Below are 57,671 nucleotides of genomic sequence, written 5' to 3'. Positions count from 1 at the left end.
AATCAAATTGTACCCACTTTCTCTCAGACTGTCTTTGCATCAGTAAATCAATAAATTTGGAAAACCCCTAGATGAATGGATAGGTAATTTTTGATAGTAAATACAAATAATAAAGAAACCCTGGCATAATCGGTGTTATGCCAGGGTTTCTTTATCATTCATTCATATTCTTAATTCGAACTAATTCCTCTCGCTGCCCAAATCCGATCAATTTCCGCTGCATGTTTTCCCCCGTAAAGTAGTGCATCTGCCTGCTTAATCGCTTTTGCCCCATCACGGAATGTCGCATTTGGCGTTAATGACCAATGTGATTGTAAAATAATTTTTGTCGCTACATCACGGCCAAAAGCTTGCGCCATTTCATATTCTCCTTGCGCCCAAATTTCTCCATCTGCATGTACTTCATTTTGCACATCTCTTGGGTACACCTTATTATTATCTAATCGGCGTAAGCATGTTGGATTTGAGCTGGAATAAGAAGCCGCATCCCATTCTCCTACGCAGGCTTTTCCATATCCTGTCGTTGATGCAGCATCCTCATAAGTTGCACCTAAGAAATCTCCAAATCCTTCTCCCATCGCCCCGCCTTCTGCAGAATTTCCGAAGCCTGGAACTTGATTATCTTGAATCGAATGCCCATATTCATGTGCGATAATTCCTGCATCCTCAGCATCATCTACTCCACCCGTTCCGAATGTCAAAGCTTTCGTTGATGGCGAATAGAAAGAATTATCAGCTGTCGTTCCATTCACATTTACTTTAATTGAGCGATTATTAATATTCTCAAAACCTATTTGCTGAATATATCGTTGTAAAGTATCAATATGGTAATATGCCATTACATCTTCAAAACTATCATTAGAACGAGTGTAATTAAATTGAAGAGTTGAAGATTTTGTTTTTGCCTTTGAAGAAATTGTGACATAATCTCCAATTAAAAAGCCAGTTCCATTCAAACCTTTTAGAGTAACCGTTTTTAATTGATTATTTAATTCTACTGAATCTTTATCATTATTATCCTTTAATCCAGTTAAACTACCACTTGATACAACAGGATTAGGCAAGAATACTTTTCCTGTCCCCTCTGCTTTCCGGTTTATATCTACTTTTTTTAGTAACTTTCCACTCTCAGCATCAATAAATGTTTCCCACGCACCAAATGGCTGATTGGAGTGGACTACAACTCGGTATACTGGAATAGCAATTCCATCTTCAATAACATACCCAAATTCATTCATTGTTGGAGCCCATAAATTTTGTTCACTTTCTCCGCCAACATATGCCTTTGATTTTTGTTCTGCATCTTTTTCACTAATCTTTTGCTTTATTTCTTTCACACTCTGAACAGGCTGATAATCAGAAACTGCAAGTAATCCTTGACCTTTTCCATTAAGAGTCACGGTTATTTGTCTTGAAAATACAGGAGCACCATTTACTACTTGTTGAAATCTAACATAGGAAGCTACCTGTGTATCCGTTGTTGAAATATACTGTAAGTCTGATAGATCCGGCTTTAATGAATATTGCGCGGCATTCGCTTTTAAATATTCGGCTGCTTTTTCCTGAGGAGAATACCTATCTATCTTTACTTGTTTCTCTTCCACCGCGGAAACAGTCGATACTGTCCCTAGTACTAACGGTATTGCTGTAGCAATTGCCACTACTCTTTTTTTCAACATTCGAATCACTCTCCACTCTCTTTAATAAATTTTGAATGTACGAGTAATTCTATAAGGTGGATTACATTACCTTTCTCTTTTTCACACGAATAGATAAAGTAATATTTTTTCAATATTTGTGTATGAACGTAATAAATACTTTCGAAAAATATAACTCACTATGAGTATTGCATAGCATATTTAAAGGACGTTTTCCCCATGGAAATTAAAAGAAGAATTATTGAATTAGATTTTGTGTTAATATTCGCTATTTTTTTCTTCATTTTTTGTATATTATTTAGTATTTTCTGGAGAAATAAATTTTCTAGAGGACCTATAGAGCGGATTATGAGAAAGATTACTGGGTGAATTATTAATTGATTAATCTATTTTTTATAAATAAAACCATAGCTAACGACACTATGTTTTAGCTATGGTTTCAATAATTTTTAAATATTGCACATCACCTAAACCATACTGAGGAAACAAATGAAATAAATCTTTCAGTAATTCATCCTGGGGTTTATCTAGATGTTTTTTAATATAAGCTGTAATTTCGTTATCTTTCTTTAAGTATTCCAAATATAGACTGATTCCCTGAAACATGACCGGTATTAATTGAACGTTAGGAAAACGATACTGGATCAATACCTGCTGATAAATTTCGTTATAACCTTTTGGAAACATCTCAAGTTCTGCTACCTCATAAGTCATTTCATTCACCATTTGGAAGAATACTTTACCTTTATATCCCAATTGCTCTAAATATGCCAGCACCGTCAGCAAGTTCATCTGACAGAACATGTCATCACCAAACCATAAAACAATGCATTTGTAACGTTTTTTAAGCAGTAGTTTCAAAGGAGCAACGGTAATATTCTCATATTCTTGTAAAGATACCTGATGTCCTGAAGCTCTTAATTTTTTAAATTCATCACTAAAAATTATATCACTTGTTTCATGTGAACACATAGCTTCATTAAAAAGAACATAATCACTTTTTCTCATTAATTGATGTGTTTGAAATTGCTCATACATTGCCTGTCCATTTAAAATATTCAATATCTCTCGATCAAACTGATCATACATTTTGTTCTGTAAAGCTTCAATCTTTAATTTTTGTGAAATATCTATCATAATCACCTCTGCCGCATGTGTTCTAAACAAAAAGAATACTGATGTTTTTATATAAGTTGTGTTTCTTTATCGTTTTCAACTGCAAACAGGTTATAATCCCTGTCTCTTTCGTAGAATAAAAACGAAATCCTGCATAATTCACACAGGATTTTGTAACTTCACTTTTTATCCCGCATTAACGGGCATTAAGACTCCCACCTCAAGATTCAGAGAGAAACAAGGAAAATAGGTGGGAGATCAACTGCCCGTAAAAGCCCGATTGGTAAGAGGTGAGAATCCGTGGGGGATGTCCCCCCCCCACGGATTAAAGTTTCGCTTTATTACATACTACTTTTTGCAATTTAGCTAGCTCGACTTAATTTGATTCGAACCTTTTTCTCACCTAAAGAAATTTCATCATCCTCTTGTGTTAACGTGTGGAATGTAAATTGCTGTACTAACAAGCTTTCTTCTAACAAATCTTTATATTTTGTTAGCGTGTTCTGTAATTCAGCTTCTGTATCAAGAATTACATCTACTCGCAAATTAACTGGTAAATTCAACTGTTTTCGATACTCTTGAACAGCTCGGATAAACTCTCGTGCTACTCCTTCTTGTAACAATTCGTTTGTTACGTTTGTATCTAACATGACTGTATATTGTCCATTTGTTGTATTAGAAAATCCTGCTTTTGGTACTTGTTCTACGAATACATCTTCAAGTGTTACTATAACCTGTTCTCCTGAGACAAGCTTATGTGTTGCTCTTTCATCTACAACAAAATTTTGTACTTCTTCTTGCGATAATTGTTTTAGCCATTGATTTACAGCATTGACGTTCTTCCCAAACTTTGGTCCTGCCGTCTTAAAATTCAACTTTAATTGATATGTTGTATACTTCGTTTCATCTAATTCTACATGAAATGCTTTTACATTCAGTTCATCCATTACAATATCACGATAAGATCCCCAGTCCACTTTCTGCTCATGATGATCAAGTAATACAAGCTCTGCTAATGGTTGTTTTACTTTTAATGCATGTTGATTTCGATTACTACGCCCGAGCTCAACAACTTGTAAAACAGCATCCATTTCTTGTTCTAGTTTTGTTTGAATAACCATTTCATCTACTACTGGATAATCCGCTAAATGAACGCTACTTCCTTCTAAGTTAAGATGAATATCTTCCGCTACAAATGGAGTAAACGGAGCCAGTAATTTACTAATTGTTACAAGCACTTCATGAAGTGTTTCATATGCCGCAGCCTTTTCAGGATTCATGCCAGACTCCCAAAAACGATTGCGAGAACGTCTTACATACCAGTTACTGACCTCATCTACAAGAGCCGCAATTTCACGAGCTGCATTTGTAAATTGATACTCTTCTAATGCGTTTCTTACTTTTTTCGTTGTACTGTGAAGACGTGATAGTACCCACTCATCTAGTTTTGTTCTCTTAACCTCGTACTTCCCTTTTGGATCATATTCATCTAAATTTGCGTATAAAACATAAAAGCTATATACATTCACAAGTGTATCTACAAGTTTTGATTTCGCTTCTTGCACTGTTCTTTCTGAAAAACGCTTTGCATTCCATGGTGCACTATCAACGAGAAGTGCCCATCTTAATGCATCTGCACCAAACTTTTCAACTAACTCTACTGGATCCAATGCATTCCCTTTACTTTTAGACATTTTCTGTCCTTGTTCATCTAGCACATGTCCAAGGGATAACACACGTTTGTATGGTACTTTTCCAGTATATAAAGCCGCTACTGCTAATAAGCTATAAAACCAACCACGCGTTTGATCAACACCTTCAGCGATTACATCAGCTGGAAATTGCTCCTCAAAAAACTCTTTATTTTCAAACGGATAATGATATTGTGCAAATGGCATTGAACCGCTATCAAACCATACATCGATTACTTCTGGCGTACGAGTCATTGAATTGCCGCATTTTTCACAGCATACTTTCACTTCATCTACATACGGTTTATGAAGCTCTAAATTTTCATCTGTCTGCCTTGCGCTATGCTTTCTTAATTCATCGATACTCTTAGGCGCAAATTGATGATCACAGTTTTCGCATTCCCATACATTTAACGGTGTTCCCCAGTATCGTTTCCGGCTAATATTCCAATCCACCATATTCTCTAAAAATTTCCCGAATCGCCCGTGTTTCATATGATCTGGATACCATGTGACTGCATCATTATTCTGTAAGAAAGTCTCTTTAATCTCAGTTGTCCGAATGAACCAGCTTTCTCCAGCATAGTACAGGAGTGGTGAATCACAGCGCCAGCAATGCGGATAACTATGTTCATATTTCTCTTTATGGTATAGCAAGCCTTCTCCAGCTAAATAACGAACAATATCAACATCACATTCTTTCACAAACTTACCTTGTAAAAATGGAACAGCGTCCGTATACTTCCCTTGCTCATCCACAACATGTAGGAACGATAACCCTTGATTTTGCACCACTTTATAATCATCTTCTCCATAAGCTGGTGCGATATGAACAAGCCCCGTTCCGCTATCTCCTGTAACAAAGTCTGCTGAAATAACACGGTATCCATTCGTAACTTCATCCATAGGAAATGGTGCTACGTATGAAGTACCTACTAATTCTTCTCCTTTATGAGTAGATAATACTTGATAGCCATCTTTTAATACGTAATTTGCACGCTCTTTTGCGACAATATAAACAGTTCCATCTTTCTCTGCTTTCACATATTCCATATCCGGATGTACAGCAAGTGCTACATTGGCAGGCAACGTCCACGGAGTTGTTGTCCATCCGAGAAAATATTCATTTTCACTATTTAACACTTTAAATTTCACAGTCGCACTTAAATCTTTTACTGTTTTATATCCTTGCGCCACTTCATGCGAACTAAGTGATGTTTGGCAACTTGGGCAATACGGCGAAACTCGATGTCCTTTATATAGCAGCCCTTTTTCATGAATTGTTCCAAGAATATTCCATACACTTTCGATATAATAATTCTCCAACGTTACATACGGGGCATCCATATCAACCCAATATCCGATGCTCTCAGTAAATTCACGCCACTGCTTTTCATACGTAAATACACTTTCCCTACATTTTTGAATAAATGGTTCAATTCCGTATTCTTCAATCTCATGTTTACCAGAGATACCAAGCTGTTTTTCAACTCCTAATTCTACCGGTAATCCATGTGTATCCCAGCCAGCTTTTCGGAGTACTTTATATCCAGTCATTGTTTTATATCTTGCCACTAAATCTTTAATTGTTCGTCCAAGCGCATGCCCCACGTGCGGCAATCCATTTGCAGTTGGTGGCCCTTCATAAAAAACGAAAGATTGTGCACCTTCACGATTTCGAATGGATTGCTCAAAGATATTCTGCTTGTTCCACTGCTTGCGAATACGTGTTTCTCTCCCTACAGCTGATTCTTTTACATCTACCTTCTCCATTTACAATCACTCCTTTGAAATTTTGTAAAAGCACACAAAAAACCCGTCCCTATAAGTAGGGACGGGTTTACCCGCGTTACCACCCTAATTCTATTAGCATCTTCACCAATAGCACTTAGCAACGTACTAACATACGCGTTCTTTGTAACGGTAGACATCCGTCCGAGCTTACTTTATTCAGCCACGGCTCCTCGGAGATGATTTTCAAATAAAGTCTGTACACCGGCTTTCAGCATAGTGCCGGCTCTCTGGAGAACAGTACGATATTTTACTCTTTCTCGTCTTCAGATTTGTATACTTTTATTAACAGTTATTTTATTCCATGAAACAGATAATTGTCAATCAATTCAAAAATATATTTTCATTTTCATCCTAAATTTCGAATCTTATACATCATAAAAGATTTCTGTTACTTTATCGTTTCCCATACTTCCACTAAATCTTCATCATCTTCCGCAAGTTCTGCAAAAAATCCAGTTTCATCTTCATGAAGAACTGTTTCAAGTTCTGCTTTCGCCTCAGCATTTCTATTTAAAACAGCTAAATAGCATGCTCTATTGTATCGAACTAACAAATCCGAAGAATCGAAAGATAATATATAATTTGTTAGCTCTTCTGCCTTTTCTGTTTTTCCAATCTGTTGATAAGACGCTGCTAATGCGAGAAACATCGTATGATCTTTTGGATGATGCAAGACTCCCTCTTCTAACATTGAAATAGAATCTTCAAATCTCGCTTCACTTTGATAGATTTCCGCTAAAACAAGGAATGCACGGCTCACAAAAGGCATTCTTTCAATTAATTGTAAACAGATTTTTTCTGCCTGTTTCTCTTCCCCTAACATGAACTGAACATTGGAATGTAATAACAGAGTGTTATAATCATTGGGCTCTTCTCTAATCATCTGTTTTATGAATTCAAGAGCATCTCTTAACATCTCTTCATCTTCATCACCGTGTTCGATGAGAAGATTTACAAGTTGCCTTACCGTGCTAACATCCCAAATGTTTTCTAATGATGTTTGTAATACATCTATCGCTTCTTTAATCATATTTCCGTTTTCATAAAATATCGCTAACCGCTGCGCTGCCATACTATTTCTAGCATTTAACTTTAAAGAGATTTCAAATAAATCAATTACAGTTGTAATAAGCGAGATTTCTTTCGCACGGTTTTTCATTCGATAAAATGCTCTTGTAAAAATTGATTTCTTCGGTTCTTCATTTTGTTGTTGCGCAGTTAATCTCTCAGCAAGTACAGATGCAGCATACATAAATGCAGTGCTTCTTTCTTTTTTCTTAACGGGCAACAAATGAAGAGAATCTCGTATTTGAGATACTTTCCGCTGTTGTTCCATCGCTTGAACGTACACTTCAAATACACGCTCATTTTCAATGTCTTGTCTTATTAAACTTGTAACAAATGGAAGCGCTTCTGAATCCCTTTTTTTAACAAGTACTTTTGCATAGTGATATCGTACTTCTACATGTTCCTCATCTATTTGTAAAGCTTCTTCCACTAGCTCTTGTTCTTTCTCTCTCTCTTTCATGGCACCATATACATATGCAAGGGCATCTAAACGCCACATTTCATCTACTTTACCATCTAATTTATCTAACTCAGATAAAAGCTCTTTATGAAGACAATTTTCTACTGAAAGCTCTGCTAAATACTCCATATTTACGATCATCGGCTCTTGCAGCATTGCCTGAAACATATGATATTGTTCTTTTAGACGATTTTCTTCTTTTTCATATATTTCCGCTAGCTTTACGTGCACTCCAATAAAAGTTGAATCCATTTCTAAACAAGTCTCATACGCATTTTTTGCCGATTCCAATTCTCCTAATGCCATAAGGGATTCACCAATGCGATAATACGGAAGCGTGCTCTTTCTGAGCTTTATTGCCTGATGGTATCGTTTCATTGCTTGATCATATTGTCCAAGAGATTCATATAAAATACCAGCATAACAGTCATACTCGATTACATCTGGTCTTTCTTTTCCTAATTTCCTTAAAAAGGTTATCCCACGTTGTACAAATACCGTTCCTTCAACTCTATTTACATATTCTTCTAACATATTTGCTATATTATTTTTCAAACATCGGATACCCTTCTCTAACTTAGACAACGCTATCTTTAATTGTTCTTCATTAGCTCCTAATTCAATTTCAGCATCCCACAGTACCATTCCTGCATTCATAAGAAACTCATCATTTTGTTCAAATTGCTGTTCCATACTAAAAATATAACGCTTTGCATCACCATACTGTTCTTTTGCCATATAAATTTGAATCAAACCAAAATGAGAATAAACATCTCTATTATTCTCTTCTAAAGCACGTTTATATATTTTTTCAGCTTCTTCAAATTCATCATTTTGAAAATGTAAATCTCCTAATCGAACATATAATGACGTTGCTTCTTCACAATTTTCGATACCCTGCAATAAAATTTCTTCTGCACCCTTCTTATCATCTAAATCTAATTCATATATTTCTGAGAGTTTCACATATGGATATGATACTGTTTTATCTAATTGAATTGCTGTGCGAAGTCCTTTGATTGCTAAATGCAATTTCTCCATTTGATGCGCACATTTGGCTCTTTCATACCATATATGTGCTTCACACTTATATTCTTTCAATAAATCATTAAACACTTCATATGCTTCCTTATAGCGCTCTAAATCCATTAAGATCAAACCATGGTTTACAAGAACAAACCGATCAGGATGACGCCCTAGTGCAATTTGTGACATTTTCAAGCCCTGTTCAGACTGATCGATATACATATATGATAATGCTAGAAAACTCCATGCGATTGGCTGATCAGCATCTAATTGTAACGATGAGCGAAAACTAGAAATTGCTTCCTCATACTCTTCCTTCTCTAAAGAATAGCGTCCATGTATAAAATGATACAATGCTTGATTATTCTTTTTCTCGACACTTTGTAAGACATCACTAGCTCGCTCCATATCTTGTATACGGATAAAGCATTGTGCACTATGAAGCTTAACAAAGTCTGAATCTGGATATTTCTTTATTAACCTTTCAGCACAAAAAAGAATAAACTCCTGATTTACTTCCACATCCATATGTTTAATTGTATATAACCACGTGTACGGATTTTCGCTTGTCTCTTGTAAAAATGAAACTAATTTTTCAATTCCTTGTTTATCCTGTTCTTCTAAATGATCCGTCAAAGAGAATAGCTTGCGGAAATATACATCTTCCTCTTCTACTAAAAATGACAATTGTTCCTTTTCCTCCTTAGGAACAAATACAATAGATAGGCCATCGGTGTAACGATATCTTTCCTGCAGCTTCTCATATTCAATAAAAAGTGGTTCCAAAAAGTTAGGATCTTGAACAAAAAAAGCTTGTAACTGATCATCATATCCAGAAAGAACTTGAACGTGGGATGCATGTTCAATATCTATACTTAATAAAACTGGAATGTTTCGGTCAAGTAATGCTTTATAATTCTTTTCGTTTCCCTTGAAATAACGACAAACATAGCCCATTTTTTCTAAATACGTAACCGTATCTGAAAACTTCGATCCTGTTACATCAAATATATGATCCGCAATTTCATCTTGTGTACACCTTTCTCCCCATAAGTGGAGCATCATCTCCAAGCTCGCTGGAACACAATAGTTATCTTTTTGTACGATTGGTACTAATGGTAATCTTATTTTTTTTCCAGCCCGGTATTTTTCCATATTATGATATAGCGACTTTTTTAAACATACTTCCGTTTTTAATAAAACAAGTAAATCCTGAGTTTTATTCAGTTTATACAACGCTTCTGCACGTAAATGTGTAAAATAAGTTTTATATGAATGATACGGCAATATCCGATTGATCTTATCTATTACAATTAGCATTTCCTCATAACGCTGTAAATCTAGTAAATGTTTCAACTTCTCAAAATAAAAATACGGTACTTGCGGAAACTGATCTATCGCGTCGTTAATCAGTTGTAACGCTCGTTTCTGTTCGCCTTTATATGCATACAGCTGTGATAATAGATAGATCGCTAATTCTTCATTTTCCTTATGATCCATTCTAGCTAAAAGCGAGTTCTCTGCTTTCTCCCATTCTCCTGTTTGTATATAAAAATAGCCCCATTTATCAAAAACTGGACGTGTACTATAACTTTCAGCTTTTTTCATATATTGGAATGCTTCTTCATTTCGTTTCATTTCTAGTAGGCACCTTACCAATGTAAAATATGCTTTAGATAAAATATCAGAATCTATTTGATCTACCTTTATATCTTCCAAGGCGTCCTTTAATAATTTTTCAGCATCAAGTATTTTTCGGTCATCAATTAGCTCATCACAATATAACGAGAGCGTTCTCATATTTGGAAATTTTTTATATGAATAGCGGATTAAAAAGGCACTATATTGGTGCATAAGCCCTTCGTCAGTGAGACGGATCAGTGTATCAAATTCCTTAGTGGATGAAATCGAAGAAAGCCATTCTTTCAAATAAGAGAATTTATTGACTTCTTTTATACGAGAAATTTCACTATTTACATCTTGTAATCCGTCTACAAATCGTTTTTCTTTCAAACATGTCTCCAGTCGCCTCAATTCTAACATGCATTCACCTCAAGTAATTATTTTTATTACGCATCGTTGACCACTCCCACAGCTAAAGCTCGTGGGCTTTCCCGCTCACAAATTCTGTAAGTAGTATCCTTATCTGCTTTCTTAGATTTTACACAGTATATATAAGGTATTCAATAAAAACCTTATATAATTCTCAATATTAAACGATATAGTTTAAATTATTGTTTAAAAATAAGAAAAACAACTATTTTTGCATCTATTTTATTCAATTTAATAAGTTTTTTGTATCTTATCTACATAAAAAAACCGTGAATTATTCACGGTTTTTTCCTTTTGAAAAGCTAATCGCAATTGTTCCAGCACCTGCATGAACAGCAAAAGATATAGGAAGTGGGTAAATTAAAAACTTCATTTCAGGAAATGCTGCTCTGAAATCAGCAATCCATTCTTCTGCTCCTTCTTTATCATTCGCATGGAATACATGAACTACTTCCGGCAGTTCTTTTTCAAGTTCGCTTCGCATATATTCTTTACATTTTTGTATTTTACGAACTTTCTTCTCCAACACAAGTTCACCATGTTTTACTTCTAGAATTAAGTTTACACTTAGTAGACTGCCTAGTATAAATTGTACACCTTTCACACGTCCACTTGCATATAGACCTTTCAAATCCTTTGGAAATACATAGTAAGGACTACGTTCCACATGTTGTATTGTCTTTTGTATATCTTGTAAAGTCATACCTTCACGGTATAACGTTTGCGCTTTTGTTAAAATTTCATCCATTGGATAACTTGTTGTTTCACTATCTATTACGATTAAAGGAAATCCTGCCATTTCTGCAGCAAGTTTCATATTTTGGTAAGTACCACTTACTCTTCCGCTAATTGTGATAGCAAATCCTTCTTCATACTCTTCTTTACATTTCGAGAAAAGAGCAACCATTTCTCCTAAATTTGGTTGTGACGTCGTTACTGTTACACCTTCTTTTAACGCATCGTAAACACGTTCACGAACACCTTCTTCACAGTCTTTATAGGCTGTACCATTAATAACAATTTCAATCGGTATAACAAAATTATCTGCACCTGTTGTAAAGTTTGCAGTTGTACTATCAGTAAACCAAGCAACACGCTTCATGTTGTTCCTCCCTTGTGTTTGTCCTTTTCTTGAACTTTTCCCACAATTCTATCTATTTTAGTTATAAAAAAGGACTATGCCATGTTATCATAACAAGACTATCTCTGTTTTTCCATATGAGATGGGTGATTTAAGCAAGGTTTTCAAAATTAATATCGAATCTATTTTCATTCGTACACGATTTTGACATATTTACTTTTAGAAAATACTATCAAACTAAAAAATAAGACTTCTAACATGTATACATGCATTAGAAGTCTTAACTCATTTAGACAAAATGAATTTAATTAAAAGTCCCACTATAAGTGATAACATTGTATATATGATAACCCAGGGAAAAAGGGTTTCATTTGCATAAATCAACATAAATAGTAAGGAAAATATGAAAATAATGATTGGCATAATAAATATTTTTTTGAACTTCCAATAAACAATCGCATTTAATATAATCGTAAGAACTGGAAATAGAATCAAAACTAAGAACATTATATTACTAAATATGCCTACCATTTGCTCGCTTCCTCCTATCTCTTTAAAAAAAACTCCAGTATCGCAAGTCGACCATTATTTCAACAACTTAATGATATTTTTAGCGTATGTACCATTCACTTCATAACCCGCTCCATGTTGTTCATTGGTACTCTCTACAAACATAACCTGCTTATTGTTTCCTTCTAACCACACAAAAAAATCTTGTTTATCTCCACCACTATATTTAAATGTCATTACAGCATTCATATTGTTCCGCGCTTCTTTATCTAAGAGCACATCTTTCTTTTTTGCATTTTGAAGACTATCAACGACCGTTTGCATAATAGATTCGCTAGCTAGTTCTTTACTATTGTTTGTCTTTGTATTTTTTAACTCAATAGAAGCCACATCTTTATTTTCAAATTGTACAACTTTTGTGATGGTGGCTATCGATGTAGCGTTATCTTTCTCTTCCTTATCAGAAAAATCTGAGCAACCTACAACACCTAAAAATAATGTACATACCATGCAAGAAGCTATTAATTTTTTCAAGGTTCTCGTCCCCGTTTCTAGTATTTATATAACAATCACATCGACAATTCACCCCATATGAACGGGCAGTTTATCAAGTATTTCTTCTCTGAGTTCTCTTTATTTCCTGCATATGAATTATGCATTATTCAATCTAGCAACCCATCCTTATATAAATATATTCCTACATTACTATAAAAATTAAGTAGAAGTTTAATCCGTGCAATCACAATCGCAATCGACACAATCTAAAGTGCCACAATCCAAATCCCTCTTTTTTCGGTTTCTCTTAAGATAAAAATATAGCACCCCGATAAACAGTGCACAAATAACAAAAGCAATTATTGCTTCTGTATATTTTTCATGAATGATGAAACCAATTCCACTGCCACCTGAAATGAGAATTAGAATTGAGTAGATCCAGAACATGTAAATACCTCCGTCGATGTATAGTGAGTTTAAGATAGAATCCATATGATGCTAGATGAGATAAGCAGTCCCATACCATTACCGCTTAAGATGCCGGTAGTTACTCTTAGTGAATTTGTGCTCCTTCTCCATTTCCACTTTTGAGTGAAGCCATCAATGAATGATGGAATTTGAGCAGAGAAGGCTAGTACCAAAGATAACGTATACGAGGTTGTTATTAAAAAATATATTGGGAACATAAAGAAACCAATAAACATACCTGTGCATCGTGCACATAAAGGTATGTATTTTTGTAGTTTAAGAAAACTCCTTTCAGATTTTCTGTGACAAGGGATATGTAAAATAAAACTTCGAATCAATATGGATCATCCTTTCTAGTAATATTTTAATTGATTTGGTAAAAAAATTATAGAATCCTTAAGCTTCGTAGTATAACTCGTTCCTATTAACTCATCTATATTCAAAAAAATCTTAAAGCAATGCTTTTAAAGACCTATCATTTTGGCAGTCGCTTTTTACCCATCCTCTAAAAACATACTTTCATATCTAATAATCTCACCTTCCTTTATCATGACTACTCATTTTAAATACGAACTTTCTTAGAAAAAAATAAAAAACAAACCAGGTTAACGGTACGCCTGATTTGTCATTCTGTTCGAATAGTACGCTTTATTTTTTATTCATCGTCTTCAATAACATATGATGGGGAATTAACTAAGTAACGTTAATAATTGTTACTGCACAGTAATTTTCCTACATCTCTTTTGGAGCACCCATTCCAAGTAAACGCAATCCTTCTTTTAACACAATCGTTACTGCATAAGCAAGTGCAAGTCGACTTTCTTTCTCTTGATCCTCTTCTAAAATACGAATATTCCCATAATACTTATTGAAAGCCTGCGCAACATCTAACAAATACTTCGCAATATGTGAAGGTTCATTTTTAGAAAAGGCTGTTTCAATGACCTTAGGGAATCTATTTAATAATTTTATCGTACTCCAACTATGATCATCGTTTAGCGCAAACGATTCTGTTTCAAATTCAACATTTTCTTTTCGTAAAATGGAGCAAGCACGTGCATGTGTATATTGAACATATGGTCCTGTTTCCCCTTCGAATTTCAGCATTTTTTCTAAAGAGAACTCAATATTATGCATACGTTCATTTTTCAAATCATGGAAAATAACTGCCCCAACACCAACTTGTTTTGCAACGACTTCTTTTTGCTTTAAGTTCGGGTTTTTATCTTCGATATTTTGCTCTGCAAGCGTAATCGCTTCTTCTAATACTTCCTCAAGTAATACAACTTTCCCCTTACGTGTGGACATTTTTTTACCATCTTTTAAAATGAGTCCAAATGGCACATGTGCCATACCATCTACCCAGTTATAACCGAGTTTCTTTAATACAGTGAAAAATTGTGTAAAGTGCAAGCTTTGCTCTGCTCCTACTACATATAGCGCTTTATCAAATTCATATGTGTTTTGACGATAGAGTGCCGCTGTTAAATCACGGGTTGCATAAAGCGTGGCTCCATCTGATTTTTTAATTAAACATGGCGGCATATCTTCTTTTTCTAAATCAACAACTTGTGCTCCATCTGATTCTTCTAATAATCCTTTTTCTTCTAAGATTTCAACAAAGTCATCCATTTTATCATTATAGAAAGCCTCTCCTTGGAAGTTCGTAAATTCAACACCAAGTAGTTCATAAATACGAGAGAACTCTTTTAAAGATTCATGACGGAACCAATTCCATAAAAAGACTGCTTCTTCATCACCATCTTCTAATTTCTTAAACCATGCACGACCTTCTTCTTCTAGCCCCGGGTTCTCTTTCACTTCTTCGTGGAAGTGAACATATAACTTGAATAATTCACGAATTGGATCTTCTTTTACAAGCTCTTCATTTCCCCATTTTTTATATGCAGTAATTAATTTTCCAAACTGCGTTCCCCAATCACCAATATAATTGATTCCTACAACCTCATATCCGCACTTTTCAGCGATATGTTTTAAAGAGTTCCCGATCATCGTTGAACGTAAATGTCCCATGGAGAACGGTTTCGCGATATTCGGTGAAGAGTAATCAATTACTACTGTTTTTTCTCGCCCAAAATGCCCCTGTCCATATTCTTCTTTTTCAGCTAAAATCGTTTTTAATACATCATCGCTTACGATATGACGGTTGAAAAATACATTCACATATGGTCCAACTGACTCTACTTTTTTAAAAAATGAATCATTTAAGTTCTCAGCGATTTCTTTCGCGATAATTGCTGGTGCTTTTTTATATTGCTTGGCAAGCATGAAACAAGGGAATGCTGCATCTCCGAATTCATCTTGCTTCGGAGTTTCAATTAGATCTATAATCTGTTCCAGTAATAATTCTGATTCAATTACTTCAAATAAACTTTTTGCAAATTTAATTTTATATTCCATGTTACTCCCTCCTTATTTTTTAAAACACAAAAAACTCGCCTCTAAAAAAGAGACGAGTTATCACCCGTGGTACCACCCTTGTTGTTCCGAAGAACCACTTTCCCGTTGATAACGAGGACAGGGGGCCCCGGCTTACTCTACTATTCATTTCAAGCAGCGTCTCCGAAGTGCGTTTCATCCGTTTCTCCATACTAGGCTCTCACCACCCCTAGCTCGCTTTACTTCTGAACCAGACTACTCTCTTCATCTACGACATCCTATATGATTGATTATTATACATCTTTTCAAATAATTAGCAAGGTTCAATTACACCAAAATGAAACTTTGCACTTTTTCGCTTATGGACAAAAAAGTTATGTCGTTCAAATCGTGTACTACGAAAATGATCTTTTAAAACAACACGTTTCCTAGCAACACGCTTTGCTTCTGCAATCGTTTCATCTGTAATATCATTATATAAAGCAAAGTGTTTTAAACCTCGAATTCCATCAGATTCAATTACTGTTTCTTCAAACATCGGATCCAGATACACAACGTCGTAACTATCGTCTTCGCAGTTCTTTAGAAAATCAAAATGTTCGGTTTGCTTCACTCTAATTCTACGCATTGCTTCCTCGATTGCTAATATCCCCGCACACCACTGCTTTAAGCCTTTATTCATTATATAAGCCATATAGCGATTTCCTTCAAGACCTGTTACTGATCCTTCTTCTCCAACAACGTAGCTTGCTACAATACTATCTGATGCCATACCAAGCGTACAATCTAACACTGTCATTCCTTTTTCTAATTTTGCAGCTTCTACTAATGGATCATGTTCTCCCCGCATTAATCTTTTCACACGAAACATTGCAGAATTAGGATGGAAAAAGAAAGATTCTTCCGTACCTTTTGGATAAATTGCTAACCGATTCTTTCCTACGACAAGTATATCTTGGCCAAACTGCTCATGTAGTTTCACTACAGATATATCATTCCGTACGACAAAAGAAGATTGTAATTCTTTCGCTACCTTTTTTGCATAAGTTGTCATTTCTTCATTCGTTCGTCCTGCTGTTGTTACAATCATCATTTCACCTCATATATAAAGAAAAAAGGGAGAATCACTCCCCCTTTTTTAGCAATGCTTATCAAAAGCTTGTTCTAAGTTATTAATAATCTCTTCCATTGTTGCACCTTCGATTTCATGACGATGAATGAAGTGAACAACTTCGTTTCCTTTTAATAATGCCATAGATGGTGAAGACGGTGGAATTTCTCCGAAGTACTCACGCATTTTTGCAGTTGCATCTTTATCTTGGCCTGCAAATACAGTTACAAGGTGATTAGGTTGTTTCTCAGAACGTACAACCGCTTGACCAGCTGATGGACGAGCTAAACCAGCTGCACAGCCGCAAACAGAGTTTACAACAACCAACGTTGTACCTGTCGCATTTTCCATATATTCTGTTACAGCTTCTTCTGTAGTTAATTCTTCAAATCCAGCACGCACTAGCTCTTGGCGCATTGGAATTACCATTTGACGCATATATTCTTCGTATGCATTTGACATCTTGTAATCTCTCCTTCAACTTTCATTCCAAATTCATCATATCACGCTCTTATAATAGGTGCAAAAGAAAGATAGCAATGTTTTCATTTTTTTGAAGGAATTTCACAAACCCCTTCATGGCAGTGTCCAACAGGTACAAGTTTTCTACGATTAGCAATATAATCATATACTTTATTTCCAAATCCAAATAAAATAGACAACTTAATAAAAGGTATCGCAAGCCAGTATGACGGTACAGCTTTGGCTAATACGTATACGCTATCAATTCCGTCATACCATTTAGTATTTTTTAAAATGTAAAGTCTTTGTTCCATCTTTTCTTGTATCTCTTCGGAAAGTTGATACTCCTCCACGACATCTTTATCACGAAAAGAAACAAACTTCACCGTACCTTTTTTATCAAGCTTCTTCGTACGCTCTGCCACTGCCGTGCACATCGGACACCAGCTATCATAGAAAACAATCATAGGATTACTCTCCTTTGCGAGACTCCGTCATTTGTTTCCAAACTGACCCTTTCGCTTCTTCTCCGCCTTCAATACGTTCTAATGCTAAACGAGCTTGCATTGCTACTTCGAACTCTGGATCATCTTGCGCAGCGCGCAGTGCTGGAATCGCACTTTCATCACCAAGTTCAAATAAGAACATCGCTGCACGCCAACGTACTAATTTACTTGGATCTTTCAGTGATTTAATCATCACAAACATCGCTGCTGGATCCCCTACATCTGATAAGCAGTCTCCCGCAGTACGGCGGACACTTACAGATCGATCTAGTAAAGCTTTATATAGTAATGGCAATACTTCATCACCTTTTACCATACCTAAGTACGCTGTTGCCAGGCGACGGATTGATACTTTTTCATCTTCTAATGCTTTCTTCAATACAGGAATATCTTCTTCTGTAGGATCCATTTGCTCAAGCGCTGCATAACGATTCTTCCAATCAGGATCTGCCATCATTTCCTTTGTTACTTTATATGGTTCACGCTTTGTAATCGTTACTTCTTTCGCACCTGCTTGATCTAATAATTCTTTTACAGTTTTGTTAACGCGTTCCTCTGGATAAGCAGCTACAATTTCTTCGACAACTTCTTTTCCAATTTCCTCAAAATTACCGTAACGTGTACTTTGTTCTACCCATTTACGCTCTTTCACAACGTTAGGCGCAGACATTTGTACTTTCATAATCGCCTCTTTAAAACGGTCTGGTAACCCAACTCGTTCTTCCGTTGTTCCATCTGTTAGTTTCACCTGCATCGGAATTGTAAAGAACATTTGAATGAATACTTTCACTTCACCAAAATGTGAAAGTTGCTCCCTCTCATCTTCTTCAGTTACTTCTTCTCCAAACACAGCGCGAACTTGTTGCAAAAGTACTTTCCAGTCATACTTCGCATTTCTCTCAACTGCTAAAAAGTCTGCAACATGGTATACACCTTTAATACCTTCAATTTTTAAAATGTGCTGCACTTGCTCTGGTGCTTGTTCCATATTTTCATTTGTATAATTATTACGTGCTCCTGATGGTAACACTTCATTTAAGATAACTTTCATCGTATTTGGACTTGGCGTTGGTTCAATTGCTTTAATCTTCACGTAAATAAACTCTCCTTTATTGCTTGTTCTTAGCTGTATTGTAACATGTTCTAGAGAGATACTCCTACTGAGACGCTTGCTTTTTTTAATCACAATTATAGTCTTAGTAGAATTAGTAAATATCATGTAACAACTGCTCCTATTTACACATCCTTTTTCGTATCATATTCCGTCTCTCTGCCGCTCAAAAAAGTAGATTGATAATAGACAATATGAGAGAATTATTAGCCGTAAATAAAAAAGGTATTGCTTTCCACAATACCTTTTTTCTATCACTATAAATTCATTTATAATGTACTACAATTATTTTGTTAAAGATACTTCATCCTTTTCTTTCATTTCGCGCTCAAGTTTTGCAATTTTCATATCAAATGTATCACGCTCATGATCTTCATTCATGCGAAGCTCTAAATCACGAATGTGATCTTCAATTTCTTCAAAACGTAAGAACGGATTATTCTCATCCATTTTATGAAGAGCTGTATTCATACGACGGTTTGCATGTGCCATATTTTCGCGAGCCATTAATTCCATGCGCTTTGCATTCATTTCTTTTAGTTTATTCTTCATTTCAGAAAGACGGTGCTCTAACTCATCAATTTGCTCCACTACACCTGCATACATTTCTTCTAAACGAGCGACTTGCCCTTCATAATATGCGACTTCTTCTAATGCATGTTCATGCAATTGCATTTCTCCTGCTTCTTGCGCAATTACAGCTTGCTTTGATCTCTTATTTACGAAATAACGAGCCTGCTCAAGTTCACGAGCAAAGTTAGATTTTAATGTTTTATGGCGCTGAATTAATTTTTCAATTTTTGTTACTTCACGCTCGCTATCACGTAAATATTGATTTAACATAGCGATTGGATTTTTTCTTTCTTTCTCATCTAAAACATTATGAAAATCTGCTAAAATTGCATCACGTACGCGTCCGAATAAAGATTGTTTCATCCTAATCTTCCTCTCTTCTACTTTATAATTTAAATTGTTTTATATTAGTTTTTCATTAACTTGTTCCACTCATCTTCAAAGTTGCTATATCGTGTAGAACCCTCAGAAGAATCCACTACATTTTTTTCTTTTTTCCACTCACGATATCCGTAGTATAGAACGACTAATGCTGCGATACCGATTAGTGCTGGGGAATGAGATAGGGCAATTGACAAGCCGATTAAACCAGCAATACCCCAAGCTAACTTTCCAAAAAATGATTGTGCTCGCACAAATGATTTATAGCTCCAGTACACAATCCCTGCTCCAATTGCGAACCCTACAATACCAGCAAGACTACCAAGAGCAATTAAAGCCAAAATACCGGCTGCGATAAACGCTAGAAATTGTTTCATCTTGTGCTTGCCTCCCTTCGATTTGATACTCTTATCTTAACTATTTTTTTGATTTCCCATAACGAGCTTAAGAACCGTTTTCAAATCAGACTTAAGACCTATTCCGGGTTAGACCCACTTTAAGATGTATATAAAACGAAGTTAAGAGTTAAAATTTTAATGTTGTTTCTTCTTAGAATGTACTCTTTTTATATGTAAGAAACTGTATCCTTCAACACCATATAGTAAAATCAGCCAGATGCCATTCGTATCCTGACATCCCTTCTCCTTCCTTTAAAGCTTTTCCTAATTAGGTTGAATGTCAATCTTTAAAGTTATTTGTTTAGATATCAAAATGTATTTTTCGCTTGCTTACATTTATTTAATTTGCTATCATAACTGACGAACGTTCGTAAAATTCGAGGTGATTTTATTGAAAAGTAATGAAATTAAGGACGCCGCTCTAAAATATTTCACGATTCATGGTTATGAAGGGACGCCCCTTTCTTTAATAGCTGAAGAAGTTGGCATGAAAAAGCAGTCCATTTACTCACATTTTAAAGGAAAAGATGATCTTTTTCTTCAGGTGTTACGTGATGCAAAAGAAACTGAACTAGCTTCAAAACTTCAATACTTAAGTAAAATTGATTCACAAAATCCGGAAAAAGATTTATACAGGCTGCTACAATTGGAAATCGATCTTTTTCAAAAAAATGAACAGTTAAAGTTTTGGCTACGTATGTCATTCTTTCCGCCGGCACATCTTGCAAAAGCAATCGAAAAAGAAGTAATTGACATAGCAGAGAAGGTGTATGTGCTATTGGAGAATAAATTTCAAGATTGGATCGACGCTAAGATGATAGTCGGAGATATAGCAAAAACGCCAACCCTTGCCTTCTTAGGAGTAATCGATTCCATTATCCTTGAACTTGTATACGGTAATGATGAAAAACGGCTGAAAGATAAATTAGAGGCCTCTTGGGCAGTGTTTTGGAGGGGGATCTCACATCAATGATTCTTACAGGAAGAGGTGTTGGTACATGAAGAAAACAATAAAAGAACAAAAGATGGTATTAATTATTCTTTTAAGCAATATATTCATTGCATTTTTGGGGATTGGTCTCATCATCCCTGTTATGCCGTCTTTTATGAATCTCATGCAATTATCAGGAAAAACGATGGGCTACCTTGTTGCCGTATTTGCGGTGGCACAACTGCTTATGTCACCACTCACAGGACGCTGGGTTGACCGCTATGGCAGAAAGAAAATGATCATAATGGGCTTATTCCTTTTTGGTTCTTCAGAACTTATCTTTGGTTTAGGGACGAATGTATCGATGCTTTATATATCAAGGGCTCTAGGAGGAATTAGTGCAGCCTTTATTATGCCCGGTGTTACTGCATATGTTGCAGATATTACATCCGTACAGGAACGGCCAAAAGCGATGGGCTATCTATCTGCTGCCATCAGTACTGGCTTTATTATAGGACCCGGAATCGGTGGATTCATTGCAGAATACGGTGTACGCACACCCTTCTTCTTTGCAGCAGCTATTGCGTTTTTAGCATGCGTTTCGTCAATTTTCATTCTAAAGGAACCACTAACAAAAGAAGAGCTTGCCGAAATTTCCGCCAATACAAAACAAACAAATTTTATAAGTGATTTAAAAAAATCACTTAATCCGCTTTACTTTATCGCATTTATTATTGTATTTGTACTCGCTTTCGGCTTATCAGCATATGAAACTATTTTCAGCCTATTTTCTAACTATAAATTCGGCTTTATGCCAAAGGACATTGCAGCTATTATTACAATAAGCTCAATCTTTGGCGTTGTTGTACAAATATTTATGTTTGGAAAAATGGTCGATATACTTGGTGAAAAGAAATTAATTCAATTATGCTTAATTATAGGTGCAATACTAGCAGTAGTTTCCACCGTAGTCTCTAGCTTTTTGGGGGTACTGGTGGTAACTTGCTTCATTTTTCTTGCTTTTGACTTACTTCGTCCCGCATTGACAACATTTTTATCAAAATCTGCCGGGAAAGAGCAAGGGTTTGTTGCTGGAATGAACTCAACCTATACAAGCTTAGGTAACATCGTCGGACCAGCAATAGGCGGTATACTATTTGATGTAAACATCCACTATCCTTATCTTTTCGCTGCTGTTATTATGGCCGTTGGTCTTGGCATTACATTCTTGTGGAAAGAAAAACAATTGGCAGCTAGCTTAGCCGAGTAATTAAGAATTTCGAGGACTCTTTCGGAACAATCAAAATAGCTTTCCTTTTGGAGCTAGATTATTACTCTAAAAGTTATACTTTCTTTGAACAAAACCCCTTGTCCATATTGCACAAGGGGTTTTGATTTTATTCTACTAGAGATTACATTAATCTAAGGTTTTAAATTATCCCAAAAACGATATATTTCTCTTTGCGCAGTTACTTATGAAAAGGAATTAATGAAAAATAATAGTTATCTGGTAATTACACCGCTTTCTTTTTTCTTATATCACCGTTCTCTACCGTGGAGCTTCCTCTCTCTTCCGCTCCAAAAATGTAATTCTTTCAATCACAACTTCTGTTTTATACACTCTTTTCCCCTGTTCATTATCGTAATTACTCGTATGAATACGACCTGTAATCCCAACGAGCGAACCCTTTTTGCAATACTCTGAGACATTCTCAGCCGATTTTCTCCAGACAACATATCTCCATAAATATGTACTTAAACTTCATGTACATATTTATCCTTATCCAACACTCTAAAAACAAGTGAATTCTAAATTTTAAGAAATTATTGTTGTACACAAAAAAGCGACAATATATTATAGATTTATACACATATCTTTCGACCAAATCCGTAAAGATAATGTACAAAATTATGTGATTGGGGGGACGGTAAAAAATGATTACTCTACAATTAGAAAATTATAAGTTTTTCTCTATTCCTGTTTGGCTAGAATGGAATACTTCAAGTCAAGGTGATATAACAAATAAGAAATTCTCAATTATTGGACTTAAAGAAAATTCAAATGACATACACATTGTACATCCATTAAGCGACTTTATACTAAGCAATTGGAAATATAATGCTTACAATACCCAAAGAAAACATTGTAATAATATGGTTTCTTTTCTAAACTACTTATTAACTAACAAGAAACAGTTAGGGATTAATAATCTAAAAGAACTAAAACTAGCACATGGAAATGATTTTCTTAATAATCTATCTCGTAAAGAAAGAACAGTAGGTACGGTTAAAGATGTTGAAAGAACATTAACATTATTTTATATATGGCTTCAAAAGAAAGGATGCTTACCAAAAGTAAATGAAACCCTTTTTATAAAAAAAGAGACTTATCAAGGAAAATATTATTTTCAATCCCCTTTTGAAGTCATCTATCCCACCAAAACGGTCTCAAAGAAAGAACATATGTTACCAGCAAAATACATTCCATTATTATTAGAAATCGCTACCCTAAAAACAAAGCCAATAGCATTAGGAGTTTATCTACAAATATTCGGTGGCTTGAGAAGAGGTGAGGTCGTCAATTTGAAACGTTCAAACTTAAAAAGAAAATTAAATACTGGAGATTTTCTAGTCACTCTAAAAAATCAAAATTTCAGAAAGGATATTAAAGATCATTCTGGATCCAGTAGCGTAAAAAAGCCTAGAGATCAGGCCGTTCTACAAATATTTGACTGGGGAAAAGTTCTTTTTGCAGATCATATTAATCTATATAAAGATCATACTGACTCAGGTGCTCTTTTTATAAATAGGGACGGAAAAGCTATGTCAGGAAAAAGCTACAGTCAATATTTTAATAAACTAAAACATAATTTTATAAATTTCTTAAAAACATACGGTAACTCAGAAGAAAAAATCCTAGCGAATCATTTACTCCTTGCAGATTGGTCTACTCATATAGGACGAGGGACTTTCACTAACCTTATTGCCGAAAATACAGATAATCCTCTAGAAATAGCTTTTCATCGTGGTGATGACAATTTATTATCATCTTTAACATATATGGTTAAGACAGATAGAATGAGAAAAAAAATCGAAAATAAATTCGATAATATGCATGAGAATTATCTCCCCCGCCTTATTGATAGAAATAAATTTAATTAATATCATATTCCCTTCAAAAAAGAGGTGAACAAATGTCTACTGAAAATAATAGTGAACTCCAATACATATCTGTACTGGAATTTAGTAAGTCATTAGGAATTCACGAAGCTACAGCTTATAGATATATTAAAAGAGGGCTTATTTCAAATATAAAAAACATTAAAGGACGTATATATATCCATATAGACGAGATAGAAGAAACAAAAGAAAAAGCTAACCTAAATCCTGTTGACGATAGAAACTCCTACCTAACAACAGATGAAGTATTTGAAGTTCTAACAAAAGACGGTTTGTGTATACGAGGAACATCATGGATTCACGAAAAGGTTTCCACTGGATTAATCAAAAAATATATGAAATTCAAAAACAAACTTTATATTCATAAAGAAGAAATAAAAACACTAAAGCTTTACTATTTTGAACATTCTAATGTAAATATTCCGTCTCAAAAAATTGAGGATTACTATACAATTAATGAACTTAGCCTTGAACTAGGAATATCCAAAAATCAAATCCACGGATACATACATAAGGATAAAATCAAATCCACGGATACATACATAAGGATAAAATCAAAGCCTTTAAACTCCCTCATGTTAAAGGTAATATATTTTTTCTAAAGTCTCATTTATCACTAATAAAAAAGAAGATTGGATATTTAGATAAATATAACCCTAAAGAATTCCTTTCCATCCAAGAACTAATAAGTCAACTTGAAAAAAATAGAATTTATGTGACTGATAGCTCGATCCGACACCTAATACATACAAAGCGTATACAAAATTATGTAATGCATCTAAATAAATACTATTTTCATAAAAACGAATTCACCAAGTTATTAAATTATTTTGCTGAAAAAGGATATTACGCATATATCGATATAGAAACATCAGAACAAGAAAAAAACACACATATGACAAATTTCTTAACTGTTAAACAAGCATCAGAAAAACTACAAGCACCACCAATTTGGCTAAGAGGGCTGTTAAAAGACTACTTCCCTAATTCAAAAAAAGTGCCTGCATCTGGTGGATACCATTGGCTAGTTTCAAAAACTGATATAGCTAATTTCCAAAAAGAATACTACTACAATCATAAAACAAGAATGCTACATTTAATTGATCATTACGATTTGAATACCCTACGCTCTATTTCAGGATTTACATTCGATAAACTACGTTTAGATATAAAAAAAGGCCTATTGACAGGTGCTATAAAAATAAATAATAGGCTCTTTATCCCTATCCAAAATGCAAATAAGTATTTAGAAAATCTACAATATGTATTAGATACTGTTTACGATACACATGCAGCTTTAGAAGACTTATTAAAACATTATAATAACCATCCCCCTTCCAGTGATTTTATAAAAACATCATCTCTTTATAAAAAATGGGTGGAAATCAAGATTAATTCCAGCAATGCAAGACCATTCGCCTTAAGAGGCTATACATTAAACTTTATTAACTTATATGATAAAATGCTTTCTAATTTTCATGGGGAAATATGGACCGTTTCGGATGCTAAAATTGAGCTTTTTCTTTCTAATAGATCCTTATCTAATGAACTTAAAAAAATTTTCGTTCAATTCTTAACATATTGTGATAATCAAAATGGAATAAATAGAGAAAAAAAATATTTGTACTACTACGCAAAAAAAGAAAGTGCTTATTCAGAAAAAAAAATATACTCATTTGAAATTTATCACCAGTATTATACTCATGTTCAAAACATTGAAATGCATATTACTCACGCTACTACATGTAGATACTATGCCAATATGTGGGCATACACAACAATTCTTCTCACCAATAATTGGAGAGGAATAGATACCGTTCATGAATTCCCTTCTATAGAACTGGATTCTATAAGAGCAGACAAGTTATCTTGGTTCAAAACCAATAAATTAACCATGGAAGAATCACAAAGTATTATTAATCAACTTTACATTAAACTTCGAAACGCCGTAGCAAACAAAGTTTCTGTACTTTATAACTTCTATGTATCTCCAAACTTAATAGAAAGCTTAGCGCATTCACTTGTCATTTCTGAACTTCATAAAAGAAATATACAAAATCACACTGCCCTTCCTGAAAACTCTCGTATACTTGGTACTTTCTTTTTTGGCAAAAAAATTGTATCAGCCCGAGTATCTGGAAAGGATCAGCATTTAAACTTTTTTAATCCCGCTCCTCAATTAAAAGATTTTGACTGTTTAGTCATGAATAGAAGTACCATGACTTATCTTTTTTATTCAATATTAGAAGAAGATGGTGAAGATGCTGATTTAGCCCTAGAAATTACAAAAAACACTAGATCACACAAAAATTCAGATACAACTGCTATTTACATTCAAGCCAAAAATAAAGATGGCAGCATAAATAGAGTGTCAGTAAACTTGTTAAATCGTGGTATGTTTGGATGGTTATACAACTATATTTTACTTAGATTAAAAGAAGATATACAAAATGGACAAACAATTGAAGAACGAACCGATACTATTAAAGAGTTACGTAATTCTATTTCACCTATCGAACTAGAAAAATGGGCGATTTTTTTACAGAATATTCATACTAAAAAGAACCGTGTTATAGATGAAATCAAGCATCTTCCAATAGAAGAACTGAAAACACTCGCAATAAAATTATTTACAAATCAAATGCCCTCAAAAGAAAAAACGGGCCAATGCCTTGTATACCCTAATTGTAAAAGAAAAAATCTAAAAACATGTTATTCTTGTGAGTATTTTATTCCTGAAAAAATGGTGTTAATTGAAGCCATTAGTGAACTTAAAAGATTAACAAGTTCATTAGAGAACACCAAATATGATGCTATTAGAAAAAGGGATTCGTTTTTTCTTCTCAATATTATTTTGTTAATTGACGAAGCAATTAAAGCTTTTGGTATTGATGTCGTCAATTCTTTTCTTCCTTTAAAAGAAAAAACAATAATATTAGAGAAAGTTAAACAACACTTACTGTTATAAAAAATACTATGTAAAGGGATATATATTATGCAATTAAAAAAGATAATAAATATGGGGAACACGCCAATAGCCGTTACTGAATCTATAACTTACAATGATATTAATGCATCCAAATTCGAAAATATATTTAACGATTTACTTAGCAATGGATATATAGTGGCAAAATCTTTTGATGATGATGAATGGCTTATTCCATGTAATATCCAAAATACACCTTTTAAGCTGCCATTTCATAAATTATTTTCATATAAAAAATTACGTACCATTATTAAATGCTATCTTTTATTACGACGTGCTTCAGGTATCTCGCCATCAACTATAGAAACTGAATTCAATATACTTAGGAAAATAATTTTAGCAACCGAGGGAATAACCTCCACAGATCAATTCGAAAAATTACTTTCTAGTTTCAGCAAACCTTGGGCTTCAACATTTGCACTTGTACTTAAAGAGTTTTTAAAATTTTCACAGCTGCCAGGACATGAAAAATACATAGAAATATGCGACTCATTCCCTTCACCTAAATGGAAAAATAGAGATCTACCCAATTTTTATCATGTCCTGCTTTTTGATGAAATAATTAATGATTTTAAATATAAGGTGGTTCTACCTAAATACCATAAATATTACCCTGTAATTTTATGGTGGACTATTACAAATATTATTCCCATGAGACCCAATGAATTTTTAAGAATGAAATATAATTGTCTACCTGAAACAAATGATGGTAAAACATGGATTGTTATTCCTAGATCAAAACAAAAGTTCGATAGCCCCGAACAACAAGAATATTTTCAAAATATTCTTGTTACTGATGATATATATAAGGCGATTAAAGATTTTCAATATGTTTTGGACACGTATAACATTCATTCGGATAATCTATTCCCACAAGAATTTTATTGTCAGTTTTTTTCTAGAAGTATTAAGAGACCCTCAAATAGAATTATAAAACATCAATTTCAAAATTTACTGAATAACTTTTATACAGAAATAGTTGAACAAATGTATTCACAGTACTCTTTAGATAAGATTTCTCCAGGTGATACAAGGCATTTTGCAATCATTAATATGTTCTTACAAGGATTTAATGTTTTATCCATCGCCAGATTAGCTGGGCAAACAACTATACAACATGCGTCAAACTATTATTCTCACGCCAAATTATTTGCTCAATCATATGTATATAGACTTACTCAAACCATAGTTGAAAAACAAGCTCAAAACAAAATGTCTGGTGGCTTTTTGGGAACTAAAAGAAAAATTTTTGATAACAGAATATTATATTCAGTTAAAAACTCAGACCAGTACCAGAAAGTTGATTATGGCTACTGCACTGATAAAAAATTTCCTAATAATTGCGTTGAGGATTGTAGAATATGTGTTAATCATTACTTTTTCAGTCCATCTATCGATGAATATGACGAAGCGATTAAGTGGTTAGAATCATACTCAAGGGATTTAGAAAATAGAATCAATGATCATCTTGAATATATTAAAGAATTTAGTTTATCGAAGTCACATGAACGAGTAAACTATCATGAGTCTCTTTTAACTAAACATTCTAGACAACTATTAAAGTATATGGATCACAAAGCTATTGTTGATGCAAAGTTTATAGAGGAGTGAAAGAACTGATGCTAAAAGGAAGACAAAAAAACTCAGGGCGGCCTAGAATTTTTACTGATCAGGAATTAAAAGAACTTGCATTAGAAGTTAAAAACAGATTAGGGCACGTACATCTAACCTATTCTCTTCTTGAAAAAGAGACTGGTATTGGAAGAAACACCTGGAAGAGAAGATTAGAAAAAACTATAGCTGAATTAAATAAACCTATTTATCGAACAATTGGTTTAAGCGAAGATGATGAGGTATATTTTCCGAACATTGAACAAATTTTCGAAATTTATAAGGGTAATACCCATAAAATTATTAATGCACTTCATGGGTTTGAGACAATGTTCATTAAATTATATGAAGAACTCCATATCCTAAAAAAAGATGAACAAAAAGTTATCCATATAAAGCAAATAGCTGCTGAAAAAGATTTACAAATTAAAAAGCTTAAAGTTCAAGTTGAACATTATAAAAATCTTTACGATCAATTAACTATTTCTAGTTCCTTCCCTCACTTACAAGAAAAAACAGGACTCAAAGACAATCTTTTAGATTTCAACGCTAGCATTGATAAAAATAGTAGCTTAACAAATTTGAAAACCCTATTCAAAACTTCTAAAGACTCAATAGAGCCCTCAGAAAAAAGTAATTTAGAAGAACCTATCAATAAACTACAAGAAATGTTTCCTGATTTTTTCAATGAAAAATAATGGAGAACATGTCCCAAACAAAAAGAATCCATTTTTTAAAATGGATTCTTTTATAATACAATTTTATATATTATCAATGAAAACATTTGATTACAGTTCTCAAACCAAATAACTGAACTATTTTTATCCTACACTCTCTAACAATATAGATTTTACGCATCAACTGGATTATCAAACAAATCTGCATACGTTTTTACTTCTGGTAATCGGTGGAGGCGAATATACTCTTTCCATTCATCAAGACTATTACCCACAACATCTATTTTATTTTTACATATATTCGCAACCATACCAGCAATGCTTGCAAGTAATTCAAAATCCTCTAGTGTTGCCACTTCTATATGCCCTTTGTTGATTCCCTCTAAATAACTATTAACATATTGAATAATTATCTGATAATCGTTGTCCTCAAATATAACTGATGTATTTTTCAATGTATAATAAATGGATTTAATCGTTATTTTTCGTACTTTTTTTGATCCATACCTCATCATATTAAACATTTCTCGCTTTATGGCATTTGCATCTTCTACAATTTCACCTTTATCAATAAATATTAGATAATCATTTAAGACCTCTGTTGTTGCTTTTACCTTATTAATATCACTGTCCCACAATCCATTTAAAACTTTTTCTATTGAATAATTGATGTTAATACTTAGCCTTTGCAAACATGGCACTAAATAGATTGATAAATCTGGTCTTTTTTCATGGATTTCATAAAAGATTTGATTTGCTTTATTTCTATCGTTCTCATCCAAATACTCTTTAGGTATAGTACCCCATATGTTATTTTTAAGAGCTACTATCACTGATATTAAATAAATTTCTGGATCCCTGAAAACTGAATCTCTCTTATCATATTCTCTTAATAGCCCCTCTTTCTGACTTTCCCACCAAACATAAAACTTTTCCAACCACTGCTTATATATTTCATGTTCAGGTATTTGTTTTTCTTTGCTACCTACATAATCAACAAAAATTCCTGTCAGCTCTTGAAAATAATGGCTCAACCCTAAACCGTATGACCATGTACCTTTACTATAAAATTGCGGTATATTTTTCTTCAAAAACTCCTCTTGTTCTTCTTTACTTGATACTTCGTTGGAATAAATAATTTTATCAAAAGTGTTACTAAATATAAAATCACTAATTCCATGTTCTCTCTCTTTTGAAAGCCCTTGAATTTTAGATATAAACTGCTTATAGTAGCGTTCAGGTAGACTCTTAGTTATCGCGAGGAATGTTAGCCTAATCAATGCACTTTCTCGTATACTATAATCGACCTCATCATTAAGCCTTTTTAATAATAGTTCTAATTGTTCTTCTGAAATTTCTATATTAACTATATCTTTTCTTTCCTCAAAAATTATAAGTAGGGGTTCAAAAAACATATTCTGATACACCGAGTTATCAGCATAACTTTGAGTTTTTATTTCAGTCTTTATTAACTGTTCACAAAAAACTTTAGATTGTTCTCTATTTTTAGCAAAGTAAATTCTCCGAATAAGTTTTACTAGAATTTCCTTATCATTTACCTCATAGCTTTCTTTTCCACTTATAAACTTCAATACCTCGTTATCTATTTCTTTCTGTGTTTCAACTGATAAAGCAAAATAAATTCTTGATAAAACTTCTAATGCTATATTGACGGTCATTATTGGTCTCTCTTCACAAGAAATTACATTTTTCAATATTAATACTAAAATGTCTAAATTTTTTTTATCCAATGAATATACATCTTCTCTAGAATATATTTCATCTATCTTTTTCACTGTTATATAGTTCAGTCTTTTAATCTGTGAATAGTATGGATAAATTTCCTTAATATTTTTAAGGGCTAAAATATATTGGGACTTATCATTTATAGTGAGGCCATATATTTCTTGCATTTGTAAAACTGCATATGAATCTAAAAGCTCCTGTTTCATATAGTCACCAAATTTCATAGTGGATCTCTTAGTACCCAAATCAAACCCTATCTTCTCTTTTTTACCTAGTGTGTATTCATACATTTTAATTGATATAATTGTTCGATCAAATTCCTTGTTTGCATCACAATATTTTCCGGCTAGATATCTTAATCTATCATACCCATAATCCCATTCCTGTGTAATTCTCTTTCGATTATGAAGCGCTATGCTTTCTAATGACAGTAATCGATAATCATCTGGCTTTATAGAAAGTAACTTTCGAATTGTTTGTAAATATTCTTCAAACATTTTCTTTGCTTTATCTTTCCCATTGATTCTTGTAATAACTATCGCTTTCTTAATGCCCCATTCAATCTCTTTTGATCCCACATTCCATTGTTGCAGCAAATTTTTTACGGTTTTAATATCACCAAAATTCAAATGATACAGTACTTTTTCATAAATAAAATAGTGTTGTTGCTCTTTATCTAAAGTCAGCTTTTCTAATAAATCTTGGTACTTCTTAAAGTTGTTTTGGTCGCAATCCAGCCTAGCTTCTTTCAATAAGCGAAGAATTAATGGGTATAACATTTTATTAATTTTATTTTGTTTATCAACTAGATTTTGAAGCTCTTTATGTATATCATACTCAAATGGAATCGAAAATTTTTCATAGCACCATAAAATTTCATTCAGATAAGCAAATACTTCGCTTTGTAATTCCTTTTTTCCAAGATTAATAAAAAAATCTCTTCCCACACTACGAATATTTGTCGAATGTTTTCTTCTAATTTCATCTGGCATTACAATCCAACCTGGATAAGTTTTACGATTGTATTCTAAATCTGAGATATCCAAATTAGATTTATTATATTTACGATGCGGCCATTTCATTTTTTCTTCTCTTTCTTTATATTCCAAAAATCCGAATACATCTGTAAACATTTGCTGGAATGGATTTTCATGCCCACGATAAATACACTCAAAATCAATCAGTGTAATCCCTTTATTTGCAAGATCAGATTCACGATCTTTTTGCCCGTAACCAATCATATAGATTTTCGGCATATGTTCACCCAAGTTTTGCGAAACCCACGTGGTCCATCTTTCGAAATTTGGATCATCCCCGGAAAATCCTATTAATACAAACACAGTTTCCATTATAGATTGTTGGACCATGTTTACAAACGGACTAAAATTCTTTGGATATTTCTCATAATCATTCGATGTAAAAACAAACGGTCTATTTGCAGGGAAACTACCATGCAATTTAATAATACGCGGCTGCACAGAACTAGGGATATCACTAATATCATAAATAACTTGATAATTACGTTCATATACGTGTTTTTTAGCTCTTTCTAATAACGTATCATAATTTGTCGTATAAATATCAGTCCAAGGAAGTTTTAATAGTTGGTAATGTAATTCATCTGGTTCATAATTTTCATCAGGTATAGCTTTTTTCAAAATCTCATCCAAACCTGATCTACCATATTCTTTTACATAAATTTGTCCAATATCTAATACATCTTCATTTTCTATATTTTCATGATGACTTAAATCTTGGATTAACCTTTTCTTTAAGTCTGGCCAAACAGCCATTCCCTCCATAGATTCTTCAATTTTTTGGGCATTCAAACTAAAACCAGCACCCACCATAACAGAGACACGACTTTTCCCTTCACTTGCCCATAATTTTTCTCTTATATTTTTAAGATGTGGATACATGTCTAACTTCTCTTTATATAATCTTTCAATTTCTACACTCATATATAGCTCCCCTATTATAAATTTAGAATTATTCATTTATACGCAATATTACATTTACCCAATACAATATCTTCTAGTAATATATAAATATTACTTATAATTTTACTGTTAATCACCATCTTTATCCAATGTTATATTTATTAGCATTAAAATAACCCTTAACCTGGTCAGATTAAGGGTTATTTTAATTAAGCCTATTATTTACCACATAATTATTTTAAATTGCCACTTACAGAATTGATTCTTAGAATTATATCATTTCCTTTATATCTCTACACGGTTATATAAAAAGCTAATCTAACTAATTATAAGTCATTTATCTCTTGAGAAATAATTTATAATTTAAATTAATTTTCCCTCATAATTTTTCAATAATTCATTTCCAGATGAAAGTAAACCTTTCAGATATCTATCTTCTAAAATATCACCTAACACTTCTAACCTACCTATATTCTTATATACATTATTTATATTAATATGCTGTTCATTTTTGTATATTTGATTAATCGATTCAATATATTCTCTTGTAATACACTTAACTTGCTCATTAACATAGTCCTTTGGAATTTTCAATACTCCATCAATTTCTTTATCTTCATTCCCTTTAGACGATATCTGCAACCCACCTTCCAATACCTTTTTTAAATAAAAATAAAATCCTGCAGTCTCTTTACACCTTTCAATTGATTTAATAACATTCACACTAAATTCTGTTTCATCAAATTTGTATAGAGATTTATAGAAAATATAGATGTCTTCAATTTCTAATAGCATTTCTAGACTTAAAGAATCTACCATTTTATTACTTTTCAATAAATACTCTCTTAACATTTCAGGAATTTCAATTTTTCTTAAAGTATCACTGATTGTTACATTCATGTTTTGAATTTCATCCTCTTTTAAAATAAAAATTATCATTTAATATTATAGACCATAACGCTTTTTGTGACTATAGTCTACAGAGATACCTTTAAATAATTTTAAAAGTTAACATTATTAGCAAGAATACCCCTGGATTTCACCAATAAAACACTCTAACTTTGAAGTAAAGACGTACCTTAAGTTACTTTCTATAAGATTAAAAATTAGTAGAAGAAACTCATTCAAAAAGGAAGAGTGAAGAATGAACAGCAACTAAGCTATAAAAAAATAAGAACCTAATTTTTCTTCGAGTAGAAAATCAGGCTCTTATTATGGGTAAATCTCCCTATGAAAACAAATTACATATATTAATTTTTTATATTTTAAACGCCCATTGATATCTAGGTGATTCCCTATATTGATAATGATACAAATTAACAAATGGCCACATATTTTTATTAATAGAACGCCCGATTTCAACAGCTAAACCTGCTGGTCCAGCATAAAATAAATGAATCTCATCATATCTATTTTTGTTATTAAGAGACTCAACTGTTGATTTGAAAATTTGTTGTATGTTCTTTACTTGTTCATTATATAATATGGCATCCACTTTAGGGGTTTGTAGACCTATATCTAGATGATCGTAATCTTCGGTTGTTAAAACAGCATTAATATCATCTAAGTGAACCGGGGCACTTAGCGAAACGCTTATTGCTAATACCTTAGATTCCTTTTCATTAATTTGAATGTTGGGCGAAATGGCTTCTATTGAAGACTTTTCATCACAAGGGGTGTCATATACCCATATTCCATTTTGACGATCGTACTGATAAATACTAACAGGAATTGTATCAGATATAATGGCACCTAAATGTACAAGTAAAGGTACATGGGATAATGGGAAAACTTCAACTGCAACGCCATTGTGCGAACTCATTAATTCTTTAAGTTCATTCAATAATTCAGAATTCCTTCCTTTTATCTTATTCCATCCATCTTCTGTATAATTTTCAAATATTTCTTGAAGAGATACACAATCAACTAGATATTTACTAAGGTTCTCAGATAGTAGAATCTCGTCTGTTGGACTATGCATTGTTTTATGAACTAATGCTAAATGCTTTCTAGAAGTATCTAATCTAGTTTTAACGAATTCTTCATGCTTCCTTTTCATTGCAAACAACATATCCGGAGGGTATTTTTCTGGGTGGTCATCTATTAATTTATGGTGATCATAACACATTAAAGTTAGATTCCTAAGATCTTCTAAAGTATCTTTAGTAAATCCATAGGATTCCATAAATTCATGTCTTGCCCCTCCATTGCTATGCCCGATTATATGAGCAATCTGCCCAATGTTAGATCTTTTACTCTTTGCTTGTAGAACTAAGTTTTTTTTGCATCCCTCATACGAACACATACCTGCACTAGAACTCCATAATTCATTTTTCTCAGCAGATGTTAGTGGGCGTCTATCGTTTGCCATAATTTCACACTTCCCCTTCAATAAATTTGTTCAATGGTTAAATCATGCACAAATCCTTCCCAAATTCTTATCTCTTTGTTTCCAGCTATAATAAAAAATAAACTTACTTCATCACAGACAGTTCTCTTTAAGACATTTTTCCACGAACATATATCTAAAGATGAAGGAGTAGGCTTATCTTCCGGATGAGTATGCCACTCTCCTAAATAACTACAAGTTCCCTGGCTTTCTGTCCATTTTTGTTGTATGAATTTTTGATGATCAGGAAGATACTTGTTAAAAAAATGTCTTTTTCTTATGTCTCTTTTCAAGGGCGTAGAAATATCGTCTATAACAAAATTTCCACTTGAAATTAATTCTCTTCCTACAATTACGCCGCCTGCTTCGTTATCTATTTCTTTAATCTGAAGATGATGATTAATTTTCTCTAAAGCTATATTGTTAATTTTTAAGATTTTCTCTGACCTTGTATTACAAATTATATTCTTCAAAGACTTCGCTCTCCTATCGAGAATTACAGACTGGACATTTTAAAGCTTTATATTTATATTTCATGTCGTTTAGTTGTTCTTGGTTAAAAGATGTGTATCTACTGGATAATTTATAACCTGCTATTTCAAAGTCTTCTGATTCACCTTTATAAGAAATTAACGGGTTATTTGTTTCTTTTCCCTTTAATACAGCTATTACTGCTTTTGAACATTGAACCACTATTTCTAAACTATCTAAGGAACCATAAGGTGTAAACGAAGTTCCACAACCAGATAATGATTTCAAAAAGGATTGATTAGATCCTGCAAAAGAAGCCCTATTCTTTAAAGGGGCATTAGCGTCTGTGTCATAAGTATATAAACACTCATAACAACCATCTTTATTATTATTCAATGTCACAAGGACGTGTCCACCTATCCCGAGTGGTTCAATCCATGTATAGACTGTTGGTGGAAATGAATCAAACTCATGAAATTTTCCATTTAAATATCTTTCAATTGTAGGAGCACCTAAAGCAATAACTATTAAATCTAATTCTTGTAAGGTAGATAAATTTATTTTTCTAACATCTTTAGCAATTGTATTTACTATACAGTGTGGATATTTCCTTTGAATCTCGTTTTTTAATGCAGTTACCTTTGGGTAGTAATAAGTACGGGATTTATTTTCAAATAAAATACTGTTTGCCCCAAGTTCATGTCTATGAATATTATCAAAATCGATAATATCCATATCAATTAATGTTAAATTTGTTATTCCCGACCTAACTAACTCCATAGCTATTCTACTGCCAAGAGCACCAGTACCAATAATCCCTATTTTTTTAGAGGTTAATAATATGTTTCCACCTGTTCTAGGTAATAGGTGTTCTAGGTATAGTCTCTTTACTGTGAAACAATTAATTTTAGAAGTACATGTAATTTTTTGCATAGTTGATTTTAATTTATTTGCAATTCGTGTTTTTTCTTTTGTATTATCTTTCCATGTTAGATTTTTAAATTCAAAAACAATTAAAGAGTTTCCCTCACTAAATCTAGGAATTGACAGCATTACAAAGATTGTAGAATCAAACTGATTTCGCTGTTTATTAAGGAATTGATTTAAGATAATTTTGTTTTGAGAAGAAATGTTATTGATAATAATTTTTTTTATTTGATTGAATGACCAATCCTCATCAAAATCTGGAGGAATTATCGAATTTTTTAAAGGTACAAAAATCCCATTATAACAATTAGGTTTATCATTAATATTGGAGTTTCCTAATAGCGACATCATTTTTAATAATTGTTCTTCATTGCGTTCCTCAATTAAAAATGTTAAATTTCCATCGTTAGCTTGGATTACTTCAAAACTTTTTATTTGCTTAGAAGGAGAAACAATTGATAAAATCTCCTGACAATCTTTCTTTCTATTCCAATAAATTTCGAACTCATCAAAAAGATCCGTTTTATTCACACCTTGAATGCCTTCTTTTAAAGTTTTAATTGCTCTTTTTAAACTTTCTTCAACAATATGGTGTGGATGATTTGTATCTAGCACTAATCCTTGTTCATTCATAAAACAGATTAATCCAGATGGTTCTACATGTGGAATAAATCCAAATATTTTTCTATCTTTTAAATAAATACGTGGCAAAGAATGAGGAAATAAACGATTAAAGGCAATTGAAATATCTGCTTTTTTTTCATTGATACAGATTGTTCCTTCCATTAAGAAAACAAATTGAGAGTTTGGATACAAACTCTCAGGGGGTAAAACTTTTAAACTTTGGATTAAGTCTTTACAATTATCATTTAAATGTGTTTGTATACGTTCAAACATATTGAAACCTCTCTTTATAGCTTAGCTGATGGGCTATCAGTAGCAATTGCTAGTCTTTTAGCAACAGCGGTTTCTTCATTAGTTGCAACAGGGAACGAATCTCCAAATACGGAATTTAACAACTTTGTTGCCTCAATAATATCAGGCTCTGTATTAACTTCCTTTAATACATCCAATAAAGACTCTAATTTTGCTTTGAAATTAGACATCTGAATGTTAGTCATTTTCTCAAGTAAGTCGTTTCCAGGGGGAACAGGTAAACTGATTTTTAAGCGTTCTTCATTTTGATTAGTATTTATATTAAAGTTTAGAGTGAAATTGTTTAATATTTTTTCTAATAATGAAATTAGTGCTTGTAAATCATTTATAGCTTTTTCGCCTGTGAAAGCATCCTTTATATATAAAGTCATATATTGCATAGCGCAAGCGGTAAAAACAATTCCTGATGGTTTCCCACTACCTTTTTCTTTAAAGTGAATATCTTTCCATCTTTTTAAATATCTTATAATTCTCCTAAATTGATCCCGCTCATCTCCAGAAGTAAAGCGATTTTCTATTTCATTAATTAAGCGTTTAGGATTTGAAATTTCCCAATACTTATTTTGCTCTAGGCTATTGATTTTACCTTTTGCAATGTACGTTTCATTGTCAGAATTCACATTAGCATATACTGTTAAATCAACATGGAATACAGGTTCCTCACCTTTTTGATAAGTTACAGTTACACACGGGACTTTTACTTTGACTTCTTTGGTATGACCAACAAGAGCATCATATACCCACTTTTTTGCTTCCACAGGCTTGAATTGATCTTTAGACATTTCGAATAATAAAGCAACATCAATATCATAGTCTCCATCTAAAGGTTTAACACCTGTTTTCATTGCATAACTTCCTTGATTTGTAATAGTAAAGGAGGGTGCATCAACAGAAATTTTCTCTCTTAATTTTTTAATTATAATCTCTCTTTTACTTTTTAGAATTGCATTTTCTTCAGTGTTTTTAAGTTTGATATCTTCATGAAATTTAGAAAAATAAAATTGAATAGTAGCCATAAACCACACACCTTTTTCATTTATAATTTCATTGTACTATGTACATGCCAAATTGGAAATTATTATCTCTTTAATTTGTAATTTATGGATTAATAATTAATCCAAAGCAAAGTTATTTGCTTCCTTTAGCCATAACTTTATGGGTAAAATCACAGTGAGAGTAGATATTTTCAATCCAATTTTATTTTAAAACCAAAAATACCTTAGTTATTACTTAACTAAGGTATTTAAACATAAATTATTTATATAAATTACCTAACACTTCTCGGAGCTCAGGTTTTATATTAATTATTGAGCGAATTTCTTTCACTTTTTGTTCCGCTTCTTTTATATTATCAGCTACTCCTAATTCAATTAACAATCCTGTAGCAACTGTACCTGTACGATTACGTCCGCCAGAACAATGGAAAAACACTTTCTTATCTTGTTCAACAGCTTCTTTGACCGCCGCAATTGCATTTTTTACTGACTCATCTTGCCCTTCTACACCTTCTACGATAGGATAAGCATGATGTTTAGTTCCAGCCGGAAATCCTTCTGGTTCTTCTCCTCCAGCACGTAAGTCAAACACCTCTGTAATCCCGTGCTTTTTTACTGCATCTTGTATAGCGTCTACTCCACCAATATATACTTTTCCTTTTACGAGTTCGTGATAGTTAGTCATGTTTGTTAATCTCCTTCAATTATTACTTAGCAGCAATTCGATCCGCCACTGATAACAAGGCCTGCACCCTGTTGGTCTTCTACATAGTCTAATGTTAAAGTATTAACGATTTCAGCTACCTTTGGATCTATTGCGACTTGAATACCGTTTACTATTTCTGTGACATCATTTTCTTGTGCTTCGCCTAAATTAATACCATAGCTAGGACCACAGCAGCCAGCACCATCAAATGTAAACCGTAATGTTGTAACACCATTTTCTTTCATAGCAGTTTCAATAAATTCTTTTGCTTTATCTGTAATATTCATTTTCATTTCTCCCCTTCATAGTAACTAATTAAAAATGTTTTATTTCACTAAAGCTTTAAGCTTCTCATATCCTACAATATCATCCGATTGCCAAGGGATGATAACACAGTTATTTTGTGATTCCTTTTGCACTTCTTGAATCCACTGTATTTCAGACTGTGCTCTTCCTCTTAACACGAGGTCACTTGTATGTGTTGCGTAAAAACTTTGATTGATAACCCACCATTTAGGAGTAATATCCGCACGTTTTAAATCTTCTTGCAGACGGCTTGCTTCATGAACTGGTGTTGCTTCTGCAAGTGTTACAATTACAACGCTTGTTTCTTCTGGATTACGTAAACGTGGTAATAAGTTTTTCACAGACTGTGGTACTTCACCGGTAGAACGTGCAATTTCCTTATGGTACGTTTGTGCTGCATCTAGTAATAATAAGGTATGACCTGTTGGTGCTGTATCAATTACTACAATTTCATCATTAGCTCTTTCAACAATATCGGCCAAAGCACGAAAGACTGCAATCTCTTCCGTACAAGGAGAACGTAAGTCTTCTTCAAGATATGCTAAACCTTCTTCATCAACTGTATCTTTTGCTTGCTCTATGATTTCCTTACGATAGTTTTCAACTTCTACTTTTGGATCAATTCGACTTATCGTAATATTCCCTTGTTCTCCATGCATGACATAATCAATATGTGCTGCGGGATCAGTTGTAGTTAGGTGAACATGGTGTCCTTTTTCCACCAGACCTACTGCAATTGCTGAAGCTACCGTAGTCTTTCCGACACCACCTTTTCCCATTGTAAAAATCACTCGTTTTCCTGATTCTGAAAGATTAGTAATCAATGTCTGAAGTGAAGGAATAGAGACGGTACTTGCTTCTTCATTCGAAATTGAGAGATTTCCCATTGGTTGAACCAGTTTTCTCATATTTTCTATCCCAGTAACATTAAACGGTACTAATGGAATTTCATAAGTAGGAAGATTTTTTAATTCTTCTGCCATGGTTTCTAACGCATGTGATTGTCTCTTAAACAATGCATTCGAGACATCATCATTTTGCATATAGTCTTTCAAGATTCCATTTACAAGTAGAAATTGATTACAAACACCAATTTCTTTTAATTCATGAGCTGCTCGTTCCGCTTCTTGTAATGGAGAACTATCCGGTCGTGTAACAAGCATTAACATCGTTTGGTTTGGATTAGATAGTGCCTGAACCGTTTGATTATATAACTCTTTTTTATCCCCAAGTCCTGCTAATGGCCCTAAACAAGAAGCCCCATGAGTACTTTCTTCCAGGAAACCACTCCAAGCCGTAGGAAGTTGAAGAAGACGTAACGTATGACCTGTTGGTGCTGTATCAAATATAATGTGATCAAATTTTGATGTTAATTCTTTATTCGTAAGTACCGTAGAGAATTCATCAAATGCAGCCATTTCTACTGTGCAAGCACCAGATAATTGCTCTTCCATCGTTGCAATAACAGCATCAGGGAGCTTTCCACGGTATGGACCAACAACACGTTCTTTATATTCAAGTGCTGCTGTTTCAGGATCTAAGTTTGCTACTTGTAGATTTGGAACACTTGGAATTTCTTTCGGTTTATTCGTAAGTTCTATTTCAAACACATCTTGTAAATTAGAAGCTGGGTCAGTACTTATTAATAAAACTTGTTTCCCCATATCAGCTAACGTAATAGCTGTTGCACATGCAGTAGATGTTTTTCCTACTCCACCTTTACCAGTAAAGAACAAAAATGGTGTGAATGCTATTGTGTTTGGATTATATAAGTTTGTCATTGCCTTTCACTTCTTTCTTTATTTTTTCACGTTTAACTTTAAACGTACGACTGGCTTTTGACTCAACTCTTCTACTGTTATATCTGTTAATTGTGTAAGTTCTTCATTTGTCAGGTGACTTTTTTCTTTTACTACTTTTCCATCTACCAAGGTTACAGGCAATACGTCTGGTCCTTTATCTGTTAATAGTTGACTAATAACAACATTATTGGCAAATGCATCTGGTTCACTTGCCAAATTATAACGAGTCACATCAATTCCTTTATTCTTCAAGTTGTTAACAGCAACTGAAATACGAATTAACTCTGGATCAACACTTGGACCGCAAACTCCAGTAGAACAACACATTGCAGGATCAAAAATTTCAATCTTTTTCATCTCTGATTTCTCCCCTTCTTTATAAAAAAGCCGAGAAAGAATTCTCGGCCTATTTTGTTTTCAATTATTCTCCTGTTTCAGCATACTTTTTAATGCGTGCGCCAATTTCATCGCGAACTCTTTGGAATACAGACCATTCTTGACCCGCTGGATCATCAAATCCCCAGTGAACTCGTTTTACATGAGGTGGTGTTGTCGGACATACATCATTTGCGTGACCACAAAGTGTTACAACTAAATCTGCTTTGTCTAAAATGTCACGGTCAATGATATCAGATGTTTGGTCCGTAATATCAATGTCTACTTCTTTCATTGCTTTAATTGCATTCGGATTTACTCCGTGTGCCTCAATACCAGCAGAAAGTACATTCCATTTGTCACCTAAATATTTTTTACCCCAAGCTTCTGCCATTTGGCTACGACATGAGTTTCCTGTGCATAAAAAGTAAATTGTTTTCTTGTTTTCCATGATAATTCCACCTTTATTATGATTGTTTATTTTTATTGTGTTTGAAAGTATTTACGTTGGAACCAAAGTGCTACATTAACAAGTGCTATCATAACTGGCACCTCAACTAAAGGTCCGATAACCGCTGCAAAGGCTGCACCTGACTGAATTCCAAATACACCTACAGCTACCGCAATCGCTAATTCAAAGTTATTACTTCCAGCTGTAAACGCTAATGTTGTTGATACCCCGTAACTTGCACCGATTTTTTTGCCCATAAAGAAAGAGACAAAGAACATGATTACAAAGTAAATGAGTAATGGAATTGCAATGCGTACAACATCAAATGGTACGCTAACAATCACTTCTCCTTTTAGAGAGAACATCACAATGATTGTAAATAGTAATGCGATTAAAGTAATTGGACTAATCTTTGGAATGAATACTTTTTCATACCATTCTCGTCCTTTCGTTTTTACAAAGATTAAGCGTGTTAACATTCCTGCGATGAATGGAATTCCTAAATATATAAACACTGATTTTGCAACCTCTGCCATTGTTATATCTACAACAGCACCTTCAATTCCTAACCATTCTGGAATAACTGTTACAAACACATAAGCATATACTGAGAAAAATAACATTTGGAATACAGAGTTAAATGCTACTAATCCTGCCGCATATTCTGTATCACCTTTCGCTAAATCATTCCATACGATAACCATCGCAATACAACGAGCTAAACCTATCATGATTAAGCCCACCATATATTCTGGCTTATCTGGTAAGAATATAATAGCCAAAGCAAACATTAAAACAGGACCAATAATCCAGTTTTGTACCAGTGATAATACTAATACTTTTACATCTTTAAAAACGCGCCCCATCTCTTCGTAGCGAACTTTTGCAAGCGGTGGGTACATCATTAAGATTAAGCCAATCGCAAGTGGAATAGACGTTGTTCCTACCTGTAAACTATTCATTCCATCAACGAATCCAGGTGATAGATATCCAACTCCAATTCCTACTGCCATCGCAAGAAAAATCCATAGGGTTAGATATCGATCTAGGAAAGACAGACGTTTTTTCCCCGTGTTGCTCATCCTTCTCACTTCCCTCTCTAACTATTTATTAACAACCACACCGGAGTGTAGGATTGCTCTTCACAATTTGTTTAATTTTCTCTGTTTGGTCTGGTACATGCGCTAAAATATCTTCTAAAAGCGTGTATAAATCACTTGCTTGATTTAAAGAATAATAAATCCACTGACCTCTACGCTCTTCCTGTACTAAACCTAAATCCTTTAACTTTCGAAGATGCTGACTGATAGAAGGTTGGCTCATATCAAATACTTCGAGAAGTTCACAGACACAGCATTCACGTTGCTTAAGGATTGATACTATTGTTAATCTAGTTTTATCTCCTAATAATTTCAGTAATTGGGATACTCTTGTTACTTCTACAACTGTGTTTTCCATATCTACACCTACCTCTTTATAATTACATAAGCATATGCTTATATGTTGTGTAAAAACAAAATGTATTATTCCTTCAAGTTACTTTATTCTCACTTCCGAAATAAGTATATAACTATTTGCTTATATATTCAACGAAAAAGTCTTACCTTTACATAAAGTTCACATTAGATTTTCTTATTTAAAGTTTGTACTCTTTTTCTTATCCCAAAAGATATAAATAATAAATCCTATAGGCCCAGTCAAAAAAATAAAAATTAACCATATCGGAAAGTGCTGCTTACTAATTTTATTTTTCTGATATTCGAGCGTAACATATGCACACATGTAAATTATTAAAAGGTACATACCCACAATTAGCAATTGATCTAACAAGCTTGTCCCCCCATTCTTTTTAATAAATAATTCTTGTGCATTTTCAAAACCATATCATAAGTAAATAATTATATATTTATATAAATGGTACCAAAAAATTTTTATCAATGCTATTTATCTAAGAAATCGTACCATAGCAATACATGCATAAATGATTATGGTTTTTTGTGGTAAAATATACCTAAAAGGGGGTTGCGTATGAAAATTACTATTGGTAACGATTTTAAAATTACAACGGTTCCAGATGAGTCAGGATTAAGTGCTGAACCAGTATATTATGTTTATGAATGGTTTATTAAAGAAACGAACCAAGTCTTTTATATTGGTAAAGGTAAAGGACAACGTTATAAGCAAGAGAAAAATAATCCGTACTTTTTAAGCGTTAAAAATCACTATGATTGTGACACTCGTTTTGTGAAAGAAAATCTAACTGAATATGAAGCATTAATCTTAGAAGAGAGCTTATTCAGTCAAAGAGAAAAAGAGGGCCATGTTTTAACAAACGTGATAGCTCCAAATGCCCTCGGTGCGAATGAAAGACCAGATAACTATGAATTTATGAAAACTCCTGTTATTAAAGTAAGTAGAGTAGATAAGTATTACTTTCAAAAGGAAGATGTCCATTACGATGAAATTGACATGGAGAAGCTTTTAAAATCCCATATTTACAAGACAACTTTTTATGGAATTGCTCCATTATATGACGATTCAATTAATGGATTTGTTAATCAAGAAAAAACTGAAGATATAGTAAAACCTCTAATCCAAAAGGTAAATGATTTTATAGAGAAAAAGGGTGGAAAGACTTACAAATCCCCTGCCAAATCTGCTAAGAGTCTAATCTTTTATGGTCAAATTACTTACGAGAGTTATTTCACCTATAAAACTAAAGGGTATGACGTATATCATTTAGTTGACGTTCTAAAATACATCGATAGATACTAACAGATTTTTTCATTTGATTGCTAAAATGAGAAATGGTAAATAACTACATAATAAAGAGGTATTTACATAGTCATTTCATCCAATTTTGTAAATACCTTTTTTATAAACTTTTGATACAATATTGTTTATTCTTCAGATAATAATTTCTCCATAATCATCACATCAACACGCTCGCCGTCCATTATTCCCTGCTTTTCAAACACTCCTACTTCACGATAACCCATTTTACGATATAGTCCTTGCCCTAGATTATTAAAAGAAAAAGTAAATAAAACAAATTTATAGAATTCATTTTTCTTTCCGGTCTTTTCTAAAGCCAAAAGTAATTTTTGCCCCAAACCTTTTCCACGATATTCTCTCTTTATGTATATAGATAGTTCCCCTACACCCCTATAAGCGCATCGATGACTATACGGATTAATGGAAGCCCAACCGACAACATGTGAATTCTCTTCCATCACAATTACCGAATATCTATTTTCTCTTTGAAACAGCCATTCCATCACATATTTATCTGTTTTTATTTCTGTCTCTAAAGTTGCAATACGATCCTCGATACCCTCATTATAAATAGCCATAATTTCTTGTACATCTTGTTCGGTTGCTCTCCTAATCCCCATACATATCTCCCCCTAACATCTCTTATTTATCTCATAAATTTCTTATAAAATTTATTAATTTAATTAGGTTGTTTCAATTCTTGATAAGCTTCAAGGAAACTCTGATAAGTTTTCTTTCCTAAACTGTTTTTTTCGAGTCTGAACATATTTTGAAAAACATAATCTTTTGCATTTTCAACATTACATTGGTGGGCATTCATTATTAATCTTATATAGGATACAAAATAGTCTTTTTTTAAATTACCCGCATGATTAATAACCATTTCATTGTGTTCTCCTTTCAAGCTTAATTATTCTGTAAGGAGGCGTAATATAAATTGCGCCTCCTTACAGTTATTCTCCTTAACAACAAGATTCTGTACCACAACATGAATCATCAACTTTATTAGGATTAGGATTTAAATTCACACTACAAACGCCAGTCTCTGGCAAATCAAGTTGTACTTTTTCTGCTGCCTCATAATCTCCAGTAAGGTAAGCAACTATAGATCTAACTTGTTCATAGCCTGTCGCCATAAGGAATGTAGGCGCTCTTCCATAACTTTTTGAACCTACAATATAGAAATCTTTCTCTGGGTGTCGAAGCTCTTTTTCACCATGGGGGCGAACAGTACCACAACTATGAAGGTTAGGATCGATTAGTGGCGCTAACGCCTCTACACTTTCAGTAGCAGTATCAATTGAAGTACGTATTTCACTTACCATAGATAAGTTAGGGCGATTCCCTGTATTTACAATCATCTCATGGATATCAGTAATTTTTATTTCTTTTTCATCTTGATGACCTACAATGTCCATTCCATTTTTTGTTCTAGCTACGTATTGAATTTTATATGGTGTCATTACTTCTATGTTTCCTTCATCAACCAATTGATGAATGCGGCTACCTAAAGTACCACGTGCTTCAAGAGCATCTTTTTCCTCTCCTCCGTATGCTTCTTCCACACGTTGCTTTCTCATAATCCATACAATCTTAGTTTCTGGATAGGATTCCTTTAGCTTTGCCAATTCCAACAAAGCATTGATTGCAGAATGACCACTTCCAACAACAGCTACATGCTTATTGGCGTATCGCTTTTGTTCGTTTCCTAATATATCTGGAATACCATAAAAAATATGCTTGTTAAGGGATTGCTCTTCTTTCAACCAGATACCATTAGAATTTGCCGGATTTGGATTTCCCCACGTACCGGAAGCATCTAATATCGCTCTAGCTTCATAAACTTGAAGCATACCTTCTTTTTCTGTATAGATCATGAATGGCATTTTTTCACGATTCGTTGTTTTCATTTTATCTGTATCTTTCTTACCTATAGATCGTACTTTAGTATTCAAATGGATAAATGGTTTAATTTCCGGAAGATTCGCAAGCGGTTGTAAGTATTGTTCTACAATTTCTCTTCCTGTTGGTAATGCGTTTATGTCTGGTGATTCCCAGCCATGTTGTTCAAGAAGAGCTAGAGCTGTTTTATCTATGTTATATTGCCAAGGTGAGAATAACCTTACATGGCCCCATGTAAGAATGTTTGATCCTATTTTTTCTCCAGCTTCTAATAAGATAAATGATTCACCATGTTTTGCTAAATGTGCAGCTGCAGCTAAACCTACAGGACCTCCCCCAATAATGGCAACTGGTAACTGTTTTAATCCCTGCATATCAGTATTGTTTTGTAATGTTTGATTTTCCGTTCCGCAGCACTCTTGTACTTTGAATGAAAGTTGAATAGATTTCATAAAAAAATCCTCCTTATTTTCTCTAAACTTGCAAGTGTAGTTCCTTAATCGAATTCTTTAAATCAAAAAAAATTGATTTAAAGACCAGAATGAATACCAAATTTAATCGCTTATCGAAAATGTAATATTAATCAAAAAAAAATTGATTTAATATATATTAAAATGCTATTTCGTCCCAATCAAAATTATGACATAGGACGAAATATACAGCATAATTGCTCAGATAATAGTGCGTCTACTTCTGTTTTATTAATGTCATAGTAACTCCATGTTCCTTTTGTTTCTTTTGTAATAAGATTCGCGTCCAGTAAAAGTTTTAAATGATATGAAAGTTTTGATTGTGGTAGTTCCAGAACACCAGTTAAATCACATACGCAAGTTTCTCCACGTTGGCACAATTCGTACAAAATGTGTAACCTTTTTTGATCTGCCAATGCTTTGAACTTCTTTTCATATATTTGAAAGGATTGAGGAGTTGATTGATTGTATAATTTTATTTCTTTCATGTTGAGTTCCTTTCATCAATTTTTTTTGATATTTAAAATATATACGCTTTTTTACTTTTCTGCAACCATTAAATCAAAAAAAATTGATTTAATGGTTGCAAACAAATATTTTCAGCATTTTTTCATCACTTAACTTTGTTTTTCTCACATTAATTGTTTATTTTATTAATAATTTATGCACATATACTTAGTTTGTAGACTATAGTCCGTAGAGTAAAAGAAACACCTCTTCCAAAATTATTTTATAAGTATAGGGAGAGTGGTTTCTTGAATCTAGAACAAACTTTTGGCCATGTCTTACAACGACATCGGATAAGCTCACAAATGAGCCAAGAAGAATTAGCATTTAATTCTGGATTAGACAGAACATATATCAGTCTTTTAGAAAGAGGGAAAAGAAAGCCCACAATTAATACTGTATTTGCACTCGCTAATGCATTAAATATTAAACCCTCTCAATTAATTAAAGAATTAGAAATACAAGTATCGGATAAAACATAATATAGAGAAGAAGCCAAATAAAAATAGACTTTTGTTTGGCTTCTTCTCTATATTATGGACCTTCTAATTATAATAGTATCCCTAATTAAATCACCCAATTAGTTCTAAATAGATTGAACTACATTACTTTCGATATTCCTTTTTCAATATATATAGGTTTATTTTATTATGTACAAATATACATCATGATGGCTTGTATATTTTGTACATATTATTAATTATGTACAGCTATCTATTCTATCTCCCACTTAATGTTGCTAATGGATTGGATATAAAAAAAAATTATGTGCATTAGAGATTACGGAGATATTATGACGCAGTAAATGTAGTCAGCTTGCTGCTCTCCTAAGCTATTTCGAAACCCTCTATTTACCGCAACACATATACGTGCATAGGCAATCCCTTGCTTTGTGTAGTATAGTTCTGGATCTTTTGTCAATCTTCCAATTAATACAACTCGATTCATCATATTTATACCACCTCACATTTTTTCTTTATTGTAGAAAAAAATAGAGTATAGGTAAAAAATGTAAAATGTTATATTTCTAAAGAAAAATCCTCACTTTGAATCTAAAAAAACATAAAAAGAAATCCTGCATGTTTCAAACATGCAGGATTTCTTTCAATTAGTCGTTTTTCGTAAAGTAAGAAACAAAACGAAGAATTTCTAAGTACAACCACACTAATGTCATCATTAATCCCATTGCACTGTACCACTCCATATATTTTGGAGCGCCACTACGTGCACCATTTTCGATTAAATCAAAGTCTAGTAATAAATTTAATGCAGCTACTACAATAACAACTGCACTAATAATGATACCAATTGTTCCACCTTGATGAATGTACGGAACAGTAACACCAAACATGTTTAATAGGAAAACCATTAAGTACATAATCAAAATTCCAAACGTTGCAGCCATTACACCTGTGCGGAATTTATCTGTTACTTTTACAACACGAGTTGCATATAAAACTAACATTGCAAATAAAATTGAAATTGTTAGTAATACAGCATTTAAAATAATAGAATTGTCAAAACGAAGCGCATATACCGCTGAAATACTTCCTAAAACAATCCCTTCAACCGCTGCGTAAATAGGTGCAGTAATAGGTGCCATTTTTGGGAAGAACATAGATGCAAATGCGATGATTGCAGCCACAATTAATGCCCCAATTAAAACTGGCATTTGCATTTTCCCAATATACATCTGTATGTATGAATAGACAGACGTTGCAAGAAGCAAGACAAGCATAATAAATGTTTTACCTACCGCTCCGCCAATTGTCATTGCAGATGCACTTGCTCCTTCTTTACGAAATGCCTCTTTCTTCAACATTGGATTAGATGTTCTCATTTTTTCCCTCCTAAAATAGGTTCTACCAATAGTGTAAAGTTTTTCTCTTTACATTTCAATATATGCAGCTTGTTTTTATTTTAAACCTTCAACGATGTCAGATAGTTCGCTCCAGCGTTCCATCGCTTTTTCTAGTTCTTCTTCCGTTTGCTCTTGCGCTTCAGAAAGTTCTTGCGCCTTTGTGAAATCAGAGCCGACATTTGCGAGTTCTTCTCCAATCGTTTCAAGCTTCTCTTCAAGCCCTGCAATCGTATCTTCAATCGTTTCCCATTCACGTTGTTCGTGATAGGAAAGCTTACGTTTACGTTGTTGTTTTGGAGCTTCTTCCACTTTCTTTTCCTTCTGTACTTCTACTTTTTCTAATAGTTCTTGCGCCTTTTGTATATCTAGGTAATCACTATAACTTCCTAGGAATTCACGAACTTCTCCGCCGCCAGTAAAGATAAATAATTCATCTACCACTTTATCTAAGAAGTAACGATCATGCGATACCGTAAGAACGACACCCGGGAAATCTTCTAAATAGTCTTCTAGTACTGTTAACGTTTGTGTATCTAAGTCGTTGGTCGGCTCATCTAATAGAAGTACATTCGGCTCCCCCATTAAAAGACGTAATAAATACAGACGTCTTCTTTCACCACCAGATAGTTTACCAAGCGGTGTTCCATGTGAATGCGGTGGGAATAAGAAACGCTCAAGCATTTGGGATACTCCAATAACTTTACCATCCGTTGTATGAATGACTTCTGCAATTTCTTTAATATATTCAATCATACGTTGGTTTAAGTTCATCTCTTCATTTTCTTGCGTATAATAAGCAACTTTCACAGTTTGTCCAACTTCAATTTCACCACTGTCAGGTGATAATTTGCCTGCAAGCATATTTAATAAAGATGATTTTCCGCTGCCATTAGCCCCAATAATACCAATTCGATCGCCTGGTTTTACGATATGATTAAAGTTGTGAAGGACTGTTTTATCCCCAAACTTTTTCGTCACATCTTTTAATTCAAGTACTTTCTTTCCTAATCGGCTCCCGCTCAGTGAAATATCAACAGATTGCTTCGCTGCTGGACCTTCTTGTTCTTTCAACTCTTCAAAACGCTGAATACGTGCTTTTTGTTTTGTAGAACGAGCTTTCGCACCGCGGCGAATCCAAGCAAGTTCACGGCGATATAGATTTTGGCGCTTTGATTCTTGTGCTAATTCTTGTTCTTCACGAAGTGCCTTCGCTTCTAAAAATGTACTATAGTTTCCTTCATAGCTATACAAGTTACCATTATCCAGTTCAAAAATGCGATTGGTAACACGGTCTAAGAAATAACGATCATGTGTTACAAGTAAAACTGCTCCAGTATACCTTGCTAAATATTCTTCTAACCATTCTACCGTTTCATGATCAAGATGGTTCGTTGGCTCATCTAATATTAATAAATCCGGTGTTTCAATAAAGCACTGCGCCATTGCAATACGTTTCTTTTGTCCACCAGATAAATTTCCAACAGTTGCTGTGAAATCTGTAATACCCAGCTTCGTTAAAAGTGATTTGGCATTCGCGTTTGCTTCCCATGCATTCATCGCATCCATACGTTGCTGCACTGCAAATAATTGCTCCTGCACTTTTTCATTACTTGGGTCTTTTTCTATGTTTAATAATGCTTGTTCGTATTCTCGAAGAAGGCGGATTAGCGGTGTATCACCGTGAAATACTTGCTCAAGCACTGTCAAATTTTCATTAAAATCCGGTTGCTGCGATAAATAGCTAATTGTATAGCCACGCGTATGCGTCATATCACCTGTATCAGGAATCTCTACCCCTGCAATAATTTTTAATAATGTAGATTTCCCTGTACCGTTTACACCAATAATTCCTGCACGTTGTCCCTCAGCAATACTAAATGATAATCCATCGAATAATGGTTTATCCCCATATGATTTTGATACGTTTTCTACTGTTAGCATTTTCATATTTGTGCATTCCACTCTTTCATAAATTGTTCGATAAATTCTTCCATATAGCGATGACGAACTTCAGCCTCTCGCTTCGCAGCATCTGTATTCATTAAATCTTTCAACTTCAAAAGCTTTTCATAAAAATGATTTAACGATGGATCATTATTTTTTCGATACTCTTCTTTCGTCATTACTTCACGAGGTGGAATATTCGGGTCATACATTAAACGTCCTTTTGCACCGCCGTAAGCAAACGTGCGGGCGATTCCAATTGCACCAAGTGCATCTAATCGATCCGCATCTTGAACAATCTTTCCTTCCAAACTTTCTACATTACCACCATGTCCACCTTTATATGACATATTCATAATAATATGAAGGATATGTTCCTTTTCTTCTTCAGCAACACCCAATCCTTCTAGCCAATCAGAAACTTTTTTCATACCAGCTTCTTCACTTTCATTTAACTTCTCATCTGCTACATCATGAAGTAAAGCTGCCATCTCAATTACAAAACGATTCCCACCTTCCTTTTCAGATAAAGAAATGGCTAATTTATGTACACGTTCAATATGGTACCAATCATGTCCACTGGCATCTTTTTCCAAAATATGTTTTACAAAATCAATTGTTTTTTGTATTTGTTCTTGTTTTTTCATTTATCTTCACCCAATTCCTTATTGTAACACGCCCTCATTTTTTCATCACATATTTTCTTGTCTGCCCATACACTATTTTGTATGCATAATCATGAAGGATCTGAAGGAGGAAATAAAATGTTCTATAACAATCAACATCCTTACCCGCAGCAACCATACTATCCTCAAAATCAAGAACAACAATATCGAGAGCCGCAGCTTGAAGACCAAGAACCGCAACAACAGGAATTTCAACATCAACAAAATTCATACGTAGCACAACAATCTCACGAAACACAATACCAACAAAATCCATACGTAGCTCAGCAATCTCACGAAACGACATACCAGCAAAATCAATACTTAACCCAACAAGCTCATGAAACTCAGTATCAACAAAATCCATACGTAGCTCAGCAATCCCATGAAACCCAATATCAGCAAAATCCCTATCAACAGCCACAAATGTATCAACCATTCCAGGACCCGCGTGTTTCACCATCGGCACCAACATTAGATCCAACTCAACCACAAATCTTGCCACCAGCTCCATTTGATCCGGCGCAAATACAAATCTTACCGCCAGGACCTACTACAGCTATTCCCACTGAACCAACACAACAACAAATCCAACAAGTTGTTGGTACACAATTTTTATCTTTAAAGAAACCTGTATTGGACTTCGTAAAACCTTGGGTAGAGTACGGCATGAATGAAGCAAAACATACCTCCCACAAACATGCTATGACAGAGGTTGCTGCGATTATGTTTTTAATTGGAAAAGGGTTCAATCCGACAATTGCTCACTATATTGTAGAGTCTTGGGAGAAGAATGAGCAGTTTTAAAGTTGTTCATTTTGTCTTATATAAAACTATAAAAGTGTCACAAATGCCTGTTATACAAGCATTTGTGACACTTCTTATTTGTTACATTATATTTTATTTCAAAAGTGAATTTCATATTTTTTCACGTGTTTTTATATTATTTGTGAGCAAAATGTGAGCAAAAAATAGCCTTTTAATTAAACTGTATTAGATAAATTTTTATTTTAAAAACAATTCATTTAACATAAATTTCCGCAATAAATCTTGTATCACAATCACCTTGATAAATAGGTATTCCCGTTCCGATTGTTGAACTTGTGTGCGGAACATGTATTCATATATTCAATCCTTCCCAACACCCTCATAAATCCTGTTATATCAATGTTTTTCAAATTATCCCTTTTCAAAATATATTCAATTTTTTTATAAAACGGGGCGTAACTAAATACCCTCACTTAAATATGATGCAGAAAAGTATTTACCCTATAAAGATGTAAGACCAAAATTGAAACAACTAGCTGAGTATTTTAATGAAAATCCAGGACGATTGAATCTGGCACCTATGTAAATGGATATCGAAACTGCTAAAGAAATATTAGAACAAATAGGTACTGATGAAATTTAAATGTTCTAATAAAATAAAAAAGGATTCCCTTTTGCCTTACTTTACATATACGTAGGCTTCTTTTGCAGTAACATAGTATGTTTTGCCCTTGCTGTTGTGTACTTTGTACTGTGGTGAACCATTAGCAGTTACCTTTCGATTATAAATACTCTCCCCCACCGACTGAAGACTGTATAACACACATGTTATAAAAAGGAATTTTTTAAGGAAAAAATATCCAATTATTGTTATAATTAAATCCGCAATATTTTTCCAAGAGGGTTCCTATGAAGAACAGTAGGATAATAGACATTCATACTAGGCACTCCTCTTCCTTAATACGTTCATAGAAATATAGAAAGGGTTTATGCGATGGGACAATTTCAAAGTAATTTTCAAGCAGCACAACAAATCGCTACGCAGATGAGAAATGCTTCGGATACAATCCAAAGTGCGACAAATCGTTCTATAACAAAGGCGACGCGTACTACGCTATCTGTTAATTCCAAAGCACAAGAAGCGAACCAACAGGTTTTAGATTTGACGAAACAATTTTCCGCCGCCTTTCAACAAGCGGTCGATAATATTCATTCGGTAGCCAAAGAGTTCGAGAGAATGGATCACGAACTTCACAATACTTTTCGCTAATGTGACAACCTACGTAAAGGTACAACGGTAGGAGGAAAAAAATGAGTCAAGATATTGAAAAACAAATCAATCAATTAAATCAAAAATTACGAAGTGTATTCGTAGAACAGGACCGGAATCAATCTGCGATTCAAACACAGGAACAAGCGGAAGCAGATTTTCACGAATGGAAAAGTCGAAGCAATCGTTTGTTTAATCGAATTCTAGAAACTTGGCATGGGGATAAAGAGTTATCTCATTTTTTTATGAATATGCGTCAAGAAGCAGGGCACATTGAGCGAAAACTTACATTCGAATTGGAAAACCAAAAAGAAACGTTACTTAAAGAAAGACGAGACCTTAGTGATTTAGAAAATGACCTTTCCTATCAACAACAACAATTAGCAAGGGAGGTCAATGCATGAGTTTAAATATGTATTTGGGAGAAGTACAAAGCCAAACTCAAAGCATGAATGCTGTATGTACCGCTACCATTCAAGGTATGGAACAAGCTATTCAGTCGATTGACGCTTTTGCAATTGATACTGTTCTACAAGGACAAACTTATAGCAGTGCAAAAGCATTTTTTGTACAAACCTTTCGTCCTTTAGCACAAGGAATCATTTACTTATGTGAAGAATTAATCCTTCAGAATGATGCCTTTCCAAGTCAATTTGAATCCAAGGTAGCTTCAACTGATGTCATTGAACAAGAGTTACTAGAACAAATTAAAGAAATTGACCGAATGAAAGCAAGTATGGAAGCCATCACTCAAACCATGCCAATCCCAAGTATGGACGCCATGGTAAATCTTTTTACTGTCATGAGGAAAAAACTGCAAGAAAAGTTAGATCATTTGTATCAGTTCAATCAGACCTCTAGCAATAACTATAGTGCAGCAATTCAATTAGCTGCTAGCATTGCGACAGGCCTTGCCGAAGTCCAAAGCGGAAAAGGATTTAGTCTTGCAAGCGGAACATTTAGTACGCAAGGGTTGAATATGGAGTGGACGACTTCTATTCAAGCGATTACAGAAGAGAAAGCCCGAAAAGCTGACTATTTGATTAAAGATGGAGAGATGTGCGGTAGGCTAGAAGAGAAATCTCCGATTAGAAAGGCTTGGGACGATACGGTAGACGATGTAGTTAAGGTGTTCGAAACAGTAAAAAAGATGTGGAATGGTACTGTAATCGGAACAGGGAAAGCTGTTGAAGATGAAATCAAGTCCATGGAAACTTTAAGTAATATGGATATAAGGAATATGGATATAGAAACTTTTATTAATGTTACATATGCAATTGTACATTTGGATGAAACGGCACAAAATATGTGGCATGCATTTTCAAGTACTATGAAACGAGATATAATAAATGGAGATGCAGAGAGCCGTACACAATGGACTACTTATGGATTAACACAAATAGCTATCGGTCTAATTGCTGATAAAGGACTAGGTAAAGCAAGCCTGGCCACAAAAGGAATAAAAGGAGCAGGTGGAGCAAGTACATTTGCTAAAGGTGTAACGCTAGTAAAAGAATTGAAGCAAGTATCGGAAATTTTACAATCTTTTAAGAAAGATGTTTCTTATGCTTTCTCTGGTGGAAATATCCTAACCAAGATACCTCAAAGCGAACTAAATCAAGACTATTATAATTTTGCAAAGACTAACAATGCTACTAAGGGGATGGATAATACTAATAATAAAACCAGCGAAGCTAATCCAAAAGTAATTGAGGAATTAGAGGGACCTGTTATTGATGGAAAACGAGTTGGAAGTGGAACAAAGATTGATGAAGTAAAACCTATTTGGGGAAGAGATACAAAAGGAAGACCCATCATAGAAAAAGAGTTTCCTCATGTCCCTAAGGAACATGGATTTTCTGATATCGTTGATAATTACTCAAGATTTGCTGATGAATTCCCACTAGTAGGAGGAGATGAAATCACAAGAAGATTCTTCCAAATAGAGGGGAGCTACGCTGGTAAAAAAGGTATCTTTGAGTGGATTGTTGAACCAAATGGAAATGTAAGTCATAGAAGATTTATCGAAAATGGAATTGCTACAGGGAAACCAAATCAAGTTCCAAAAAAGTAAAAGGAGAATTATATGGATTTAATAGATTTTAAGAACAAAGGTCTTAAGTATGATTGGAAAACTATTTATACTGGTGTAAATAAAAAATATTTTGAACCGAATGTCCTTTCTGATTATGCGGTGGAACTAATGGAAGCTGGTGATGATGAAGCTTTTGTTAATGAACTAGCTTGGGGAATAGATTATAGTTGTTTAGATAAAATTTTGTTTAAGATTAAAGATTTCCATTTTCCTAATTTAGAAGAAAATAGTGAAGAATTACAGAATGAGAATAGAAAGCTAAGATTCGTTTATTTATCTAAGTTAAAAGAAAAGATTACTGATGAGGATGAACTATTAAATAGAATTGCAGAGTTTTATGATAGACATGATTATCCTGAAGATATGACAAGTTTTATTACTTATATGCCCCAAGATACCCCAACTACGAAGAAAGATTTGTTAAATAGGTTTTATAAATTTTTGGATTCAGAGAAAAAATTTATTGAATAACTACTTTGCTAGATTCTAAGGGCAAGAAATGAATTTTTTGAAGAACAAGTCTTCTTTAGGATTGTATATTTCAATGAACCATATTACCTGGCTTGGAGTACGTGAAGAGAAAGTTACAAATGAAGAATAATCAACAAAAGAGACCTCACATTT

The 57,671-nt window shown here is 33.6% G+C and carries 51 protein-coding genes, 4 pseudogenes and 2 other annotated features (1 of these 57 running past the window's edge); of the genes and pseudogenes, 16 read left to right on the top strand and 39 right to left on the bottom strand.

Annotated features, from left to right (window positions below; translation table 11 throughout):
• Positions 1-54: the final stretch of an NAD(P)/FAD-dependent oxidoreductase gene (locus HRG09_RS10345; RefSeq protein WP_174100696.1), read on the top strand. 1,440 nt of this gene lie to the left of the window's left edge; only the last 54 of its 1,494 coding nucleotides appear in the window; its start codon lies beyond the left edge, outside the window; its stop codon occupies positions 52-54.
• Positions 55-170: 116 nt separating this feature from the next.
• On the opposite strand, the gene HRG09_RS10340 is transcribed toward HRG09_RS10345, so the two are convergent.
• Positions 171-1,679: a M36 family metallopeptidase gene (locus HRG09_RS10340; RefSeq protein ID WP_174100695.1), complete on the bottom strand. Its 1,509-nt coding sequence runs from the start codon at positions 1,677-1,679 to the stop codon at positions 171-173.
• 231 nt (positions 1,680-1,910) lie between these two features.
• Here HRG09_RS10340 and HRG09_RS10335 point away from each other — a divergent pair.
• A pseudogene (locus HRG09_RS10335) lies at positions 1,911-2,027 on the top strand (DUF418 domain-containing protein); the annotation flags it as partial.
• Between the two features lie 51 nt (positions 2,028-2,078).
• Here the strand turns inward: HRG09_RS10335 and HRG09_RS10330 are convergent.
• The 15 genes from HRG09_RS10330 to HRG09_RS10260 all read right to left on the bottom strand — a co-directional run bounded on the left by HRG09_RS10330 (position 2,079) and on the right by HRG09_RS10260 (position 20,340).
• Positions 2,079-2,795 carry an AraC family transcriptional regulator gene (locus tag HRG09_RS10330; RefSeq protein WP_217447991.1) on the bottom strand — a complete coding sequence of 239 codons (717 nt, stop codon included), beginning with the start codon at positions 2,793-2,795 and terminating at the stop codon, positions 2,079-2,081.
• 341 nt (positions 2,796-3,136) lie between these two features.
• Positions 3,137-6,238, bottom strand: a complete 3,102-nt coding sequence (gene ileS / locus HRG09_RS10325) for an isoleucine--tRNA ligase (RefSeq protein WP_174100694.1) — start codon at positions 6,236-6,238, stop codon at positions 3,137-3,139.
• Positions 6,239-6,292: 54 nt separating this feature from the next.
• Positions 6,293-6,532 (bottom strand) — a binding site (T-box leader).
• A gap of 115 nt (positions 6,533-6,647) precedes the next feature.
• A complete protein-coding gene (locus tag HRG09_RS10320) occupies positions 6,648-10,856 on the bottom strand; it encodes a bacteriocin-processing peptidase family protein (RefSeq protein WP_174100693.1) in 4,209 nt (1,402 codons plus the stop codon).
• A gap of 283 nt (positions 10,857-11,139) precedes the next feature.
• The gene (locus HRG09_RS10315) at positions 11,140-11,967 is read right to left on the bottom strand and encodes a DegV family protein (RefSeq protein ID WP_174100692.1); all 828 of its coding nucleotides are present in this window, start codon (positions 11,965-11,967) and stop codon (positions 11,140-11,142) included.
• 264 nt (positions 11,968-12,231) lie between these two features.
• Entirely contained in the window at positions 12,232-12,453 is a 222-nt protein-coding gene (locus HRG09_RS29650; RefSeq protein WP_375335755.1) for a DUF2651 family protein, read from the bottom strand.
• Between the two features lie 78 nt (positions 12,454-12,531).
• Positions 12,532-12,990 (bottom strand): hypothetical protein, encoded by a 459-nt coding sequence (locus HRG09_RS10305; protein ID WP_174100690.1) that lies wholly within the window; start codon positions 12,988-12,990, stop codon positions 12,532-12,534.
• Between the two features lie 192 nt (positions 12,991-13,182).
• Complete coding sequence (locus tag HRG09_RS10300; RefSeq protein WP_174100689.1) at positions 13,183-13,398, bottom strand: hypothetical protein; 216 nt, start codon at positions 13,396-13,398, stop codon at positions 13,183-13,185.
• Positions 13,399-13,427: 29 nt separating this feature from the next.
• Complete coding sequence (locus tag HRG09_RS10295; RefSeq protein WP_174100688.1) at positions 13,428-13,757, bottom strand: DUF2085 domain-containing protein; 330 nt, start codon at positions 13,755-13,757, stop codon at positions 13,428-13,430.
• Positions 13,758-14,151: 394 nt separating this feature from the next.
• Positions 14,152-15,840 carry an arginine--tRNA ligase gene (argS, locus tag HRG09_RS10290; protein ID WP_174100687.1) on the bottom strand — a complete coding sequence of 563 codons (1,689 nt, stop codon included), beginning with the start codon at positions 15,838-15,840 and terminating at the stop codon, positions 14,152-14,154.
• Positions 15,841-15,885: 45 nt separating this feature from the next.
• Positions 15,886-16,099 (bottom strand) — a binding site (T-box leader).
• Positions 16,100-16,132: 33 nt separating this feature from the next.
• Complete coding sequence (locus HRG09_RS10285; protein WP_174100686.1) at positions 16,133-16,909, bottom strand: class I SAM-dependent methyltransferase; 777 nt, start codon at positions 16,907-16,909, stop codon at positions 16,133-16,135.
• Between the two features lie 48 nt (positions 16,910-16,957).
• On the bottom strand, positions 16,958-17,392 hold the full coding sequence (locus HRG09_RS10280) for a BrxA/BrxB family bacilliredoxin (protein ID WP_174100685.1): 435 nt from the start codon (positions 17,390-17,392) through the stop codon (positions 16,958-16,960).
• Between the two features lie 83 nt (positions 17,393-17,475).
• Positions 17,476-17,859 carry a thiol-disulfide oxidoreductase DCC family protein gene (locus HRG09_RS10275; RefSeq protein ID WP_174100684.1) on the bottom strand — a complete coding sequence of 128 codons (384 nt, stop codon included), beginning with the start codon at positions 17,857-17,859 and terminating at the stop codon, positions 17,476-17,478.
• Positions 17,860-17,863: 4 nt separating this feature from the next.
• Entirely contained in the window at positions 17,864-18,991 is a 1,128-nt protein-coding gene (locus HRG09_RS10270; RefSeq protein ID WP_174100683.1) for a conserved virulence factor C family protein, read from the bottom strand.
• A 303-nt stretch (positions 18,992-19,294) separates the two neighbouring features.
• Positions 19,295-19,945 carry a PspA/IM30 family protein gene (locus HRG09_RS10265; RefSeq protein WP_174100682.1) on the bottom strand — a complete coding sequence of 217 codons (651 nt, stop codon included), beginning with the start codon at positions 19,943-19,945 and terminating at the stop codon, positions 19,295-19,297.
• Between the two features lie 44 nt (positions 19,946-19,989).
• Positions 19,990-20,340, bottom strand: a complete 351-nt coding sequence (locus HRG09_RS10260) for a lmo0954 family membrane protein (protein WP_174100681.1) — start codon at positions 20,338-20,340, stop codon at positions 19,990-19,992.
• Positions 20,341-20,752: 412 nt separating this feature from the next.
• Here HRG09_RS10260 and HRG09_RS10255 point away from each other — a divergent pair, with 412 nt between their 5' ends.
• Together HRG09_RS10255 and HRG09_RS10250 are read left to right on the top strand one after the other, a co-directional pair.
• Complete coding sequence (locus HRG09_RS10255; protein ID WP_174100680.1) at positions 20,753-21,334, top strand: TetR/AcrR family transcriptional regulator; 582 nt, start codon at positions 20,753-20,755, stop codon at positions 21,332-21,334.
• Positions 21,335-21,359: 25 nt separating this feature from the next.
• The gene (locus HRG09_RS10250; RefSeq protein WP_174100679.1) at positions 21,360-22,562 is read left to right on the top strand and encodes an MFS transporter; all 1,203 of its coding nucleotides are present in this window, start codon (positions 21,360-21,362) and stop codon (positions 22,560-22,562) included.
• 279 nt (positions 22,563-22,841) lie between these two features.
• Here HRG09_RS10250 and ssb read toward each other — a convergent pair.
• Positions 22,842-23,030 (bottom strand): annotated as a pseudogene (ssb, locus tag HRG09_RS10245) (single-stranded DNA-binding protein); the annotation flags it as partial.
• Between the two features lie 197 nt (positions 23,031-23,227).
• On the opposite strand from ssb, the gene HRG09_RS10240 reads away from it, so the two are divergent.
• From HRG09_RS10240 to HRG09_RS10225, 5 genes are all read left to right on the top strand, one after another.
• Positions 23,228-24,454, top strand: a complete 1,227-nt coding sequence (locus HRG09_RS10240; RefSeq protein WP_086707766.1) for a hypothetical protein — start codon at positions 23,228-23,230, stop codon at positions 24,452-24,454.
• A gap of 32 nt (positions 24,455-24,486) precedes the next feature.
• A complete protein-coding gene (locus tag HRG09_RS28845; RefSeq protein WP_254610057.1) occupies positions 24,487-25,074 on the top strand; it encodes a helix-turn-helix domain-containing protein in 588 nt (195 codons plus the stop codon).
• 170 nt (positions 25,075-25,244) lie between these two features.
• Positions 25,245-27,440 carry a DNA-binding protein gene (locus HRG09_RS10235; protein ID WP_254610056.1) on the top strand — a complete coding sequence of 732 codons (2,196 nt, stop codon included), beginning with the start codon at positions 25,245-25,247 and terminating at the stop codon, positions 27,438-27,440.
• A gap of 27 nt (positions 27,441-27,467) precedes the next feature.
• Positions 27,468-29,069 (top strand): site-specific integrase, encoded by a 1,602-nt coding sequence (locus HRG09_RS10230; protein ID WP_086707761.1) that lies wholly within the window; start codon positions 27,468-27,470, stop codon positions 29,067-29,069.
• Positions 29,070-29,077: 8 nt separating this feature from the next.
• Positions 29,078-29,767, top strand: a complete 690-nt coding sequence (locus tag HRG09_RS10225; protein ID WP_086707758.1) for a hypothetical protein — start codon at positions 29,078-29,080, stop codon at positions 29,765-29,767.
• A gap of 152 nt (positions 29,768-29,919) precedes the next feature.
• Here the strand turns inward: HRG09_RS10225 and HRG09_RS10220 are convergent, their stop codons facing one another.
• From HRG09_RS10220 to HRG09_RS10160, 13 genes are all read right to left on the bottom strand, one after another.
• Complete coding sequence (locus HRG09_RS10220; RefSeq protein ID WP_174100678.1) at positions 29,920-33,453, bottom strand: SIR2 family NAD-dependent protein deacylase; 3,534 nt, start codon at positions 33,451-33,453, stop codon at positions 29,920-29,922.
• A gap of 342 nt (positions 33,454-33,795) precedes the next feature.
• Positions 33,796-34,332: a hypothetical protein gene (locus HRG09_RS10215; protein ID WP_250670022.1), complete on the bottom strand. Its 537-nt coding sequence runs from the start codon at positions 34,330-34,332 to the stop codon at positions 33,796-33,798.
• A 358-nt stretch (positions 34,333-34,690) separates the two neighbouring features.
• Positions 34,691-35,803, bottom strand: coding sequence for an SAVED domain-containing protein (locus HRG09_RS10210; RefSeq protein ID WP_086707752.1), 1,113 nt, complete (start codon positions 35,801-35,803; stop codon positions 34,691-34,693).
• Positions 35,804-35,820: 17 nt separating this feature from the next.
• Positions 35,821-36,294: a Mov34/MPN/PAD-1 family protein gene (locus HRG09_RS10205; protein ID WP_217447990.1), complete on the bottom strand. Its 474-nt coding sequence runs from the start codon at positions 36,292-36,294 to the stop codon at positions 35,821-35,823.
• Between the two features lie 13 nt (positions 36,295-36,307).
• On the bottom strand, positions 36,308-38,116 hold the full coding sequence (locus HRG09_RS10200) for a ThiF family adenylyltransferase (RefSeq protein WP_086707750.1): 1,809 nt from the start codon (positions 38,114-38,116) through the stop codon (positions 36,308-36,310).
• Positions 38,117-38,130: 14 nt separating this feature from the next.
• A complete protein-coding gene (locus HRG09_RS10195; RefSeq protein WP_030025495.1) occupies positions 38,131-39,171 on the bottom strand; it encodes a nucleotidyltransferase domain-containing protein in 1,041 nt (346 codons plus the stop codon).
• A gap of 238 nt (positions 39,172-39,409) precedes the next feature.
• Positions 39,410-39,835, bottom strand: a complete 426-nt coding sequence (locus HRG09_RS10190; protein ID WP_086707748.1) for a protein-tyrosine phosphatase family protein — start codon at positions 39,833-39,835, stop codon at positions 39,410-39,412.
• 26 nt (positions 39,836-39,861) lie between these two features.
• On the bottom strand, positions 39,862-40,143 hold the full coding sequence (locus HRG09_RS10185) for a HesB/IscA family protein (protein WP_086707746.1): 282 nt from the start codon (positions 40,141-40,143) through the stop codon (positions 39,862-39,864).
• Between the two features lie 39 nt (positions 40,144-40,182).
• Positions 40,183-41,943, bottom strand: a complete 1,761-nt coding sequence (gene arsA, locus HRG09_RS10180) for an arsenical pump-driving ATPase (protein ID WP_086707743.1) — start codon at positions 41,941-41,943, stop codon at positions 40,183-40,185.
• An 18-nt stretch (positions 41,944-41,961) separates the two neighbouring features.
• Positions 41,962-42,321, bottom strand: a complete 360-nt coding sequence (gene arsD, locus HRG09_RS10175; protein WP_000717836.1) for an arsenite efflux transporter metallochaperone ArsD — start codon at positions 42,319-42,321, stop codon at positions 41,962-41,964.
• A gap of 64 nt (positions 42,322-42,385) precedes the next feature.
• Positions 42,386-42,790 carry an arsenate reductase (thioredoxin) gene (gene arsC, locus HRG09_RS10170; protein ID WP_000428327.1) on the bottom strand — a complete coding sequence of 135 codons (405 nt, stop codon included), beginning with the start codon at positions 42,788-42,790 and terminating at the stop codon, positions 42,386-42,388.
• Between the two features lie 32 nt (positions 42,791-42,822).
• Positions 42,823-43,872, bottom strand: coding sequence for an ACR3 family arsenite efflux transporter (gene arsB / locus HRG09_RS10165; RefSeq protein WP_086707737.1), 1,050 nt, complete (start codon positions 43,870-43,872; stop codon positions 42,823-42,825).
• Between the two features lie 28 nt (positions 43,873-43,900).
• Positions 43,901-44,248: an ArsR/SmtB family transcription factor gene (locus tag HRG09_RS10160; RefSeq protein WP_086707734.1), complete on the bottom strand. Its 348-nt coding sequence runs from the start codon at positions 44,246-44,248 to the stop codon at positions 43,901-43,903.
• Between the two features lie 570 nt (positions 44,249-44,818).
• Here HRG09_RS10160 and HRG09_RS10155 point away from each other — a divergent pair.
• The gene (locus HRG09_RS10155; protein ID WP_086707730.1) at positions 44,819-45,565 is read left to right on the top strand and encodes a GIY-YIG nuclease family protein; all 747 of its coding nucleotides are present in this window, start codon (positions 44,819-44,821) and stop codon (positions 45,563-45,565) included.
• Between the two features lie 125 nt (positions 45,566-45,690).
• Here the strand turns inward: HRG09_RS10155 and HRG09_RS10150 are convergent, their stop codons facing one another.
• The 4 genes from HRG09_RS10150 to HRG09_RS10135 form a co-directional block, all read right to left on the bottom strand.
• Positions 45,691-46,185, bottom strand: a complete 495-nt coding sequence (locus HRG09_RS10150) for an arsinothricin resistance N-acetyltransferase ArsN1 family A (protein ID WP_086707727.1) — start codon at positions 46,183-46,185, stop codon at positions 45,691-45,693.
• Positions 46,186-46,244: 59 nt separating this feature from the next.
• Entirely contained in the window at positions 46,245-46,448 is a 204-nt protein-coding gene (locus HRG09_RS10145) for a hypothetical protein (RefSeq protein ID WP_030025488.1), read from the bottom strand.
• A gap of 79 nt (positions 46,449-46,527) precedes the next feature.
• Positions 46,528-47,919, bottom strand: a complete 1,392-nt coding sequence (locus tag HRG09_RS10140) for an FAD-dependent oxidoreductase (protein WP_086707725.1) — start codon at positions 47,917-47,919, stop codon at positions 46,528-46,530.
• A gap of 185 nt (positions 47,920-48,104) precedes the next feature.
• Positions 48,105-48,425 (bottom strand): ArsR/SmtB family transcription factor, encoded by a 321-nt coding sequence (locus HRG09_RS10135; protein ID WP_086707722.1) that lies wholly within the window; start codon positions 48,423-48,425, stop codon positions 48,105-48,107.
• Positions 48,426-48,692: 267 nt separating this feature from the next.
• Between HRG09_RS10135 and HRG09_RS10130 the strand changes: the two genes are divergently transcribed.
• Complete coding sequence (locus HRG09_RS10130) at positions 48,693-48,926, top strand: helix-turn-helix domain-containing protein (RefSeq protein ID WP_030025485.1); 234 nt, start codon at positions 48,693-48,695, stop codon at positions 48,924-48,926.
• A gap of 310 nt (positions 48,927-49,236) precedes the next feature.
• Here HRG09_RS10130 and HRG09_RS10125 read toward each other — a convergent pair.
• The 4 genes and pseudogenes from HRG09_RS10125 to HRG09_RS10110 form a co-directional block, all read right to left on the bottom strand.
• A pseudogene (locus HRG09_RS10125) lies at positions 49,237-49,395 on the bottom strand (single-stranded DNA-binding protein); the annotation flags it as partial.
• Between the two features lie 157 nt (positions 49,396-49,552).
• Complete coding sequence (locus HRG09_RS10120; RefSeq protein ID WP_174100677.1) at positions 49,553-50,284, bottom strand: Bax inhibitor-1/YccA family protein; 732 nt, start codon at positions 50,282-50,284, stop codon at positions 49,553-49,555.
• A 75-nt stretch (positions 50,285-50,359) separates the two neighbouring features.
• Positions 50,360-52,252 carry an ABC-F family ATP-binding cassette domain-containing protein gene (locus HRG09_RS10115; RefSeq protein ID WP_174100676.1) on the bottom strand — a complete coding sequence of 631 codons (1,893 nt, stop codon included), beginning with the start codon at positions 52,250-52,252 and terminating at the stop codon, positions 50,360-50,362.
• Positions 52,249-52,896: an HD domain-containing protein gene (locus HRG09_RS10110; protein ID WP_174100675.1), complete on the bottom strand. Its 648-nt coding sequence runs from the start codon at positions 52,894-52,896 to the stop codon at positions 52,249-52,251. Before HRG09_RS10110 ends, HRG09_RS10115 begins: the two co-directional genes overlap by 4 nt.
• Before the next feature lie 117 nt (positions 52,897-53,013).
• Between HRG09_RS10110 and HRG09_RS10105 the strand changes: the two genes are divergently transcribed.
• On the top strand, positions 53,014-53,721 hold the full coding sequence (locus tag HRG09_RS10105; RefSeq protein ID WP_174100674.1) for a hypothetical protein: 708 nt from the start codon (positions 53,014-53,016) through the stop codon (positions 53,719-53,721).
• A gap of 640 nt (positions 53,722-54,361) precedes the next feature.
• Here the strand turns inward: HRG09_RS10105 and HRG09_RS10100 are convergent.
• Positions 54,362-54,460 (bottom strand): annotated as a pseudogene (locus HRG09_RS10100) (N-acetylmuramoyl-L-alanine amidase); the annotation flags it as partial.
• A gap of 216 nt (positions 54,461-54,676) precedes the next feature.
• On the opposite strand from HRG09_RS10100, the gene HRG09_RS10095 reads away from it, so the two are divergent.
• Genes HRG09_RS10095 through HRG09_RS10080 form a run of 4 tightly spaced genes read left to right on the top strand, consistent with a single transcriptional unit; the run spans position 54,677 to position 57,518 of the window.
• Positions 54,677-54,952: a TIGR04197 family type VII secretion effector gene (locus HRG09_RS10095; RefSeq protein WP_174100673.1), complete on the top strand. Its 276-nt coding sequence runs from the start codon at positions 54,677-54,679 to the stop codon at positions 54,950-54,952.
• A gap of 41 nt (positions 54,953-54,993) precedes the next feature.
• Entirely contained in the window at positions 54,994-55,356 is a 363-nt protein-coding gene (locus HRG09_RS10090) for a DUF3958 family protein (protein ID WP_174100672.1), read from the top strand.
• On the top strand, positions 55,353-57,026 hold the full coding sequence (locus HRG09_RS10085; protein WP_174100671.1) for a T7SS effector LXG polymorphic toxin: 1,674 nt from the start codon (positions 55,353-55,355) through the stop codon (positions 57,024-57,026). The genes HRG09_RS10090 and HRG09_RS10085 overlap by 4 nt, the downstream gene beginning before the upstream one ends.
• 12 nt (positions 57,027-57,038) lie before the next feature.
• Positions 57,039-57,518 (top strand): DUF2247 family protein, encoded by a 480-nt coding sequence (locus HRG09_RS10080; RefSeq protein ID WP_174100670.1) that lies wholly within the window; start codon positions 57,039-57,041, stop codon positions 57,516-57,518.
• The last annotated feature ends 153 nt before the right edge of the window (positions 57,519-57,671 follow it).

Origin of the sequence: Bacillus sp. Xin1, assembly GCF_013314535.1 — a bacterium.
Taxonomy (GTDB): domain Bacteria; phylum Bacillota; class Bacilli; order Bacillales; family Bacillaceae_G; genus Bacillus_A.
This window is presented reverse-complemented; position numbering and strand designations above follow the sequence as displayed.

Coding starts and splice junctions, on each gene's coding strand:
- HRG09_RS10145 (WP_030025488.1), bottom strand. CDS start 46,448: ATGGTTATTAATCATGCGGGTAATTTAAAAAAAGACTATTTTGTATCC.
- HRG09_RS10330 (WP_217447991.1), bottom strand. CDS start 2,795: ATGATAGATATTTCACAAAAATTAAAGATTGAAGCTTTACAGAACAAA.
- HRG09_RS10105 (WP_174100674.1), top strand. CDS start 53,014: ATGTTCTATAACAATCAACATCCTTACCCGCAGCAACCATACTATCCT.
- HRG09_RS10115 (WP_174100676.1), bottom strand. CDS start 52,252: ATGAAAATGCTAACAGTAGAAAACGTATCAAAATCATATGGGGATAAA.
- HRG09_RS10190 (WP_086707748.1), bottom strand. CDS start 39,835: ATGACTAACTATCACGAACTCGTAAAAGGAAAAGTATATATTGGTGGA.
- HRG09_RS10195 (WP_030025495.1), bottom strand. CDS start 39,171: ATGGCTACTATTCAATTTTATTTTTCTAAATTTCATGAAGATATCAAA.
- HRG09_RS10185 (WP_086707746.1), bottom strand. CDS start 40,143: ATGAATATTACAGATAAAGCAAAAGAATTTATTGAAACTGCTATGAAA.
- HRG09_RS29650 (WP_375335755.1), bottom strand. CDS start 12,453: ATGTTCTTAGTTTTGATTCTATTTCCAGTTCTTACGATTATATTAAAT.
- HRG09_RS10315 (WP_174100692.1), bottom strand. CDS start 11,967: ATGAAGCGTGTTGCTTGGTTTACTGATAGTACAACTGCAAACTTTACA.
- HRG09_RS10300 (WP_174100689.1), bottom strand. CDS start 13,398: ATGTTCTGGATCTACTCAATTCTAATTCTCATTTCAGGTGGCAGTGGA.
- ileS (WP_174100694.1), bottom strand. CDS start 6,238: ATGGAGAAGGTAGATGTAAAAGAATCAGCTGTAGGGAGAGAAACACGT.
- HRG09_RS10215 (WP_250670022.1), bottom strand. CDS start 34,332: ATGAATGTAACAATCAGTGATACTTTAAGAAAAATTGAAATTCCTGAA.
- argS (WP_174100687.1), bottom strand. CDS start 15,840: ATGGAATATAAAATTAAATTTGCAAAAAGTTTATTTGAAGTAATTGAA.
- HRG09_RS10235 (WP_254610056.1), top strand. CDS start 25,245: ATGCATCTAAATAAATACTATTTTCATAAAAACGAATTCACCAAGTTA.
- HRG09_RS10110 (WP_174100675.1), bottom strand. CDS start 52,896: ATGAAAAAACAAGAACAAATACAAAAAACAATTGATTTTGTAAAACAT.
- HRG09_RS10250 (WP_174100679.1), top strand. CDS start 21,360: ATGAAGAAAACAATAAAAGAACAAAAGATGGTATTAATTATTCTTTTA.
- HRG09_RS10240 (WP_086707766.1), top strand. CDS start 23,228: ATGATTACTCTACAATTAGAAAATTATAAGTTTTTCTCTATTCCTGTT.
- HRG09_RS10225 (WP_086707758.1), top strand. CDS start 29,078: ATGCTAAAAGGAAGACAAAAAAACTCAGGGCGGCCTAGAATTTTTACT.
- arsA (WP_086707743.1), bottom strand. CDS start 41,943: ATGACAAACTTATATAATCCAAACACAATAGCATTCACACCATTTTTG.
- HRG09_RS10090 (WP_174100672.1), top strand. CDS start 54,994: ATGAGTCAAGATATTGAAAAACAAATCAATCAATTAAATCAAAAATTA.
- HRG09_RS10095 (WP_174100673.1), top strand. CDS start 54,677: ATGGGACAATTTCAAAGTAATTTTCAAGCAGCACAACAAATCGCTACG.
- HRG09_RS10135 (WP_086707722.1), bottom strand. CDS start 48,425: ATGAAAGAAATAAAATTATACAATCAATCAACTCCTCAATCCTTTCAA.
- HRG09_RS10320 (WP_174100693.1), bottom strand. CDS start 10,856: ATGTTAGAATTGAGGCGACTGGAGACATGTTTGAAAGAAAAACGATTT.
- HRG09_RS10085 (WP_174100671.1), top strand. CDS start 55,353: ATGAGTTTAAATATGTATTTGGGAGAAGTACAAAGCCAAACTCAAAGC.
- HRG09_RS10155 (WP_086707730.1), top strand. CDS start 44,819: ATGAAAATTACTATTGGTAACGATTTTAAAATTACAACGGTTCCAGAT.
- HRG09_RS10160 (WP_086707734.1), bottom strand. CDS start 44,248: ATGGAAAACACAGTTGTAGAAGTAACAAGAGTATCCCAATTACTGAAA.
- arsD (WP_000717836.1), bottom strand. CDS start 42,321: ATGAAAAAGATTGAAATTTTTGATCCTGCAATGTGTTGTTCTACTGGA.
- HRG09_RS10285 (WP_174100686.1), bottom strand. CDS start 16,909: ATGATTGTAACAACAGCAGGACGAACGAATGAAGAAATGACAACTTAT.
- HRG09_RS10140 (WP_086707725.1), bottom strand. CDS start 47,919: ATGAAATCTATTCAACTTTCATTCAAAGTACAAGAGTGCTGCGGAACG.
- HRG09_RS10220 (WP_174100678.1), bottom strand. CDS start 33,453: ATGAGTGTAGAAATTGAAAGATTATATAAAGAGAAGTTAGACATGTAT.
- HRG09_RS10265 (WP_174100682.1), bottom strand. CDS start 19,945: ATGAAACAATCTTTATTCGGACGCGTACGTGATGCAATTTTAGCAGAT.
- HRG09_RS10260 (WP_174100681.1), bottom strand. CDS start 20,340: ATGAAACAATTTCTAGCGTTTATCGCAGCCGGTATTTTGGCTTTAATT.
- HRG09_RS10340 (WP_174100695.1), bottom strand. CDS start 1,679: ATGTTGAAAAAAAGAGTAGTGGCAATTGCTACAGCAATACCGTTAGTA.
- HRG09_RS10280 (WP_174100685.1), bottom strand. CDS start 17,392: ATGTCAAATGCATACGAAGAATATATGCGTCAAATGGTAATTCCAATG.
- HRG09_RS10230 (WP_086707761.1), top strand. CDS start 27,468: ATGCAATTAAAAAAGATAATAAATATGGGGAACACGCCAATAGCCGTT.
- arsC (WP_000428327.1), bottom strand. CDS start 42,790: ATGGAAAACAAGAAAACAATTTACTTTTTATGCACAGGAAACTCATGT.
- HRG09_RS10080 (WP_174100670.1), top strand. CDS start 57,039: ATGGATTTAATAGATTTTAAGAACAAAGGTCTTAAGTATGATTGGAAA.
- HRG09_RS10275 (WP_174100684.1), bottom strand. CDS start 17,859: ATGATTGTTTTCTATGATAGCTGGTGTCCGATGTGCACGGCAGTGGCA.
- HRG09_RS10210 (WP_086707752.1), bottom strand. CDS start 35,803: ATGGCAAACGATAGACGCCCACTAACATCTGCTGAGAAAAATGAATTA.
- HRG09_RS10120 (WP_174100677.1), bottom strand. CDS start 50,284: ATGAGAACATCTAATCCAATGTTGAAGAAAGAGGCATTTCGTAAAGAA.
- HRG09_RS10200 (WP_086707750.1), bottom strand. CDS start 38,116: ATGTTTGAACGTATACAAACACATTTAAATGATAATTGTAAAGACTTA.
- HRG09_RS28845 (WP_254610057.1), top strand. CDS start 24,487: ATGTCTACTGAAAATAATAGTGAACTCCAATACATATCTGTACTGGAA.
- HRG09_RS10150 (WP_086707727.1), bottom strand. CDS start 46,185: ATGGGGATTAGGAGAGCAACCGAACAAGATGTACAAGAAATTATGGCT.
- arsB (WP_086707737.1), bottom strand. CDS start 43,872: ATGAGCAACACGGGGAAAAAACGTCTGTCTTTCCTAGATCGATATCTA.